General features: G+C 70.6%; 62 protein-coding genes and 1 pseudogene (2 of these 63 only partly in view). 33 read left to right on the top strand and 30 right to left on the bottom strand.

Annotation, left to right across the window (positions count from 1 at the left end; all coding sequences use genetic code 11):
• The 3 genes in view from DX116_RS05795 to DX116_RS05785 are tightly spaced (each overlapping or abutting the next) and all read left to right on the top strand, a layout consistent with a single transcriptional unit that may run on beyond the window.
• Positions 1-533: the 3' portion of an ABC transporter permease gene (locus DX116_RS05795; protein ID WP_119703206.1), read on the top strand. It extends 493 nt beyond the left edge of the window; the window shows 533 of its 1,026 coding nt (coding positions 494-1,026); the start codon falls outside the window, past its left edge; the stop codon is at positions 531-533.
• Positions 526-1,374, top strand: a complete 849-nt coding sequence (locus DX116_RS05790; protein WP_119703205.1) for an SMP-30/gluconolactonase/LRE family protein — start codon at positions 526-528, stop codon at positions 1,372-1,374. The genes DX116_RS05795 and DX116_RS05790 overlap by 8 nt, the downstream gene beginning before the upstream one ends.
• Positions 1,374-2,996 carry a long-chain fatty acid--CoA ligase gene (locus DX116_RS05785; RefSeq protein WP_119703204.1) on the top strand — a complete coding sequence of 541 codons (1,623 nt, stop codon included), beginning with the start codon at positions 1,374-1,376 and terminating at the stop codon, positions 2,994-2,996. Before DX116_RS05790 ends, DX116_RS05785 begins: the two co-directional genes overlap by 1 nt.
• Positions 2,997-3,105: 109 nt before the next feature.
• On the opposite strand, the gene DX116_RS05780 is transcribed toward DX116_RS05785, so the two are convergent.
• The 3 genes from DX116_RS05780 to DX116_RS05770 form a co-directional block, all read right to left on the bottom strand.
• Positions 3,106-4,095, bottom strand: coding sequence for an aldo/keto reductase (locus DX116_RS05780; RefSeq protein ID WP_119703203.1), 990 nt, complete (start codon positions 4,093-4,095; stop codon positions 3,106-3,108).
• A 112-nt stretch (positions 4,096-4,207) separates the two neighbouring features.
• Positions 4,208-5,149, bottom strand: a complete 942-nt coding sequence (locus tag DX116_RS05775; protein ID WP_119703202.1) for a quinone oxidoreductase family protein — start codon at positions 5,147-5,149, stop codon at positions 4,208-4,210.
• A gap of 55 nt (positions 5,150-5,204) precedes the next feature.
• Positions 5,205-5,783 carry a TetR/AcrR family transcriptional regulator gene (locus DX116_RS05770; RefSeq protein ID WP_119704147.1) on the bottom strand — a complete coding sequence of 193 codons (579 nt, stop codon included), beginning with the start codon at positions 5,781-5,783 and terminating at the stop codon, positions 5,205-5,207.
• 85 nt (positions 5,784-5,868) lie between these two features.
• On the opposite strand from DX116_RS05770, the gene DX116_RS05765 reads away from it, so the two are divergent.
• From DX116_RS05765 to DX116_RS05745, 5 genes are all read left to right on the top strand, one after another.
• The gene (locus DX116_RS05765; RefSeq protein WP_119703201.1) at positions 5,869-6,750 is read left to right on the top strand and encodes an SDR family oxidoreductase; all 882 of its coding nucleotides are present in this window, start codon (positions 5,869-5,871) and stop codon (positions 6,748-6,750) included.
• Positions 6,750-7,742 carry a prolyl aminopeptidase gene (gene pip / locus DX116_RS05760; RefSeq protein WP_456047849.1) on the top strand — a complete coding sequence of 331 codons (993 nt, stop codon included), beginning with the start codon at positions 6,750-6,752 and terminating at the stop codon, positions 7,740-7,742. Before DX116_RS05765 ends, pip begins: the two co-directional genes overlap by 1 nt.
• 242 nt (positions 7,743-7,984) lie before the next feature.
• Entirely contained in the window at positions 7,985-8,704 is a 720-nt protein-coding gene (locus DX116_RS05755; protein WP_119703199.1) for a GntR family transcriptional regulator, read from the top strand.
• A gap of 47 nt (positions 8,705-8,751) precedes the next feature.
• Positions 8,752-10,563 carry a gamma-glutamyltransferase family protein gene (locus DX116_RS05750; protein ID WP_233556574.1) on the top strand — a complete coding sequence of 604 codons (1,812 nt, stop codon included), beginning with the start codon at positions 8,752-8,754 and terminating at the stop codon, positions 10,561-10,563.
• Positions 10,560-11,279, top strand: coding sequence for a YoaK family protein (locus DX116_RS05745; RefSeq protein WP_119703198.1), 720 nt, complete (start codon positions 10,560-10,562; stop codon positions 11,277-11,279). The genes DX116_RS05750 and DX116_RS05745 overlap by 4 nt, the downstream gene beginning before the upstream one ends.
• On the opposite strand, the gene DX116_RS05740 is transcribed toward DX116_RS05745, so the two are convergent.
• Both DX116_RS05740 and DX116_RS05735 read right to left on the bottom strand, forming a co-directional pair.
• Positions 11,266-12,201, bottom strand: a complete 936-nt coding sequence (locus DX116_RS05740; RefSeq protein WP_119703197.1) for a dihydrodipicolinate synthase family protein — start codon at positions 12,199-12,201, stop codon at positions 11,266-11,268. The genes DX116_RS05745 and DX116_RS05740 overlap by 14 nt on opposite strands.
• A complete protein-coding gene (locus tag DX116_RS05735; protein WP_119703196.1) occupies positions 12,198-12,701 on the bottom strand; it encodes an Lrp/AsnC family transcriptional regulator in 504 nt (167 codons plus the stop codon). Before DX116_RS05735 ends, DX116_RS05740 begins: the two co-directional genes overlap by 4 nt.
• Positions 12,702-12,845: 144 nt before the next feature.
• On the opposite strand from DX116_RS05735, the gene DX116_RS05730 reads away from it, so the two are divergent.
• Entirely contained in the window at positions 12,846-13,106 is a 261-nt protein-coding gene (locus DX116_RS05730; protein WP_119703195.1) for a hypothetical protein, read from the top strand.
• A gap of 356 nt (positions 13,107-13,462) precedes the next feature.
• A pseudogene (locus DX116_RS20510) lies at positions 13,463-14,246 on the top strand (FAD-dependent oxidoreductase); the annotation flags it as partial.
• Positions 14,247-14,271: 25 nt separating this feature from the next.
• On the opposite strand, the gene DX116_RS05720 reads toward DX116_RS20510, so the two are convergent.
• The 3 genes from DX116_RS05720 to DX116_RS05710 form a co-directional block, all read right to left on the bottom strand.
• Complete coding sequence (locus DX116_RS05720) at positions 14,272-14,904, bottom strand: TetR/AcrR family transcriptional regulator (protein ID WP_158591913.1); 633 nt, start codon at positions 14,902-14,904, stop codon at positions 14,272-14,274.
• A complete protein-coding gene (locus DX116_RS05715) occupies positions 14,904-15,815 on the bottom strand; it encodes an alpha/beta hydrolase (RefSeq protein WP_119703193.1) in 912 nt (303 codons plus the stop codon). Before DX116_RS05715 ends, DX116_RS05720 begins: the two co-directional genes overlap by 1 nt.
• Before the next feature lie 71 nt (positions 15,816-15,886).
• Positions 15,887-17,299, bottom strand: coding sequence for an APC family permease (locus DX116_RS05710; RefSeq protein ID WP_119703192.1), 1,413 nt, complete (start codon positions 17,297-17,299; stop codon positions 15,887-15,889).
• A gap of 292 nt (positions 17,300-17,591) precedes the next feature.
• On the opposite strand from DX116_RS05710, the gene DX116_RS05705 reads away from it, so the two are divergent.
• Positions 17,592-18,701 (top strand): FAD-dependent monooxygenase, encoded by a 1,110-nt coding sequence (locus DX116_RS05705; RefSeq protein ID WP_119703191.1) that lies wholly within the window; start codon positions 17,592-17,594, stop codon positions 18,699-18,701.
• 64 nt (positions 18,702-18,765) lie between these two features.
• Here DX116_RS05705 and DX116_RS05700 read toward each other — a convergent pair whose 3' ends face one another.
• Positions 18,766-19,173 (bottom strand): cupin domain-containing protein, encoded by a 408-nt coding sequence (locus tag DX116_RS05700; RefSeq protein WP_119703190.1) that lies wholly within the window; start codon positions 19,171-19,173, stop codon positions 18,766-18,768.
• Positions 19,174-19,351: 178 nt separating this feature from the next.
• On the opposite strand from DX116_RS05700, the gene DX116_RS05695 reads away from it, so the two are divergent.
• From DX116_RS05695 to DX116_RS19860, 5 genes are all read left to right on the top strand, one after another.
• Positions 19,352-19,801: an ATP-binding protein gene (locus tag DX116_RS05695; RefSeq protein ID WP_119703189.1), complete on the top strand. Its 450-nt coding sequence runs from the start codon at positions 19,352-19,354 to the stop codon at positions 19,799-19,801.
• Between the two features lie 48 nt (positions 19,802-19,849).
• Positions 19,850-20,236 (top strand): nuclear transport factor 2 family protein, encoded by a 387-nt coding sequence (locus tag DX116_RS20285; RefSeq protein ID WP_119703188.1) that lies wholly within the window; start codon positions 19,850-19,852, stop codon positions 20,234-20,236.
• A 5-nt stretch (positions 20,237-20,241) separates the two neighbouring features.
• Entirely contained in the window at positions 20,242-20,712 is a 471-nt protein-coding gene (locus DX116_RS20280; RefSeq protein WP_233556573.1) for a GNAT family N-acetyltransferase, read from the top strand.
• A gap of 71 nt (positions 20,713-20,783) precedes the next feature.
• Positions 20,784-21,443, top strand: a complete 660-nt coding sequence (locus DX116_RS05680) for a class I SAM-dependent DNA methyltransferase (protein WP_119703187.1) — start codon at positions 20,784-20,786, stop codon at positions 21,441-21,443.
• 24 nt (positions 21,444-21,467) lie between these two features.
• Positions 21,468-21,620 carry a hypothetical protein gene (locus tag DX116_RS19860; protein ID WP_158591912.1) on the top strand — a complete coding sequence of 51 codons (153 nt, stop codon included), beginning with the start codon at positions 21,468-21,470 and terminating at the stop codon, positions 21,618-21,620.
• 5 nt (positions 21,621-21,625) lie between these two features.
• On the opposite strand, the gene DX116_RS05675 is transcribed toward DX116_RS19860, so the two are convergent.
• Positions 21,626-22,498: an alpha/beta fold hydrolase gene (locus tag DX116_RS05675; protein WP_119703186.1), complete on the bottom strand. Its 873-nt coding sequence runs from the start codon at positions 22,496-22,498 to the stop codon at positions 21,626-21,628.
• Between the two features lie 31 nt (positions 22,499-22,529).
• The gene (locus tag DX116_RS05670) at positions 22,530-22,961 is read right to left on the bottom strand and encodes an SRPBCC family protein (RefSeq protein WP_119703185.1); all 432 of its coding nucleotides are present in this window, start codon (positions 22,959-22,961) and stop codon (positions 22,530-22,532) included.
• Positions 22,962-23,069: 108 nt separating this feature from the next.
• On the opposite strand from DX116_RS05670, the gene DX116_RS05665 reads away from it, so the two are divergent.
• Complete coding sequence (locus DX116_RS05665) at positions 23,070-23,819, top strand: enoyl-CoA hydratase (protein WP_119703184.1); 750 nt, start codon at positions 23,070-23,072, stop codon at positions 23,817-23,819.
• A gap of 12 nt (positions 23,820-23,831) precedes the next feature.
• Here the strand turns inward: DX116_RS05665 and DX116_RS05660 are convergent, their stop codons facing one another.
• The 4 genes from DX116_RS05660 to DX116_RS05645 all read right to left on the bottom strand — a co-directional run bounded on the left by DX116_RS05660 (position 23,832) and on the right by DX116_RS05645 (position 25,568).
• The gene (locus DX116_RS05660) at positions 23,832-24,332 is read right to left on the bottom strand and encodes a mycothiol transferase (protein WP_233556572.1); all 501 of its coding nucleotides are present in this window, start codon (positions 24,330-24,332) and stop codon (positions 23,832-23,834) included.
• Entirely contained in the window at positions 24,329-24,646 is a 318-nt protein-coding gene (locus DX116_RS05655) for a DUF4235 domain-containing protein (RefSeq protein WP_119703183.1), read from the bottom strand. Before DX116_RS05655 ends, DX116_RS05660 begins: the two co-directional genes overlap by 4 nt.
• Positions 24,647-24,654: 8 nt before the next feature.
• Positions 24,655-25,215: a type 1 glutamine amidotransferase domain-containing protein gene (locus DX116_RS05650; RefSeq protein ID WP_119703182.1), complete on the bottom strand. Its 561-nt coding sequence runs from the start codon at positions 25,213-25,215 to the stop codon at positions 24,655-24,657.
• A 65-nt stretch (positions 25,216-25,280) separates the two neighbouring features.
• Positions 25,281-25,568, bottom strand: a complete 288-nt coding sequence (locus DX116_RS05645) for a WhiB family transcriptional regulator (protein WP_119703181.1) — start codon at positions 25,566-25,568, stop codon at positions 25,281-25,283.
• 114 nt (positions 25,569-25,682) lie between these two features.
• On the opposite strand from DX116_RS05645, the gene DX116_RS05640 reads away from it, so the two are divergent.
• The 4 genes from DX116_RS05640 (at position 25,683) to DX116_RS20475 (ending at position 28,972) form a co-directional block, all read left to right on the top strand.
• Positions 25,683-26,642 (top strand): MerR family transcriptional regulator, encoded by a 960-nt coding sequence (locus tag DX116_RS05640; protein ID WP_147393596.1) that lies wholly within the window; start codon positions 25,683-25,685, stop codon positions 26,640-26,642.
• Positions 26,643-26,686: 44 nt separating this feature from the next.
• Positions 26,687-27,490 carry a crotonase/enoyl-CoA hydratase family protein gene (locus DX116_RS05635; protein ID WP_119703179.1) on the top strand — a complete coding sequence of 268 codons (804 nt, stop codon included), beginning with the start codon at positions 26,687-26,689 and terminating at the stop codon, positions 27,488-27,490.
• Between the two features lie 103 nt (positions 27,491-27,593).
• The gene (locus tag DX116_RS05630) at positions 27,594-28,361 is read left to right on the top strand and encodes a class I SAM-dependent methyltransferase (protein WP_119703178.1); all 768 of its coding nucleotides are present in this window, start codon (positions 27,594-27,596) and stop codon (positions 28,359-28,361) included.
• Positions 28,358-28,972, top strand: coding sequence for an IMPACT family protein (locus DX116_RS20475; RefSeq protein ID WP_119704143.1), 615 nt, complete (start codon positions 28,358-28,360; stop codon positions 28,970-28,972). The genes DX116_RS05630 and DX116_RS20475 overlap by 4 nt, the downstream gene beginning before the upstream one ends.
• Positions 28,973-29,005: 33 nt before the next feature.
• Here the strand turns inward: DX116_RS20475 and DX116_RS05620 are convergent, their stop codons facing one another.
• Positions 29,006-30,220, bottom strand: coding sequence for a glycerophosphodiester phosphodiesterase (locus tag DX116_RS05620; RefSeq protein ID WP_119703177.1), 1,215 nt, complete (start codon positions 30,218-30,220; stop codon positions 29,006-29,008).
• A 110-nt stretch (positions 30,221-30,330) separates the two neighbouring features.
• Complete coding sequence (locus DX116_RS05615) at positions 30,331-30,858, bottom strand: TetR/AcrR family transcriptional regulator (RefSeq protein ID WP_119703176.1); 528 nt, start codon at positions 30,856-30,858, stop codon at positions 30,331-30,333.
• Between the two features lie 102 nt (positions 30,859-30,960).
• On the opposite strand from DX116_RS05615, the gene DX116_RS05610 reads away from it, so the two are divergent.
• Both DX116_RS05610 and DX116_RS05605 read left to right on the top strand, forming a co-directional pair.
• The gene (locus DX116_RS05610; protein ID WP_199715936.1) at positions 30,961-32,481 is read left to right on the top strand and encodes an MFS transporter; all 1,521 of its coding nucleotides are present in this window, start codon (positions 30,961-30,963) and stop codon (positions 32,479-32,481) included.
• A 103-nt stretch (positions 32,482-32,584) separates the two neighbouring features.
• The gene (locus DX116_RS05605) at positions 32,585-33,475 is read left to right on the top strand and encodes an EamA family transporter (RefSeq protein ID WP_119703175.1); all 891 of its coding nucleotides are present in this window, start codon (positions 32,585-32,587) and stop codon (positions 33,473-33,475) included.
• Here DX116_RS05605 and DX116_RS05600 read toward each other — a convergent pair.
• Positions 33,472-34,032 (bottom strand): hypothetical protein, encoded by a 561-nt coding sequence (locus DX116_RS05600; RefSeq protein WP_119703174.1) that lies wholly within the window; start codon positions 34,030-34,032, stop codon positions 33,472-33,474. The genes DX116_RS05605 and DX116_RS05600 overlap by 4 nt on opposite strands.
• A 33-nt stretch (positions 34,033-34,065) precedes the next feature.
• Positions 34,066-34,617 (bottom strand): TetR/AcrR family transcriptional regulator, encoded by a 552-nt coding sequence (locus DX116_RS05595; RefSeq protein WP_119703173.1) that lies wholly within the window; start codon positions 34,615-34,617, stop codon positions 34,066-34,068.
• 53 nt (positions 34,618-34,670) lie between these two features.
• Here DX116_RS05595 and DX116_RS05590 point away from each other — a divergent pair, with 53 nt between their 5' ends.
• The 3 genes from DX116_RS05590 to DX116_RS05580 all read left to right on the top strand — a co-directional run bounded on the left by DX116_RS05590 (position 34,671) and on the right by DX116_RS05580 (position 39,121).
• Positions 34,671-36,227 (top strand): carboxyl transferase domain-containing protein, encoded by a 1,557-nt coding sequence (locus tag DX116_RS05590; RefSeq protein WP_119703172.1) that lies wholly within the window; start codon positions 34,671-34,673, stop codon positions 36,225-36,227.
• A 1-nt stretch (position 36,228) separates the two neighbouring features.
• A complete protein-coding gene (locus tag DX116_RS05585; protein WP_119703171.1) occupies positions 36,229-38,121 on the top strand; it encodes an acetyl/propionyl/methylcrotonyl-CoA carboxylase subunit alpha in 1,893 nt (630 codons plus the stop codon).
• A gap of 76 nt (positions 38,122-38,197) precedes the next feature.
• Positions 38,198-39,121, top strand: coding sequence for a hydroxymethylglutaryl-CoA lyase (locus tag DX116_RS05580; protein ID WP_119703170.1), 924 nt, complete (start codon positions 38,198-38,200; stop codon positions 39,119-39,121).
• A gap of 112 nt (positions 39,122-39,233) precedes the next feature.
• Here the strand turns inward: DX116_RS05580 and DX116_RS05575 are convergent, their stop codons facing one another.
• Positions 39,234-39,905 carry an EcsC family protein gene (locus DX116_RS05575; protein ID WP_119703169.1) on the bottom strand — a complete coding sequence of 224 codons (672 nt, stop codon included), beginning with the start codon at positions 39,903-39,905 and terminating at the stop codon, positions 39,234-39,236.
• Between the two features lie 84 nt (positions 39,906-39,989).
• On the opposite strand from DX116_RS05575, the gene DX116_RS05570 reads away from it, so the two are divergent.
• The 4 genes from DX116_RS05570 to DX116_RS05555 all read left to right on the top strand — a co-directional run bounded on the left by DX116_RS05570 (position 39,990) and on the right by DX116_RS05555 (position 43,138).
• Positions 39,990-40,946 carry a phosphotransferase gene (locus DX116_RS05570; RefSeq protein ID WP_158591911.1) on the top strand — a complete coding sequence of 319 codons (957 nt, stop codon included), beginning with the start codon at positions 39,990-39,992 and terminating at the stop codon, positions 40,944-40,946.
• On the top strand, positions 40,943-41,596 hold the full coding sequence (gene aat / locus DX116_RS05565; RefSeq protein WP_199715935.1) for a leucyl/phenylalanyl-tRNA--protein transferase: 654 nt from the start codon (positions 40,943-40,945) through the stop codon (positions 41,594-41,596). Before DX116_RS05570 ends, aat begins: the two co-directional genes overlap by 4 nt.
• A gap of 102 nt (positions 41,597-41,698) precedes the next feature.
• Complete coding sequence (locus tag DX116_RS05560; protein ID WP_119703167.1) at positions 41,699-41,977, top strand: HU family DNA-binding protein; 279 nt, start codon at positions 41,699-41,701, stop codon at positions 41,975-41,977.
• Positions 41,978-42,085: 108 nt separating this feature from the next.
• Entirely contained in the window at positions 42,086-43,138 is a 1,053-nt protein-coding gene (locus tag DX116_RS05555; RefSeq protein ID WP_119703166.1) for a CPBP family intramembrane glutamic endopeptidase, read from the top strand.
• A 25-nt stretch (positions 43,139-43,163) separates the two neighbouring features.
• Here DX116_RS05555 and DX116_RS05550 read toward each other — a convergent pair whose 3' ends face one another.
• The gene (locus tag DX116_RS05550) at positions 43,164-43,481 is read right to left on the bottom strand and encodes a rhodanese-like domain-containing protein (protein ID WP_119703165.1); all 318 of its coding nucleotides are present in this window, start codon (positions 43,479-43,481) and stop codon (positions 43,164-43,166) included.
• A gap of 168 nt (positions 43,482-43,649) precedes the next feature.
• On the opposite strand from DX116_RS05550, the gene DX116_RS05545 reads away from it, so the two are divergent.
• Both DX116_RS05545 and DX116_RS05540 read left to right on the top strand, forming a co-directional pair.
• A complete protein-coding gene (locus DX116_RS05545; RefSeq protein WP_158591910.1) occupies positions 43,650-44,045 on the top strand; it encodes an ATP-binding protein in 396 nt (131 codons plus the stop codon).
• 34 nt (positions 44,046-44,079) lie between these two features.
• Positions 44,080-44,916, top strand: coding sequence for a DUF5926 family protein (locus DX116_RS05540; protein WP_119703163.1), 837 nt, complete (start codon positions 44,080-44,082; stop codon positions 44,914-44,916).
• Here the strand turns inward: DX116_RS05540 and DX116_RS05535 are convergent.
• Positions 44,913-45,878 (bottom strand): alpha/beta hydrolase family protein, encoded by a 966-nt coding sequence (locus tag DX116_RS05535; protein ID WP_119703162.1) that lies wholly within the window; start codon positions 45,876-45,878, stop codon positions 44,913-44,915. The two genes, DX116_RS05540 and DX116_RS05535, sit on opposite strands and share 4 nt — an antisense overlap.
• Positions 45,879-45,983: 105 nt before the next feature.
• On the opposite strand from DX116_RS05535, the gene DX116_RS05530 reads away from it, so the two are divergent.
• Positions 45,984-46,583, top strand: coding sequence for a TetR/AcrR family transcriptional regulator (locus DX116_RS05530; protein WP_119704140.1), 600 nt, complete (start codon positions 45,984-45,986; stop codon positions 46,581-46,583).
• Position 46,584: 1 nt separating this feature from the next.
• On the opposite strand, the gene DX116_RS05525 is transcribed toward DX116_RS05530, so the two are convergent.
• The 8 genes from DX116_RS05525 to DX116_RS05490 form a co-directional block, all read right to left on the bottom strand.
• Positions 46,585-47,781, bottom strand: a complete 1,197-nt coding sequence (locus tag DX116_RS05525) for an arginine deiminase (RefSeq protein ID WP_119703161.1) — start codon at positions 47,779-47,781, stop codon at positions 46,585-46,587.
• Between the two features lie 45 nt (positions 47,782-47,826).
• Positions 47,827-48,660, bottom strand: a complete 834-nt coding sequence (locus tag DX116_RS05520; protein ID WP_119703160.1) for a hypothetical protein — start codon at positions 48,658-48,660, stop codon at positions 47,827-47,829.
• A gap of 126 nt (positions 48,661-48,786) precedes the next feature.
• Entirely contained in the window at positions 48,787-49,524 is a 738-nt protein-coding gene (locus tag DX116_RS05515; protein WP_147393595.1) for a hypothetical protein, read from the bottom strand.
• A 68-nt stretch (positions 49,525-49,592) separates the two neighbouring features.
• On the bottom strand, positions 49,593-50,447 hold the full coding sequence (locus DX116_RS05510) for a hypothetical protein (protein ID WP_119703158.1): 855 nt from the start codon (positions 50,445-50,447) through the stop codon (positions 49,593-49,595).
• Between the two features lie 208 nt (positions 50,448-50,655).
• A complete protein-coding gene (locus DX116_RS05505) occupies positions 50,656-51,504 on the bottom strand; it encodes a hypothetical protein (protein WP_119703157.1) in 849 nt (282 codons plus the stop codon).
• A 56-nt stretch (positions 51,505-51,560) separates the two neighbouring features.
• Complete coding sequence (locus tag DX116_RS05500) at positions 51,561-52,454, bottom strand: hypothetical protein (protein ID WP_147393594.1); 894 nt, start codon at positions 52,452-52,454, stop codon at positions 51,561-51,563.
• Between the two features lie 343 nt (positions 52,455-52,797).
• Positions 52,798-53,673 (bottom strand): hypothetical protein, encoded by an 876-nt coding sequence (locus tag DX116_RS05495; RefSeq protein ID WP_147393593.1) that lies wholly within the window; start codon positions 53,671-53,673, stop codon positions 52,798-52,800.
• A 193-nt stretch (positions 53,674-53,866) separates the two neighbouring features.
• A protein-coding gene (locus tag DX116_RS05490; RefSeq protein ID WP_119703154.1) for a hypothetical protein crosses the window boundary here: on the bottom strand, positions 53,867-53,877 show its end. 844 nt of this gene lie beyond the right edge of the window; 11 of the gene's 855 nt are visible here — the last part of the coding sequence; the start codon falls outside the window, past its right edge; the stop codon is at positions 53,867-53,869.

Genomic DNA, 53,877 nt, shown 5'->3' with positions numbered 1-53,877 from the left:
GGAGTCTCATCACCCTCGGCCTGTTCGGGGTCGCCGCACTCGTGCTGGGCGTGTCGCGGTGGGGGCGCGAGCTGCGGGCGATCGGTGGCGACCGGCGCGCGAGCCGGGTCGCCGGTGTCAGGGTCGACCGACTGGTCGTCGGCACGTTCGTCGCCTCGGGCGTGCTGTCCGCGCTCGGCGGAGCACTGCTGAGCTTCAGCCTCGGATCGGCCAATCCCGACCCGGGCGTCCAGCCGCTGATCCTGGCCGCCGCCGCGGCGCTCCTCGGCGGGGTGTCCCTCGCCGGAGGACGCGGCACCCCGATCGGCCTGCTCGGCGGGATGCTGGCCGTCGCCCTGCTGGCCGAGGTCGTCACCGTCGCCGCCCTGCCGGCCTACGTCACGCAGCTGTTCTACGCCGCCCTGCTGGTCGTCATCGTCGTCATCGACGCGCCGGACCTGCGCAACGGACTGGTGCGAGCCCGCACCCGTCTGCGTCCTCCAGCGCCCACCGCACCGTCTACCCGCAACGACACCGGAGCCCTCCATGCCTGAGCCGACCCTGATCTTCTCCGACCTCCGCTTCCCCGAGGGGGCGCGGTGGCGCGACGGACGCCTGTGGTTCTCCGACATGCACACCGGCCAGGTGTTCTCCTCCGACCCCGGGGCTCGGACGCTCGAGGAGGTGACGGTCGTCGACGACCAGCCGTCCGGGCTGGGCTGGCTGCCGGACGGGTCGCTGCTCATCAGCTGCATGACCGATCGTGTCGTCCGCCGGCTGGGTCCTGACGGAGCCCTGGAGGACTTCGCCGACGTGTCACACCTGACCAGGTCTCCCATCAACGACCTGGTGACGATGCCGGACGGGCGTACGTTCCTCGGCGGGTTCGGCTACGACCTGTACGCCGACGCTCCTCAGCGCCCGGGGCCGATCTTTCGCATCGACGCGGACGGCAGGCCGGTCGTGGTCGACGAGGACATGGTCTTCCCGAACGGATCGGTCGTCCTGCCGGGCACGTCGACCTTGGTGGTGGCGGAGACCTGGGCGGCACGGTTGACCGCCTTCGACATCGACGACCGGGGCGATCTCGTGGACAAGCGGGTGTGGGCCGAGCTGCCACCGGGCTCGACGCCCGACGGCATCTGCGTCGATGCCCTCGGAGCGGTGTGGGTGTCGTCGATCGGCACGTCCGAGTTCATCCGCGTCGAGGAGGGTGGGCGGGTCACCCGGACCATCGGGGTCGACGGACGCTGCGCCACGGACTGCGTGCTGGGCGGCCCCGACGGCACGACGTTGTTCCTGCTGACCTCGAACAGCTGGCAGCCGTCCGAGACCTCGGTGCGGTCGGGCCGCGTCGAGGCCGTCGAGGTCGACGTCGCGGGACCGACGACCTGATGGACGCGTCGATGCAGGACCGCCCGCTGACGATCGCACACATCTTCGAGCGCGCCGAGCGACTCTTCGCCCGCAAGACGATCGTGGGGTCGTCGCCCGCCGGCACCACGTCGATCACCTACGCGCAGTGGGCCGGGCGCGTCCGCCGGCTCGCCACGGCGCTGGACCTGCTGGGGGTGCCGGAAGGGGCTCGCGTCGCCACGTTCGCGAACAACAGCCAGCAGCACCTCGAGCTGTACTTCGCGGTGCCGATCACCAAGCGGGTCGTGCACACGATCAACATCCGGCTGGCCGACGAGCACCTGCGCTACATCATCGACCACGCGGCCGACGACGTCGTGTTCGTCGATCGTGGCCTGCTGGCGCGGCTGTGGCCGCTGGCCGACTCGGTCGCGTCCGTGCGGCACTGGATCGTCCTGCCCGACGGCACGGACGCGGCCCTGCCGGCCGACCCACGTGTGCACGACTACGAGGACCTCATCGCCTCCGCCGCGCCCACGGAGGGCTCGTTCGCGGACGCCTTCGTCCTCGCGGACGAGGGATCTGCCGCCGGGCTGTGCTTCAGCTCGGGGACGACCGGCCTGCCGAAGGGCGTGGTCTACTCGCACCGCTCGACGGTGCTGCACTGCATGATGACCTTGTCCGCGGGCCTGCTCGGTCTCGAGGAGCGCGACACCGTCATGCCGGTCGTGCCGATGTTCCACGCCAATGCCTGGGGGCTGCCGCACGGCGCCATTATGGCCGGGGCTGATCTCGTCATGCCGGGTGCGTCGATGGCGCCGCACGACCTTCTCTCGCTCATCGCGGACCACGGCGTGACCGTGACGGCGGGCGTGCCGACGGTGTGGAACAGCATGGCTCCGCTGCTGACGGATTACGACCTGTCGACGCTGCGCATGGTTCTAGGCGGAGGCTCCGCCATCGCGCCAGCCCTCTCACAGGCTTGGCAAGAGGGGGCGGGTGTTCCCATCACCCACTCGTGGGGCATGACGGAAGCCAGCCCGGTCGCGGTCGTCGGGGGGACGCGCAGCTGGCACGACGACCTCGACGAACAGTCGCGGTTGGCCGTCCGGTCGGCGCAGGGACAGTCCGTCCCGCTCGTCGACCTGCGCATCGTCGACGTCGAGACCGGTCGGCACCAGCCATGGGATGGGGCGGCGATCGGGGAGCTGCAGGTCGCGGGGCCGTGGATCGCCTCGGGCTACCTCAACCACCCGGCACCCGACGCCTTCACAGCCGACGGCTGGCTCCGCACGGGTGACATGGCCACGATCGACGAGGACGGCTACCTGCGCCTCGTCGACCGGCTCAAGGACCTCATCAAGTCTGGAGGGGAGTGGATCTCATCGGTCGATCTCGAGAGCGCCCTGGTGTCACACCCCGACATCGTCGAGGCCGCCGTCATCGCCCGACCGGACGTGAAGTGGGTCGAGCGGCCCGTCGCGTGCATCGTGCGGCGACCCGACAGCTCGATGACCGCCGAGGACGTCATTGCCCACCTGCGACCGCTCGTCGCCACGTGGTGGCTGCCTGACGAGGTCGTCTTCATGGACGACCTCCCGAAGACCGGCACCGGCAAGCTCTCGAAGGTCACTCTCCGATCGACGATGCACTTCACATGAGGCACGTGCTTCTCTTGCGTCTTGGCGACGCGCCGTGGCCCGTGAGCCGGAATGCGGGTACCGGCCCTTCGTGCGTCGGGACGGCGGTCCGGAACGCGTCCCAGGGACCTCAGCGGTCGATCATCTTCTGCATGGCCTCGGGGTAGCGGTCGCCCTGCACCTGGAAGCTGCTGGACGCCTCGTCGAGCTCGGTCAGGTCGTCAGGCGTCAGCTCGACGTCGGCGGCGCCGAGGTTTTCCTCGAGACGGGACAGGCGGCGGGTGCCGGGGATCGGGACGATCCAGGGCTGCTGCGCGAGCAGCCAGGCGAGCGCGACCTGCCCGACCGTGGCGTCCCGGCGGTCGGCGACGGCGGTGATGCGGTCGACGAGGGCGAGGTTGGCCTGGAGGGCGTCGGCCTCGAAGCGGGGCAGGGTCGCGCGGATGTCGCCCTCGCCGAACGTGGAGTCGGCGGTGACCTGTCCGGTCAGGAACCCTCGCCCGAGCGGGCTGAAGGGGACCAAACCGATGCCGAGCTCGGCCAGGACGGGCAGGATCTCGTCCTCGGGCTCTCGCCAGAACAGCGAGTACTCGCTCTGCAGGGCGGTGACGGGGTGCACGGCGTGGGCGCGGCGGATCGTGCCGGCGCCGGCCTCGGACAGACCGAAGTGCTTGACCTTGCCGGCCTCGACCAGCTCCTTGACGGTGCCGGCGACGTCCTCGATGGGGACGTCGGGGTCGACGCGGTGCTGGTACAGCAGGTCGATCGAGTCGATGCCGAGCCGGCGCAGGGATCCCTCGACGGCGGCGCGGATGCTGTCGGGGCGGCTGCTGACGCCGGTCTGCTGGTCGTCGGCGTCGAAGGCGAAGCCGAACTTGGTGGCGATGACGACGTCGTCGCGGACGGGCGCCAGGGCCTCGCCGACGAGCTCCTCGTTGTGGAACGGGCCGTAGACCTCGGCGGTGTCGAAGAACGTGACGCCGCGGTCGACGGCGTCGCGGATGAACGTGATCATCTCGTCGCGCGGTGGTCGGGCGCCGAAGCTCTGGCTCATGCCCATGCAGCCGAGGCCGAGAGGAGAGACCGCGAGGCCGCTGGAACCGAGGGTGCGAGTGGTCATGGGTGTTCTCCTGTCATCGGGGTGCCGAGCGGCCGAAACGCGTCCATCGGGGAAGATCCGGGTCACCTGGTGACCTGGACCTTCCCCGATCCGTCCCGCGTGGGGGAGTGCGTCAGCTGAAGTCGAGCACGATGCGGCCACGCACGCCGCCGCCGGCCAGCAGCTTGTGCGCCTGCGCCGCCTGGTCGGCCGGGAAGGTCGTGGCCACTCGCAACGTCAACGTGCCGTCCTCCGCCTGCTGACGGAGGCGGTCGAGCTTGTCGGTGTGGCCGACGGCGGAGAAGACCCAGATGGGGTGCACCGAGATGTCGCGCTCGGCCGGACCGTCCCATCCGCGGATGGTGGCCAGCGCCCCGCCGTCCTTGATGGCGGCGAGCGTCTTGTCGATCTGGACGGAGCCGTCGGCCAGGCCGTCGACGCCCTCGGGCACGGCGGCGCGGATGTTGGCGGCCACGTCGTCGCCGCGGGGGACGACGATGTCGGCGCCGAGCTCGCGGACGAGGTCCTCCTCGCCCTCCTTGGCGTCGGCGACGACGCGCAGGCCGTCGGCCTTGGCCAGCTGCACGACGTATCCGCCGAACGACCCGGCCGCGCCGGTCACGGCGACGGTGCCTCCGGCCGGGACGGCCAGCTCGTCGAGGGCCAGGCGGGCGGTGAGCGCGTTCATGAGCAGGGTCGATGCCGACGCGTCGTCAGCACCGGCGGGTGCCGGGACGACCTGCTCGACCGGCAGCACGATCTGCTCCTGGTAGGCGCCACGGGTCTCGCTGGTGGGCGCGACGACGGCGATCACGCGGTCGCCGACCGCGAGCCGCTCGACGCCCGGCCCGATCGCGTCGACGACGCCGGCCAGGTCCATGCCGGGGATGTGCGGGCCGGGCGGCACGTCGCCGTCGCGGTAGTAGGCGCCGCGGATCATCGCGGTGTCGGTGGGGTTGACGGTCGCGGCGTGGACGCGGATGCGGATCTGGCCCTCCTGCGGATCCTGCACAGGAAGGTCGAGCACCTCGAGGTTGTCTTCGTCGCCGGGCGTGGTCACTCCGATAGCTCTCATGTCGTGGGCAACCATGCCTGGAGGAGGCCTATTCCGAATGCGGTGGCCGCGGGCGTCATTCGAGGGTCGCGGAGGCGGCGCGCAGGTCGTCCAGCGCCGCGAGAGCGTGCTCGGCGAGACCTGTCTCGTCGCTGCGGTCGCTCTCGGACCACGAGGTGTAGCCCAGCTTGAAGGCCAGGACCCCCAGCTCGCCAGCGAGGTGCGCGGTCGGGGCGGCGATTCCGCGCGCGACGAGGGCGGTGGTCATGGCGCGTGCCATGCCGACGCTCTTGAGGGCGTCGCGCTCCTGCAGCTCGGTGCTGGCGGCGACGGCTGCCTTGAGACGTGGACCGAGCTCGCGGTTGGCCGGACCCATCGCGTCGGACGCTCGCTGGAGGCCCGCCGCGACGGCCTCGAGGGGAGTGCAGTCGTCGGGCGCCTCGGTGACGCCCTCGGCCAGCAGCGCGCTCAGGGTCTCCTGGCCGGCGACGAGCACCTCCCGCTTGTCGGCGAAGTGCCGGAAGAACGTGCTGCGGGTGACGCCGGCCCGGTCGGCGATCTGGGCCACGGTGGTGGCGTCGTAGCCCTGCTCCGTGAACAGGTCGCACGCTGCGACGACGAGGCGCTGCGTCGCGCCGGGTTCCCATCGAGCCATGCGGTCCACCCTACTGATGCGACAGGTGTCGCATCACAATGTATCGTGATGGGACACCTGTCCCATCACTTGTCTGGAGCCTCTCATGCACGTCTTCGTCACGGGCGGAACCGGCACCATCGGTTCGGCGGTCGTCCCCGAGCTGATCTCGGCCGGCCACACCGTCCTCGCCCTGGCACGCTCCGACGCGTCCGCGCACCAGCTGGAGAAGCAGGGAGCGTCCGTGCTGCGCGGCGACCTGTCCGACCTGACCGCGGTGCGGTCGGGGGCAGCGTCGGCCGACGGCGTCATCAGCCTTGCGTTCGGTCGCGACTACGGCACCGCCGAGGCGCTGGCGCGCTCGATCGCCGAGGAAGGGGCGGCGATGGCCGCACTGGGCCAGGAGCTGCTGGGCAGCGACCGTCCTCTGGTGACGGTGTCCGGGACGCCGTGGGTGCCCGGCAGGGCGTCCACGGAGGCCGACCCGGTCCCGACCGACGGTCCTGTGGGCGCACGGGGGCAGGCGGTCAACGCGCTGCTGGCACTGGCGGAACGCGGAGTCCGCGCGACGTCCGTGCGCATGCCTCGCACCGTTCACCAAGACGGCCTCGGAGGATTCGCCGGTCTGCTGACCGACCAGGCGCGGCGCAGCGGGATCGCCGGCTACCCCGGTGACGGGACCCAGCGGTGGCCGGCCGTCCACGCGCTCGACGCGGCCGTGCTGTTCCGCCTGGCCCTGGAGTCGGCGCCGGCCGGCACCGCCTGGCACGCCGTCGCCGACGAGGGTGACGAGGTCCGCGAGATCGCCGCCGTGGTGGGGCGCCGGCTGGGCCTTCCGGTCCAGTCCGTGCCGGAGGACTCGTTCGGGCCGTTCGGCTCCATCTTCGCGATGGACCAGCCCGCCTCGAGCGCCGTCACGCAGGCCACGTTGGGGTGGACGCCGCGGCACCCGGGCCAGCTCGAGGATCTCGAGCGGCTTCAGCCCTGATCCTGCCGGCGCTGGCCGCTGCTAGTGTCCGGCGGGTGCGCGAGATGTATCCGGAGATCGAGCCCCACGAGACCGGCCTGCTCGACGTCGGCGACGGCCAGCAGATCTACTACGAGGTCTCCGGCAACCCCGACGGGAAGCCCGCCGTCTACCTGCACGGCGGGCCCGGCGGAGCGTCGAGCGCCGGCCAGCGTCGGGTGTTCGACCCGGCGAGGTACCGCATCGTGCTGTTCGACCAGCGCGGCTGCGGGCGGAGCCTGCCGCACGCCAGCGCGCCCGAGGCCGACCTGAGCACGAACACGACGTGGCACCTCGTCGCCGACATCGAGGCGCTGCGCTCGCACCTGGGTGTCGACGCGTGGCTCGTGTGCGGCGGCTCGTGGGGGTCCGCCCTGGGTCTGGCGTACGCGCAGAAGCACCCGGACCGCGTGACCGAGCTGGTCCTGCGCGGCATCTTCACCTTGCGGCGCAGCGAGCTCGACTGGTTCTACGAGGGCGGTGCGGCGAACGTCTACCCCGACCTGTGGGAGGGGTACGTCGCGCCCGTGCCCGAGGACCAGCGTGGGCGTCTCGTCGAGGCCTACAGCCGGCTGCTGAACGACCCCGACCCCGCGGTGCACGTCCCGGCCGCCACGGCGTGGGCACGCTGGGAGTCGTCCACGATCACCCTGCTGCCGGACGAGGACCTGATCGGACACTTCACCGAGGATGCGTTCGCGGTGGCCTTCGCCCGCATCGAGAACCACTACTTCATGAACGACGGCTGGTTCACCGACGGCCAGCTGATCGCCGACGCGGCGAGGCTCAAGGACATCCCGGGCGTCATCATCCAGGGCCGCTACGACATGTGCACCCCGGCGCGGACGGCCTGGGACCTGCACCGCGCCTGGCCGGAGGCCGACCTGCAGATCATCCCCACCGCCGGCCACGCGTTCACCGAGCCGGGCATCCTGGACGCGATCGTCGTGGCGACCGACCGGTTCGCGCGCTGACGTCGGGCCGGCGGTCTCGCGGCGCCCGGCTCTGGAGCACGTCCTGTCGTGCTCTGCCGGTGACCTCGACAGTGAGCCGGCAACCTCCGATCCCCGCGAGGACGCGCAGCGTTGAGCCGCCGCCCACGGGGGGTCACTCGGGGCGTGGCTCTCGGGAGGGTCTTTGCGATGCTAGGTTCGCCGCATGACACTCGATCCGGTCGACCGTGGGTCGAGTCGCGGTGCGCAGGGGAGCGTGCGAGATGGCGTCATCTGACCTGGCTGCCGGGAGCGGCGCCCTGAGCGACCGGCTGGTGGACGAGCTGCAGCGACGGATCCTCAACGGCGAGGTGGCGGTCGGGTCGTGGCTGCGTCACGGCGCGATCGCGGAGGAGTTCGGGATCAGCCGCACCCCCGTGCGAGAGGCGCTCCGGGTGCTTCAGGCACAGGGGATCGTGACCATCGTCCAGAATCGCGGAGCACGGGTCAACGGCCACTCGGGACGCGACATCCGCGAGCTGGGAGAGGTACGCGCCGAGCTCGAGGGGCTCGCGGCCGAGCTCGCAGCCGAGCGGATCAGCGACGAGCAGCTCGAGCGCATGCACACCGCCTGGAAGGGTTTCGCCGAGACGATCGCGGAGCTCTCGACGTCGCGCCGCGAACCGTCGGAGGAGGCCAACCGCGTCTGGGCCGAGGCCAACGAGGCGTTCCACGGCGTGATCCTCGAGGCCTCCGGCAACCGTCAGCTGCTGCTGAGCATCAACGACGTGAGTCGCCGGCTGCCACGCAACTCGTCGTTCCCTGCATACGCGAAGAGCTCGAGGCTCCTGCAGCAGAACGTCGACGAGCACCTGGCGGTCGCCGACGCGATCGTCGCGCGCGACGGGCCCGGCGCCCGCGCAGCCATGGCGCAGCACATCCGGTCGTCGTCGGAGTCCATGGCCCGGTGGGCCGAGGACAACGCGCGCCTGCGCGAGGACTGACGCGACAGAGTTGCATCCAATTTAGATGTTTTGCATACTGACGGGTCATGACCCCCATCGCGCCAACCACGCGCTTCGTCCCTCCGCCGGCCTCGGTCACCCGTCCGACCTTGACGGGCTCGTTCGGGATGACGGCATCGACGCACTGGCTCGCCACGGGCGCGGCCCAATCGGTGCTGGAGCGCGGGGGAAACGCCTTCGACGCGGCCGTCGCGGCTGGCTTCGTGCTGCACATCGTGGAGCCGCACCTGAACGGTGCGGGCGGGGACATGGTGGCCCTCGTCGCTCCCGCCAGTCGTCGGCCCGAGGTCGTGGTGGGCCAGGGGCCGGCACCGGCCGGCGCCAGCGCTGACCACTTCGCCGGCCAAGGACTCGACCACGTGCCGGGTGCCGGGGCACTGGCCGCGGCCGTCCCGGGGGCGGTGGAGGCCTGGCTGTGGATGCTGGAGGAGCACGGCTCGTGGGAGGTCGCAGACGTGCTCGCGTACGCCCTGCACTACGCCGAGACCGGCCACGAGGCCGGCCGGCAGTTGTGTGGCGTCATCTCGACGATGGCCTCTCACTTCCGCGACCACTGGCCCACCTCGGCCGACCTGTGGCTGCGGGACGGCGCCGCACCCGAACCCGGTCAGGTCGTGACGAACCACGCCTACGCGCGGACCTTGCGGCGACTGCTCGAGCACGCGGTCGGGCAGACGCGGGAGCATCGCGTCGCCGCCGTCGGCGAGGCCTGGCGGACGGGCTTCGTGGCCGAGGAGGTGTCGTCCTTCGTGCGAACACCCCACCGCCACTCCAGCGGGACCGACCACGCCGGAGTGATCGGCGCCGAGGACTTCGCCCGCTTCTCGATCACGACCGAGGAGCCTGTGGCCCTGCCGTTCCGCGGGCGGACGGTGCTCAAGAGCTCGTTCTGGGGCCAGGGTCCGGTGCTGCTCCAGACGCTCGCGATCCTCGACCACCTCGACGACGACCAGGTCGATCCATCGACCGCCACGGGCGCGCACTGCGTGATCGAGGCCCTCAAGCTCGCGATGGCCGACCGGGACGCCTACTACGGCGACGGGCACGACCCGGCCGTCCTCGCGCAGCTGCTGTCGCCGCAGTACGCCGCGGAGAGGGCCCGGCTCATCGGCGACACGGCCTCGCTCGAGCTCAGACCCGGGACCGTCGAGGGCCTGGTTCCGTACCGTCCTCCGTTCGAGCTCGCGGCCGAGTCGTCGACCGTCGTGGGTGCCGGTGAGCCGACGGTTCGACCGACGGGGGAGACGCGAGGCGACACGTGCCACGTCGACGTGGTCGACCGGTGGGGCAACATGGTGTCGGCCACCCCGTCCGGCGGATGGCTGCAGTCGTCCCCGGCGGTCCCCAGCCTCGGGTTCGCGCTCGGCACCCGGCTGCAGATGACCTGGTTGGACCCGTCGAGCCCGTCCGCCCTGCGGCCTGGCACCCGCCCGCGGACGACGTTGAGCCCGACCATGCTGCTCGATCGCGACGGCGTCGCCACCGCGGCTCTCGGCACGCCCGGCGGCGACCAGCAGGACCAGTGGCAGCTCCTCTACCTCCTGCGCGTGCTCGTGGGCGGCTACTCCCCGCAGGAGGCCATCGACGCTCCGATGTTCCACACGACGTCGATCACCGGCTCGTTCTGGCCCCGCACCTGGGCACCGGGCGGCGTGGTCGTGGAGGACCGGATCGGCGAGGACGTGATCGAAGGTCTGCGAGCACGCGGGCACGTCGTGACGGTGTCGGGCGGGTGGTCGCTCGGTCGTCTCTCGACGGTCACCCGCGAGCCCGGGACGGGACGGCTCGGTGCTGCTGCGAACTCGCGGGGCGCGCAGGGCTACGCGGCCGGCCGATGAGTCGGCGCGTCGCAGTGAGGTCGCGCCGTTGGACCCCGGAGCAGGTGCGGCTGGGCTGCATGCTGCTGTTGACGTTCTCGACGGGGGTCGCGGACGCTGTGGGGTACCTCGGCCTGGACCGGGTGTTCACGGGGAACATGACCGGCAACGTCGTGATCCTCGGGATGGCCGTGAGTGGAGCGGAGGACCTCCCGGTGGTGGGTCCGTCGATCGCCCTCCTGGCCTTCCTGACAGGAGCGGCTCTCGGGGGGCGCGCGCTGCGGACCAGTGGCACGGGATGGTCCGGGACGACCACGTGGCTCCTGCTGGTGGTGGCCACCGCGTTCGCGGGCTGCGGAGCGTTCCTGGCCGTCGGCCAGGCGCCCCCCGGCAGCACCGCAGGCTTCGTCGTCACCGGGATCGTCGCCATGGGCATGGGAGTGCAGGCGGCCGCAGCGCGAGCCGTCGGGGTCAAGGACGTCACGACCGTGGTCGTGACCTCGACGCTGACGGGCCTCGCGGCGGACTCGCGGCTGGCCGGTGGGGCCGGACAGCAGTGGGCCCGGCGGGCGGGCGCCGTGGTCCTGATCGGCGCAGGGGCGTGTGCCGGCGCGCTGCTGCTGCGGGTCGACCTGTCGGCCGGCATGGCGGCGTCGGCAGTCCTGACCGTCGTCGTGGCGATCTGGGGCCACGCCAGGGGACGGGTCGGCCAGGTCGTCGCAGCTAGTCCGTCGTGAGCTCGCCGACTCCGTGGGCCCTCGAGTGGTCGTCGAGGTCGTCCGTCCAGGCGGGCGTCGGCGCGCGGGTGCTGCGATGCGCGATCACGCCCGCTCGCCTCCAGTGCTCCTTGCGGATCGCGATGCTCTGACCCGGCTGGGTCTCGTAGGTGATCAGGGCCGCTCGGGTTCCGATCAGGCGAGCCGCCTCCGCGTGTCGTCCGAGCCGGGCGGCGTCGAGCGCGGCGACCACCGTCGCCGCAGGCGTGACGCCCACGGCGACGGACGTCGCACCACTGACGACGTCGTCGACGAGCCCGATGCCGCCGAACCCGCTGATGCACGGCACGCCGGTGAGGTCGCGAAGCCGGGCGACGCGGACGAACGTCGGCGGCGACTCGCACTTGACGCCCGCCACGAAGTCGAGGCCATCGACCGCACATGCGAGGTCGTCGACGGCGATCTGCACGCCCGTGGCCCGCGGCAGGTCCTGGACGACGACCTGGCAGCCGGTCGCGTCGTGGACAGCGCGCAGGTGGGCGCGCAGGACATCGGCGTCGGGGTCGGTCACCGGCACCATCAGACCGGCCACCCCGGCTCCGAGCGAGCGGGTCAGGATCTCGGCCTCCTGCACGGCAGCCCCGGTGTCGAGCTCCATCACCGTCGCCACGACCGGGCTGGACGGTGCCGCGTCGGCGACCGTGGCCAGGCAGGTGAGGCGCTCTTGCAGCGAGAGCGTGGCCGGCTCGGCGATGACGCCGAGGGCCAGGAAGCCGGTGCATCCCTGCTCGGTCGCATGCCTCGCGAAGCGAGCCAGCGAGTCGGTGTCGACCCTCGAGCCGTCGGAGGTGAAGGGCGTGGGCGTCATCGCCCACGCCGCGACCTCACCGAGCGGCCGGCGCGGGACGGTCTGGGTGCGTCCCTCGGCCCGCGGCCCGGTCACGTCGCTGCCGGCGTCGATCGGCCGAAACCTGCCTCTGCGGTCAACCGGTCGAGCAGCGGCTGGGTCCGGAAGGGCAGCGGGGTGGAGACGATCATCGTGGTCACGGTGTGACGCACGCCGTCGATCTGGATCATCTGGTTCACCACCTCCTGCAGCTCACGATGGGTGGGCGCGGCGACACGGGCCAACAGGTCCTCGCGCCCGGCCTGGGTGTTGATCTCGAGCACGTGGGCGAGCTCGCTCAGCGACGCCACGACGTCCGCCATCTGGCGCTGGTCGAGCTCGAGCGCGACGAACGCCTGCACGGGGATCCCCACCGCTTCGAGGTCGACCAACGGCATGAAGCCGCTCAGCACGCCGGTCTGCTCGAGGCGCCGGATGCGGGACATGACGGTGTTGCGAGCGACGCCGAGCGAGCTCGCGAGGTCGGCCACGGCGGCTCGCGCGTTGTCGGTGAGCCGCCCGAGGATCTGCGAGTCGAGCCGGTCGATCCTGAGCACTGTGCCACCTCGGGGTCGTACGCGGTGCCGTGGACGGACCGTCCAGGCCTGTTGTGGATCACAGTATTGACCGAAACTGAGTGATCGGTCAATGTTAGCGAGTCAAACATGTCACTTGTTGCCTGTTCACATGAGCAGATCGTCGTGGGAGGCATCATCAGCGCCGGGCAGCCGACCGACAGCCCCAGCATCTTCGAGCTCGGCGGGGAGATCGTGCTGGACTCGCACGAGTCCGTCCGCCTCCACCACACGAGAGGACGGGACTCACGGCGGATCGCCGTCCACGACACGCGGCTGGGTCCGGCGCTCGGCGGCACGCGCTTCTACCCGTACGCGAACGACCCGCTCCGCCTCCTCGAACCCGACGGCGTGCTCGCCGAGGACGCCGAGGCGCGTGCCAGATGAGGGAGATCAACCTCGGCATCGCGGCAGCGTCGGGTGCATCCCGTCGAAGGCGCTGCTGCGCAACGCCGAGATCGCCAGCACCTACCGGCACCACGCGGCCGACTTCGGCATCGTCGGCGACGTCACCTTCGACTGCTGGGTCGCGCACCGCCGCAGCCGCACCGTGGCCGAGGGTCGCGTCAAGGGCGTCCACTTCCTAATGAAGGAGAACGGCATCACCGAGATCGAGGAACGAGGTGTGCTGACCGGGCCGAACAGCATGGACGTCCGACTCGACGGCGGAGCGGTCGAGCAGGTGACCTTCACCCGTGTCGTCACGTACGAGGAGCAGATCCTCGATGCTGGTCATCGGAGCCGGCGCGATCGGCATGGAGCTCGGCTACGTCGCACGCGCCTACGGTGTGGACGTCACGATCGTGGAGCACCTCGACCGTGCGCTGCCGAACGAGGACCCGACGATCTCGCGAGAGATCGCCAAGGCCTCCAAGAAGCTGGGCATCGGGATCCTGACCTCCACGACGGTCGAGTCCGGTCGCCGTGATCGGTCACGGACTCGACCGTCGTGGAGGGGATCGGCCTGGAGTCCGCAGGGGTAGAGCTGGACGAGCGGGGCGCGATCGCGATCGACGACCGGATGCGGACGAGCGTCCCGCACATCTACGCGATCGTCGACGTGACGATGAAGCTGCAGCTGGCCCACGTCGCCGAGGCGCAGGGCGTCGTCGCGGCCGAGACGATCGGCGGCGCGCAGACCATGGAGCTGGGCGACTACCGGATGATGCCTCGCGCGACCTTCACGCAACCGCAGGCGGCCAGCTTCGGCCTGACGCAGGCCGAGGCCGAGGCGGAAGGGCGATCGGTCACCGCGGTCACGTTGCCGTTCCCGGCGAACGGCAAGGCGCACGGTCTCGGCGAGCCGACCGGCTTCGTCACGACCGTCGCCGGCGCAGAGCACGGCGAGCCGCTGGGCGAGCACCTGATCGGTCCGGACGTGTCCCACTTCTGCCCGAGCTGACGCTCGCCCAGAAGTGGGACCTCGGGGCGTTCGAGCTCTCGCGCAACGTGCACACGCACCCGGCTCTCAACGAGGCGCTCCAGGAGACGTTCCACGGTCTCGTCGGGCTCATGATCAACCTGTGACTCCCCGGGCGCGAGGAGGCGGGCGTCAGGCGGGGCGCGATCGCTGCGCCACGTAGGCGTCGACAGCGAGCACGATCTCTCGCGCGTAGAGATCGGGGTCGGGGAACCCGGCATAGGGCACCTCGCCGTCCGGCACGTTGCCCATCGAGATGACCCGCATCAGCAGGCTCTGCATGATCATGTCGTACGCCACGTCCACCCCGGTCTGGTCGGTGACGCCGTGATCGAGGAGCCGCTCCTGCAGCAGTCCCTTGACGCGCTGGTGGAACGCGAATCCGCGGGCCTTCATGGCGGCGTCCTGGGCGCTGTGGATGAAGATGAAGGCGTACAACCCGCTGGACTCGGCGAAGGCGTTGGAGACGACGTGGGTGAAGGCGCCGAGCAAGGCTCTCGAACCGGGGTCGGCGGCGTCGAGCTGTCGCTGCACGTCGGTCTCCAGACCCGTCAGCACCTCGTCCTTGACGGCCCGCAGGAGTGCCTCCTTGTTGGGGTAGCGGCCGTAGACGCCGCCGATGGAGATGCCGGCGGCGTCGGAGACGGCGGACATCGTGAAGTCGTGGATGCCCTGACGCGTGATGACCTGCACGGCCGCCCGGAGGATCTGCTCGGCGGAGCGACGGCTCCTGGCTTGGAGGTGCTCGATGGTGTCGGCGCTCATCAGGTGACCATGGTAGGCGCGTCCCATGCCTGGCGGAGGAACTGCACGCAGCGCCCGACGACCGGGTCGCGGAAGAACTCCTGGGTTCCGTGGTCGGCACCGGGGATCTCGAGGTAGGTGCTGGTGCCTCCGGCAGCGACGAGGCCGTCGTGCAGGCGCCTGGACTGCCCGGGACCGACGCGTTGGTCCGCATCGCCGTGCACCAGGAGGAACGGGGGTGGGACGGACTTCGCGAGTCCGAGGTGGGAGGTCACGGAAGGCGGGACGGTCGAGGACCCGACGAATCGGTCCATGATCGCGCCAAGCTCGGTGGCCTGGGTCTCGGAACCGGGGATGGCGTCCTGCGCCAGGGAGCGCAGGTCGCTGACGCCGTAGTGGCCGATCGCCGCCGAGACGTGCGAGGACGCCTGGCTCGAGCCGACGCGCCGGCCGAGTGGACGGTCGTCGCTGACGGCGGCGATGCCGGAGAGCAGGGCTCCCGCCGAGCTGCCCCACAGCGCCAGGCGCCCGGGGTCGATGCCCCACTCGTCGGCGTGGTCCCGCACCCAGCGCACTGCTGCGCGGACGTCCTCGACGGGTTCGGGGAACGACACCTCGCCGGTCAGTCGGTAGGACACCGACACCACGGCGATGCCGTGGAGCGGTAGCGACGTCCACGGACCCATGGCGGGGATGCCTCCTATGAAGCTTCCGCCGTGGACGTAGATCACTGCGGGCGCCCGAGTGGTGGTGGCGGTGGGGAGGTGGACGTCGAGGCGCAGCGGTCGCCACCCCATCACCTGCGCGTAGATCAGCCCGAGATGGCTCGCGGCGCCCGGCACGACCGAGGTCGCGGGCGGACGCAGCAGCGCTGCAGGGGCCACGTCCTCGTACGGGATGGGCGGCATGAGCTCGTCCAGGTGTCGGTCCACGGCGGGTGTCCTCGAGAAGATGAAGTGGTCAGGGTGGGTGGGGCGGCACGCGGGTGCCGCCCCACCCCGTCTCACAGGTGTGCGTCGAGGTCGGCGTCGCCGACCCGCCGGAAGGCGAGGGCTCCGTAGATCGCCGCGGCGACAGGGATCAGGGGCATCAGGGCGATCACGAGCTCCGTGCTGCCGGTGACCTCCTGGTAGTTGGCGATGATGATCCCGCAGATCGCGACGAGGCTGACGCCCGCGACCCCGGGCGCGACCATCGTGGCCCAGCGGCTCTCCGGCAGCCGTCCCGCCACGGCAGCCACGACGATGCTGGCGCAGCAGCCGATCATGAGGGCGGTCAGCGACAGGCTGGTGATGCCCGAGACGGCGGGGAACAGGTTGATGATCGGATCGGCCTTCGTGATGACGAACGGAGCGAGGATCAGGACGGAGATCCCGATCTGCACGGCGCTGCCGACCGACGGCGTCCCCAGGTGGGGGTGCGTGTGCGCGAGCCGCACCGGCAGCAGTCGCGCTCGTCCGAGGGCGTAGTGGTAGCGAGTCGCCATGTTGTGGAACGCGATCCCCGCGGCGAGGAAGCTGATCGTGACGAGCGTCGAGAGCACGCCTCCCGACCATCCGCCGAGATACGTGTCTGCCGTGCGGAACACGAGCGAGCCCGGGTCGCTCGCCGCCTCGGCCTGGACGTCGGGGAACGCCGCAGTGATGGACCAGGTGGAGAAGACGAACACCGCCACCAGGAGCGCCAGCGACGTGTAGGTCGCGACCTTGATGCTGCGCCGAGCGGCCTTGGCCTCCTCCCCGTAGATGGCAGTGGCCTCGAAGCCGACGAACGACAAGATGCAGAAGACGAGGGTCATCGCGACATTGCCCTCGAACATCTGGCCCGGCGTGAACACGCCGAGCGACCAGCCTCCGGGTCGCTGCCAGAGGATGGCGACCCCGAGCGCGATGATCACGGCGAACTGGAGCAAGGAGATGCCGGTCGTGAACCGCTGCGTGATCTCGACCCCTCGACGGCCCAGGTACGCGGTGAGCGCCAGCGCCACGACGCCGTACGCGTACCACGGCGCGTCGAGACCCAGCTCGGACTCGACGGTCGCCGCGGCGAAGTAACCGGTGGCGGCGATCATCCCTCCGGCAGCGAGGTTGTAGGCGACGGTGGCGACGAAAGCCGCTCCGGCGCCGGCGGTCTTGCCGAGGCCGAACCCGATGAACGCGTAGTAGGCGCCGGCGTTGGTCACGTGGCGGCTCAGCACCACGTACGCCACGGCGAAGATGCCCAGCAGGGCCGCGACGACGATGAGCAGACCGACGGTCCCGCCGCCGACACCGAACGCGAGGCTGAGGGACAGGTTGGACGCCATGGCGGTGAGTGGCGCTGCGGCGGCCACGACCATGAAGGTCAGGCCGAACGCACCGATGGTGTCGCGCTTCAAGCGGCCGCCGGACAGCTCGTCGTGTGTCTCCGTCGTCATGTCACTGCCTCGCCGCTGGGGCTAGGTCGCGCGGGCGACGCCGCCGGTCGAGGGATGTCGATGGTCATGGTCCACCTCTGGGATCGTCGTATAGCCTAATGCGAATACGAATTCGGGTTCTGAGAGTTGCATCCAATATGTTCGGCGTCAAGGGCTCGACGTGATCTGTCACACGTCCGTAACCCCGCCGCTCTCCAGACACGTAAATGCAATAGTTGACATATCGCATCCCAAATGTGCAGTCTGGGCGCGGTCCGCCGAGCGCGGAACACCTACAGCGAAGGGTTCATCGATGGACGTCGTCATCTCCGGAGCATCCGTGGCAGGCCTGACCACGGCGCACCTGCTGGCTTCCGCAGGTCATGCCGTGACCGTCGTGGAGCGTGCCCAGGCACCTCGTCAGGGCGGGGTCGCCGTCGACGTGCGGGGAGCGGCCGTCGACGTCGCTCGCCGCATGGGCCTGCTCGACGCCATCGCGTCCGCGCGCGTGACCTACGAGGACCGGTTCGACTTCGTGGACCCCGACGGTCGGGTGCAAGCCACGATCCGCCCCAACATCGACCTGTACGACAGTCCTGACGACATCGAGATCTCGCGGGACGCCCTGAGCGACATCTTGCGCGGCTCGGTGCCTGATGCCGTCAGGTTCGTCTACGGCTCGTGGATCGAGCACGTCACGGAGAGCGCCGCGGGTGTCTCGGTGGAGCTCCACGGACGCGGCACGGTGCGAGCCGACCTGGTCGTGGGTGCCGACGGGATGCACTCCAGGGTCCGTCAGCTCGTCTTCGGACCCGAGGAGCAGTACCTGCACCACCTCGGGCTGTACGTGGCCGTGCTGCGGCGCACCTCGCAGGGATCGGGCGTCCACGGGTCGGAGGTGTTCAACGTGCCCGGGCGCATGCTGATGCTGCGCGGCGACGGCGCGGACTGCTCGGCACTCCTCGGCTTCAGGTCGGAGAGGATCGACTACGACTACCGTGACGTAGACCAGCACAAGTCGATGGTCGCCGATGCGTTCCGCGACGTGACGGGCTGGAAAGTGCCTGCGGTGCTCGGCGAGGTCGACCGGTCGGACGATCTGTACTTCGACTCGGTGAGCCAGATCCGGATGACGAGCCGGGTGTCCGGCCGGGCCGTCCTGGTCGGCGACGCCGGCTACTGCGCCTCGTTCTTCTCCGGCATGGGCACGAGCCTGGCCATGGTGGGCGCGGCGACGTTGGCTGACGTGCTGGACGAGTGCGACGACGTGCCCTCGGCGTTGAGGATGTACGACGCGCGCATCGCCCCGGTCGTCGAGGCCGCACAGGACCTGGCCGGCGACGGCGCGGCCATCTTGTTCCCGGCCACGCCGGAGGCCATCGCCGCGAGGAACGCTGATCTCGCGGTGACGGCCTCCTCCTGATGCCCGTGCGCGGCAGCCGATGCTCGGCACCGGCCGCCGCGCACGCACGTCACGTCACGTCGCGTCACAGATCCTTCAGGACCACCGTGACGCAGCGGAAGAAGGTGTCGCCGACATTCTCGAGGTCGTGGACGGTGCACTCGTCACCCTGATAGGTGAGGAAGTTGGTGTGGCCGACCTCGACGTCGACGACGCGGCTCGTGCCGTCGTCGTATCGCTGCATGACCCGGCCCGCGTCGGTCACCGTCCAGAAGTAGGTGTGGTCGTGGGTGTGGAACGGCACGCGCTCGCCGGGCTGCAGCGAGAGGTCCCAGATCTGCACGTGCTCGTTCTCGAACCAGACGTCCGTGCCGACCGCGCGGTTGCTCGCGACGACGTCCAGCTCGGCGGCGAAGTCGACGGGGTCGAAGGTCGGACCGGTGCTCGCACCGGTCGTCTGACCCGGTGCCGGTTTCTTCGTCGTGCTGGCCATGATCTTCTCCCCGTGGTCGGTGTGTCTTGGAAGATCAGCATACCAACTGACATGAGTTGCATCCAATATGTGAGGTCGAGCCGGCTCGCAGTGGTGCCTCGTTTGACCGCTCGGGGCTCGGGGTAAGACGGCGGGAGCGTCCGCACGTCGGGACGATCACGATCGCTAGGAGTGACCCATGCCCGCCGGAACGTCCCACGCCGCGCAGGACGACGATCCGTGCACCACCGTCCAGCTGCCGTTCGACCTCAGCAGCGCGCGGACGGCGCGCCAGATGTTCGCCAGCGAGCTGCTCGAGCACGGTCTGACGCGCGGCGTCGTCGACGACGCGACCCTGGTGCTGTCCGAGCTGGTCGCCAACAGCCTCGAGCACGGCGCACCGAACTCGCGAGGACTGCTGGACGTGTCGTGGTGCGTCGACGACGAGCGCCTGCGCATCAGCGTCCACGACGGCGGACCCCGCACGCTGCTGAGCCCCCAGGAGTTCAGCGACGTCAACCTGAGGGGGCGCGGGCTCATCATCGTCGACCACCTGTGCGACTCCTGGTACGTCGACCACGACGAGGGCCTGCGGGTCACCGCCGAGCTGCACTACGGCGTCGAGGCCAAGGTCTCACAGCACGCGTGACCCGAACGGGCTGTCGGCGGAGCCGGTGCCGCGTGATGGGATCGACTCATGACGCACGAGCAGCTGGTCGGCGAGTACCTCGAAGCCCTGGCGCAGGGCAGCACCGAACGGGTGCTGGCGCTGTTCTCGCCGTCCGGGAGGGTCGACTCACCGCTCTACGGGACGCTGCCGGCTGCCGAGTTCTACCCGGCCCTGTTCGCCGACACCGGGCAGTCGCGGCTGACGTTGCGCACGACGATGGCGGGGCAGCTGGACGGGCTGCCGGTCGTCAGCTTCTGGTTCGACTTCGACTGGACGCTCGCGAGCGGGGAGCCGGCGCCGTTCACGGTGGTCGACGTCGCCGAGCTGGACTCCGCCGGGCTCATCACGACGCTGCACATCGTCTACGACACCGCACCCATCCGCGCGGCGTTCGAGCGCCAGCAGTCGGCCTGATCGTCGTGGCTCGCCATCGCAGCGAGACGGGTCTCAGGCCCGTCGAGCCCGCCGACGTGGCGGACGTGCGGGAGTTCCTGCAGCGCGTCGACCTGACGCTCGCCGGCCTCGACGCGCCCGCGGTTCGGCTGTGGGCCGAGCGGGACGACCGCAACGAGATCGTCGGCAGCACGGGCTTCGAGCTGAGCGCCGACGGCGAGCACGCGCTGATCCGCAGCGTGGCAGTGGCACCGGGGCGTCGAGCGGTCGGCGCCGGGACCAGACTCGCGCAGCTGGCGCTGGACGAAGCGCGCGCTGCGGGCGTGCGTCGCGCCTGGCTGTTCTCGCGCCGGTCCGGTCCGTTCTGGCAGAAGCTCGGGTTCACCTCCGCCGACCGGGACGAGCTCGCGGCCGCGTTGCCCGACGCGCACCAGGTGGTCCTCTTCCGGCAGACCGGTCAGCTCGAGCGAGAGGTCGCCTGGTCGCGGGCTCTGTGAGCCCGGGGGCATCGTGGTCACAGGACGTCAGCGCGGGGCTCGCGGGTAGCCTCCGTGGGACGATCGGGATCGTGACGACGCAGCCCGGGTACGACGCGCTCGCCGAGGCCTACGAGGAGGCGTTCCCCGACGGCTACGCCTCGTCCCTCGAACGCCGTGCCGTCGCGCTGCTGGCCGACGAGATCTCGGCCTCGGGGCTCGCGGGACCGGTCGTCGACGTCGGCTGCGGCACCGGGCACGTCACCGCCGACCTCGCCGCAGCTGGCCTGGACGTCGTGGGGGTCGACCCGTCGAGCGGGATGCTCGAGATCGCTCGGCGCAGCCATCCGGACATCCGGTTCGTGGCCGCCGACGCGGCCCTCGACGGTCTCGACGACGACCGGACGCTGGTGGGTCTGCTGGCTCGCTTCAGCCTCATCCACGTGCCGCCGGACGACGTACCCGAGGTGGTGCTGGGCTGGGCTCGGCGGCTGCAGCCCGGGGCCCGTGTCGTGGTCGCGTTCCAGTGCGCCGACGACCCGGGGGACCGGGTCATCGAGTTCGACCACCGGGTCGCCCGCGCCTGGCGGTGGCACGCCGACGCCATGGCAGACGTGCTGGCGGCGGCCGGGATCGTCGAGCGGTGGCGCCTGGTGGCGCAGCCCGACGACGTCCACCGGTTCGCGGAGTGCCACCTGGGGCTGCAGGTTCAGGCAGCCGTGCAACCTCGGCGGGGTCCGCATCCGTCATAGGGGCATGACAGCGGAGGAAAGCCCATGAGATCCGAGAAGGACGACGCGTTCCGTGCCTACGTGACGCAGCACCGCGCCGACCTGGTGCGCACCGCCACGCTGCTGCCGGCCGGCGACGCGCTGATGGACGAGCAATCGGTGCACGTCACCGATGCCGCGAAGCCCAGCTTCGGCTGATCGTCCTAGCGTCCGAGGTGACCGTCGAGCCACGCGATGACGTCGGCGGTCACCTCGTCGCGGTTAGTCTCGTTGAGGATCTCGTGGCGTCCCTGCGCGTAGAGCTGCACCGACACGTGGGCGACCCCCGCGTCGCGGTAGCGCGTCGCGAGCAGCTCGATCAGCTCGCCGCCGCCGGCCAGGGGGTCGTCGGTGCCGGACGCGAGCAGGATCGGCAGCTCCGACCGGATGGCCGAGAGCGCGGCCGGGTCGGCGAGGCGCTCGGTGCCGGCGAACAGCGCCGGCAGGGTCTCGGCCGGCAGGTCGAAGCCGCACAGGGGGTCGGCGACGTAGGCGTCGACCTCGGCCTCGTCGCGCGACAGCCACTCGTAGCCCGTGCGGTTCTCGAAGGGCGCGTTGAACGCGCTGAGGTCGCCGACGGGCCCGTCGCCCATGCCCGCGGCAAGAACGTCGAGCGCGGTCGAGCCCGACAGCACCACCGCGTCGTAGAGGTCGGAGCGCGAGAGGAGCACGTGCTGGGTCGCGAACGACCCCATCGAGTGGCCCAGCAGCGCGAGCGGCAGCTCGGGGTGCTGGGCACGCAGCTGCTCGCCGAGCTGCACCACGTCGGCCTGCAGCCCGGCGAAGCCGGGGGCGCCGAAGTCGCCGGGCGCGGCGTGAATCGAGCGGCCGTGGCCGCGGTGGTCGTTGGCATGGACGTGATAGCCCGCGGCGTTGAGCGCCGTGGCGAACCGGTCGTAGCGCGCCGCGTGCTCGGCCAGGCCGTGCGCGATCTGCACGACGCCGTGGGCGGCCACGCCCTCGGGCAGCGGCCACGCGTAGGTCGCGATGTCGATGCCGTCCTGCTGCGAGCTGAAGGATCCCTCGAGGTAGGTCATGGCCTCAGCCTGCCAGAGGGGGAGCAGCAGGTCAGAGCCTGTTGAGCACCGTGACCATGTCGTCCTCGGTGTCGCTGCCGATCTTCTCGAACACGAGCTTGACGACCGGGGTGGCGAGCTTGGCGGCGCCGCTCATCTCGATGACGGCCTCGTAGGTGATCTCGCTGCCCGAGCCCGACGGCACCACGGTGATGGTGTCGGTGGTGGTCGCGGAGTCGTTCTTGCCCGCGAAGACGACCTTCGAGTCGGTGAGCTCCTCGAGCGTGTACTCCAGCTCGGTCGAGACGCCCGCGATCTTCGAGGTGTTGTGCCACCTGCTGCCGACGGTGAGGGGCCCGTCGTCGATGCGCTGGCACTTCTCGGTGCCCGGGTCCCACTCCTCGGCGTGCGAGAAGTCCTTCAGGTATTCGAGCACCACGGAGGGTGCGGGGTCGACGGTGAACGTCCTGCTGATGGTTGTCATGCAGGAGAGGTACCCAGCGGCGGTGTGCCTCAACCCGGTCCCGCACGCTCGTCACAGAGCGGGTCGCCGTCGCGCTCCGGTCGCCGACGGACGGGCTATCGTCGCGGCATGTCACTCGTGCTGCTCGACTCCGACGGTCCCGTCCGCCTGCTGACCCTCAACGCTCCCGAGCGGCGCAACGCCCTCGACTGGCCGCTGCTCGACGAGCTGGCGGCGGCCGTCGAGGCCGTGGCGGGTGATCCCGACGCCCGAGCCCTCGTCGTCACCGGAGCGGGCAAGGCCTTCTGCGCCGGAGCCAACCTCGCGAACCTCTTCGGCGACCTCGACCGTCCGACCGAGCAGATGCGCGACCACCTGATGAAGGTCTACGCGTCGTTCCTCGGGATCCGCGACCTCGCGATCCCCACGATCGCCGCGGTCGACGGCGCCGCGATCGGTGCGGGGATGAACGTCGCCCTGGCCTGCGACGTGATCGTCGCGGGGCCGCATGCGGGGTTCGGCCCGACGTTCGCCGAGATCGGCCTGCACCCCGGTGGCGGGTGCAGCTGGATGCTGACCGAGCGCATCGGTCGCGGACGGGCGACGGCCGCGCTGTTCTCCGGCGCCGTGATCGGGGCGGACGAGGCAGGGGCGATCGGTCTCGCCGACCGGCTGGCCGACGACGCCGTGGGCACGGCGCTCGAGCTCGCCCGACTCTACGCTGGTCGCGAGCCGCGGCTGATGGCCGACATCAAGGAGTCGGTGCGCATCGCGGCAACGTCCGACCTGGCCACGTCGCTGGAGTTCGAGTCGTGGGCTCAGGCATCGTCGATGCGCAACGAGCGGTTCCGTGCCTTCATGCAGCGCTTCGCCGAGTGACCGTCAGGTTGGTCAGGACAGACCCTTGGCGTACTCGGCCTGGCCGAGGTGCTTGAGGTCGTCGTCGATGACGCTGACGAGGCGGACGGCGAGGGTGACCGGCGGGTCCCATCCCTCGTCGACCACGCGATCGAGGTCGTCGTCGGTCAGACCCGAGACGAACGCCTGGGTCGCGGCCGACACGTCGCGCGCGTAGCCCGCGAGCAGCTCGGAGGTGGCGCGGACGGCCGACACCTCGTCGGGCGTCTGGCCGTACCCGGTCGCGCCCGGCTCGAACGGCAAGTCGAATCGGTCGTGCCACCCGCCCGAGAACCACACCTGCTCGGTGCCCGCGACGTCGGCGACGTGATCGTCCTGCACGCGCAGCAGGTGCCACACGAGCCAGGAGACGGTGTTGGCCCCCGGAGCCACCCGGCGCACCAGATCGGCCGGTGTCATGCCCTCGACGAGGTCGACGACGCCCTCGCCGATGCGGCCGAAGGCGTCGCCGAGTAGATCGGCGGTGCTGCTCACGAACCGGGCCACTCGCCGGTGGCCCGCTCGAACGTGCGGGCGCCCTGGCGCTGGATGACGGTCTTGACCGCCGAGTAGATCGCTCCCTGGATCACCGCGGCGAGCAGGATCTCCTTGAAGTCGTACTCCGACTCGAGCGGCCCCGGCGGGTCGACGCCGTCTCCGGCGCTGACCCGCTTCCAGACCTGCTTGAAGATCAGGCTGGCCACGAGGCCGCCCGCGATCGAGCTGACGATGCCGACCGGTCGGTACAGGATCTTGGCCGAGGTGCTGGGCGCCTTGCCGGGGGCCTTGCTGGCGTTGTGTGCGGGCACGATGGGCCTCAGGCTTTCGCGAAGACGTCGGTGAGGGTGGCGTTGAAGTTTTCGAGGTCGTCGGGGTTGCGCGACGTGACGAGGTCCCAACCGCCAGCGGGGCAGTGGAAGACCGTCTCGTCGAGCCACGAGCCGCCGGCGTTGGTGATGTCGGTCTTGAGGCTCGGGAACGAGGTGAGCGTCTTGCCCGGCAGCACGCCGGCCTCGACGAGGGCCCAGGGTCCGTGGCAGATCGCGGCCACGGGCTTGCCGGCGTCGACGAAGGCCTTCACCAGGGCGACGGAGGCGGCATCGCCGCGGACGGTGTCGGCGTTGACGGTGCCGCCCGGCAGCACCAAGGCGTCGAAGTCGGCGGCGGACGCCTCGGCGACGGTCTGGTCGGGGTCGAACGTGTCGTCCTTGTCGACGTCTCCGACCATCGACTGCACGGGCGACTTCTCGGGGGCGATGAGCGTCGGCGTGCCGCCGGCGTCGATCACCGCCTGCCACGGGGAGACGAGCTCAGCCTTCTCGACGCCCACCTGGGCGGTGAGGAAGGCGATCTTCTTGCCGTTCAGTGCATCGGTCATGCGGTCTCCTGCGGGTTGGCGACTGGGACGCCACGGCGCACCGAGGTGCGCGGGGGTGCCGCCAGTCAGCTGGCGATCTTCTCCTGGCGGGCCAGCGCGGCGCGCTCGCCCTCGGTCAGCCCGCCCCACACGCCGTACGGCTCGCGCACGGCGAGAGCGTGCTGGCGGCATCGCTCGATGACCGGGCACGTCATGCACAGCTTCTTGGCTGCCTGCTCGCGGCGCTCGCGCTTGGCTCCACGTTCGGCCTCGGGCGAGAAGAACACGGAGCTGTCGACGCCCATGCAGGCGCCCTCGTACTGCCATTCGTACGCGTCCATCATGGGACCCGGGAGGCGGTTGACGTTGACCATGGTGTGGTTATTCCCCTCAATGGCGCGGATCAAACCCGAAATTCGGATTCTATTCAAAACTTACTCAGAACTTGTTCAAAGAGCAAGAGGGTGAACAAGTTCTATGCTGGGCTCATGCCGAACCCCGAGCGCGACGAGGCTCCCGAGCCCTTGGCCGCCGACGGGGCTCCCGCGGCGATCGTCTGGAACGTCGGCTCGGTCGCCGAGCGGCTCGGCATCTCCCCCTCCACGCTGCGCACGTGGGAGCGCCGGTACGGCGTCGGCCCCACGCACCGCACGGCCGGTGGGCACCGGCGGTACACCGAGACCGACATCGAGCGGGTCACGCTGATCAAGGCGCTGATCGCCCGCGGAGCTCCGCCGATGGAAGCCGCCCGGGTGGCCCAGACCACGGCGGTCGACGACCTCGGCACGGCGCTGGTCGACGCGTCGGGCGACGACCACGGCGACGACCTCGAGCACCACCAGATCGTCGACGGCATCATCGCGGCCTCGCGCGACTACGAACCCGACCGCATCCGGTCGCTCATCGCGGGGGCCCTGCGCCGCGACGGCGTCATCGGCGCGTGGACAGGGGTCATCGCCCCGGCGCTCATCAACATCGGCCGCGAGTGGTCGGAGGGCCGGCTCGGCATCGAGGCCGAGCACCTGACCAGCGAGGTCGTCGTCGGCGAGCTGCGTGCCCACACCCGCGCGGCCGGACGGCTCGACTCGAACGGGCCCACGATCGTCCTCGCCAGCGCCGAGAGCGATCTGCACTCGATGCCCCTGATCGCGCTCGAGGCAGCGCTCGCCGACGCGGGTCGGGCCTGCCACGTGCTCGGCGCGCAGTTCCCGGCCAAGGCGCTGGCCAGCATGACCGCCAACCTGCGCCCGACCATCGTCTTCGTGTGGGCGTCCTTGCCGCGCACCGAGGACGACGAGATGTGGCAGGTGGTCACGAGCATGGTGCCACCGACCACGGCGATCCTCGGCGGACCGGGATGGCCTGACCGGCCGGACGCGCGCGGGCAGGCGACCGTCAGCGTCAGCCTCGAGTCGACGGTCGCGCGCATCACGTCATTGGTGGGCTGAGTTCTCGTGGGCCCCGCCTGCCTACCGGCGGGTAGGTTGAGGCCATGACCGCATCCCGCGTGCTCGTCGAGATCGACGGCCCGATCGCCCACGTCACCCTCAACCGGCCCGACAAGCTCAACGGGATCGACCTCGAGACGATCGACGAGCTCATCGCCGCAGCCGAGTCGCTGCGGGCCGACCACGACGTGCGGGCCGTGCTGCTGCGCGGCGCCGGACGCTCGTTCAGCGCCGGTCTCGACTTCGGTGCCGCGTTCGCCGAGAAGAGCAGGGTCAAGAAGTTCTTCTTCGCCGGACCCCGCCGCCTCAACCGGTTCCAGTACGTCAACCAGGTCTGGCGCGAGCTGCCGGTGCCGGTCATCGCCGTCGTGCAGGGCCACTGCTACGGCGCCGGCCTGCAGCTCGCTGCCTGCGCCGACTTCCGGTTCACCACGCCCGACGCCACGTGGGCGATCCTCGAGGCCAAGTGGGGGCTCGTCCCCGACATGGCCGGCACCCTGCCGTTCAGCGAGCTGCTGCCCGCCGACGTCCTCATGCGCCTGGCGATGACGGGGGAGTCGTTCACGGGCACGCGTGCCGCCGAGCTCGGCCTGGCCACCGAGGCCGCCGACGACCCGCTCGCCGCGGCGCTCGCGCTCGTCGAGCAGATCGTCGGGCGCTCACCCGACTCGGTCGCCGCGACCAAGCAGCTGGTTTACGGCACCCGGCGGGGCAGCGAGCGCCAGGCGTGGCGTCTCGAGCGCAAGCTGCAGTCGGCGATGTTCAAGGCCCGCAACACCTCGATCGCCCGCAAGGCCGGGGCGGCCAAGCAGAAGCCGGAGTTCGGTCCCCGCACCCACGGTTCCTAGCGACGAAGTCGCGTGAGGGAGCGCAGCGACCGAAGGATGGTTCCTAGCGACGAAGTCGCGTGAGGGAGCGCAGCGACCGAAGGACGGTTGCTAGGGTTCCACAGTGACTGATCACAACGAGCCGTCCAAGAAGGTCGCCAACCAGTACGAGCGCGACTACGACTACACCAAGTACTGGGACAACCGCGACTACGAGAACGGTGCCGAGCACATCGCCATCCGGCGTCTGCTCAAGGGCAACCACTACCGCAAGGCCGCCGACATCGGCGGCGGCTTCGGTCGTCTGTGCCTGCTGCTGCGCACCTTCTCCGACGAGGTGACGCTGGCCGAGCCTGCCGCCACCCAGCTCGAGGCCGCCAAGAAGGTGCTGGCCGGCACCGACATCAAGCAGGTGCAGATGCAGGCCGACGACCTGAAGTTCGCCGACGGCGAGCTCGACCTCATCACGATGGTGCGCGTCATGCACCACATCCCCGAGCCGTCGGCCGAGTTCGCCGAGATCTCCCGCGTGCTGGCGCCGGGCGGCACCGCGATCATCGAGGTCGCCAACTACGGCCACTTCAAGAACCGTCGCCGCCACAAGAAGCTGGGCACGCCGCTGCCCACCGCGCCGGTCGACATCCGCCAGACCAAGGCCGACGAGCCCGACGCGATCGCCTTCGTCAACCACAACATCGACACCGTGGTGGGTCAGCTGGCCGCGGCCGGGCTGGTGCTCGACAGCAAGCTGTCGGTCTCCAACCTGCGCAGCCAGAAGGTCAAGAAGGTGCTGCCCAAGAGCGTCATGCTGGCCGCCGAGCGCATCAGCCAGAAGCGCCTGGCCAAGTCCGACTTCGGCCCCAGCATCTTCCTCAAGCTCCGCAAGAGCTGAGCACCTACCGCACCCTCGCCCGCTCGGCCACGGCCGAGATCGAGGTCAAGCGCTCCCGGTTCCTCGCCGTCGTCGCCCGCGTCGACGACGAGGCCGCGGCGCGCGAGGTCGTCGCGTCCGCCCGTCGGCGGCACCACGACGCACGGCACCACTGCAGCGCGTTCGTCATCGGGGCGGACGCGTCGCTGCGGCGATCGAACGACGACGGCGAGCCGGCAGGCACGGCTGGGGCCCCGATGCTCGAGGTGCTGACGCGGCGCGAGGTCAGCGACGTCGTCGCGGTGGTGACCCGCTGGTTCGGTGGCACGCTGCTGGGGGCCGGTGGCCTGGTGCGCGCCTACGGCGACGCGGTCGGCGTCGCGCTCGACGCGGCAGGCACGCAGGAGCGCCGCCTGCTCCACACGATGCGCGTCACGGCACCCGTGGTGGACGCCGGTGCCCTCGACCACCGCCTGCGCACCCTGGGGGTCGTGTCGGACGTCGAGTACGGCGCCGACGTGGTGTTCACGGTCGGCGTGCGCGACCCGGATCGGTTCGCCGCCGAGGTCGCCGCGGCGAGCACGGGACGCGCGAGCGTCGAGTCGTCCGGCACGTCCTGGGTCGACGCCTAGGCCACGGGCCCCGCCATGGACGAGCGAAGCGAGCTAGGCGGCCCGGTGCGAGCGCCAGCGAGCACCGGACGTGAGCGACGCAGTCGCGTCCGCCTCCCACCAGTCCCTGGCCGCCACCGCGGTGTCGGGGTAGTCGCTGAACACCGCGTCGATGCCGGCGCCGAAGAACGCCTGCAGCTCGCCGAAGATGTCGCCCTTGGCGTTGGGGTCGTCCCCGGTGCGGAAGTCGGCCGGCAGGAACTGGTTCTCGTCACGGAAGGTGTAAACCACGACCTTGAGCCCCGCCCGGTGGGCGTCCGCGACGACCGACGTGGGCTGGGCGAGGAAGCCGGACGCGTCACGCGGGATGACGCTGTTCTTCTCGGGGCCCAGCCAGTCGGCGTACGTCGCCACGCGCCGCAGGCCGGCGGGCGACATCAGGTCGGCGTACGTCCGAGGGTCGCCCTGCGCGACGAGGTCGTACGGGGCTCCCGTCGCCGAGGTCAGCTGCACCAGCTTGACCTTGGTCTGCCGCGACAGCTGCCGCAGGTTGGTCGTCTCGAACGACTGGATGACGACCTTGGCCCGGCGCGAGTCGAGGCCGGCCAGGCGCAGCGAGCGCAGCAGCGGACGCTCGAGCGGCAGCCCGATCGAGCGGAAGTACGTCGGGTGCTTGGTCTCGGGGGCGACGCCGATGACCCGCCCCTGCTCGCGGCCCTCACGCTTGACGAGGGCGAGGATCTCGTCGAACGTCGGCACCTGGAAGCGTCCGTCGTAGCGGGTGTTGCCGGCCCGCACGCCGGGCAGGCGCTCCTTGGTGCGCAGCGTGCGCAGCTCGCGCAGGGTGAAGTCCTCGGTGAACCAGCCCGACACCGCGACGCCGTCGATCGTCTTGGTCGTCTTGCGGCTCGCGAACTCGGGGTGGTCCGCGACGTCGGTGGTGCCGCTGATCTCGTTCTCGTGACGGGCCACCAGCACGCCGTCCTTGGTGCTGACGAGGTCGGGCTCGATGTAGTCAGCACCCATCCGGATCGCCAGCTGGTAGGCCGCCAGCGTGTGCTCGGGCCGGTAGCCGGACGCGCCGCGGTGGGCGAAGACCGTGACGGGCTGGGCGTGCTTCGGCGGCTCGGCGTGGCGACGGTCGACGACCGGGGCGGGACCGGCGGTGGCGGGCGCCGCGGCGAGACCGGTGGCGAGTGCGGCGGCCCCGATGACATGGGCGGCGCGGCGTACGTGCGGGGTGATAGGTCCTGGTGAGAGGAGTGTCATGACTCCAGAGCACGCTCGCGGGGTGACGACGGCGTGGACGTCACCCCGACATCAGGTGAACAGTGCGCCTCGCGGCGGGGCCGGCGTCGCTCGAGGGGAGGCCGGCAGGCTCAGAGGGCGCCGAGGCGCGTGAGCACGTCGCGGACGTGCTTGAGGGCGTTCTTCTCGTTGAGGCCCGTGGTGTCGTCGAAGTAGAGCCCGTCGCCGATCAGCTGGATGGTGCGGGCCAGCGACTCGTCCTCGAGGTGCTCGAGCAGCACCGCGAACCACCACTCGCGCAGGTCGCCGAGGGCGTCGGACGCACGCGAGTCGTTCTCCTGCGCGATGCGCCCGGCGGCGATCAGGGCCCGGTCGAAGTCGCTGCCGGTGTTGATCGAGGTGGTCAGGTAGAAGTCGACGGGCCCCTTCTTGGCGGTGCGCATCTTCTCGACGTCGGCACGGCCCTGCTCGCGCAGGCGGGTGAGCATGCCCTCGACGAGCTCGTCCTTGCTGTGGAAGTGGTACAGCAGCCCGCCCTTGGAGACCTCGGCGTGCGATGCGACGGCGTCGAGCGTGGCCGAGCGGCTGCCAGCCGAGACGAGGAGCGTCTCGAAGGCGTCGAGCAGGCGGTCTCTCGTGGATCGTTCCTTGGCCGCCATGGCGCAACTCTACAGAGACCGACGTCACCACGAGATCGTTCGTGACTAAACCGTCCAGACGGTATAGTAGATCGGACGACAACTCACCGTGAGGAGGACGACATGACCACCATCCGCGACACCGCCGGAACCATGACCGCACACAGGGCCGGGCCCCGTGAATGGGCAGCGCTGGCGGTGCTCATGCTGCCCGTGCTCATGGTGTCGGTCGACAACACCGTGCTGAGCTTCGCCCTGCCCGCGATCAGCGTCGACCTCAAGCCCACCGGTACGCAGCTGCTGTGGATCGTCGACCTCTACGCGATCATGCTGGCGGGCCTGCTCATCGCGATGGGCACGATCGGCGACCGCTTCGGACGTCGCCGGCTGCTGCTGCTCGGCACGGTCGGCTTCGGCGCCGCGTCGCTCGTCGCCGCCTACAGCAGCAGCCCCGAGATGCTCCTGCTCGCCCGTGCGCTGCAGGGCGTGTTCGGCGCGACCCTGATGCCGTCGACGCTGTCGTTGATCCGCAACGTCTTCCACGACCCGCGCGACCGCCGGCTCGCGATCGCGTCGTGGGCCGCGATGTTCTCCGGCGGCGCCGCGCTCGGCCCCGTGCTGGGCGGCTGGCTGCTGGGCCACGCGTCGTGGGGCTCGGTCTTCTTGATCAACGTCCCGATCGTCGTCGTCCTGGTGCCGCTGGCGCTCGCGCTGCTGCCCGAGTCGCGCGATCCGTCGCCGAGCCCGCTCGACCCGCTCGCGATCGTCCTGTCGCTGACGGCGATGCTGCCGCTCGTGTTCGGCATCAAGAACCTCGCCGAGCACGGGCTGTCCGACCTGACGCTCACGGCCTTCGCCGGCGGCATCGTCTCGGCCTGGGCCCTGGTGCACCGGCTGCGCACGAGCCCGGCGCCGATGATCGACCTGTCGCTGTTCGGCAACCGCGTCTTCAGCGGCGCGATCGTGGCCAACCTGCTGAGCCTCATGGGGCTGACGGGGTTCTTGTTCCTCGGCGCCCAGCTGCTGCAGCTGGTGCTGGGCCTGACCGCGATGGACGCCGCGCTCGTGCTGCTGCCGGGGCTGCTGGCGACCGTGGTCGCGGGCTTCGTGGCGGTGCGACTGGTCAACGTCGTCAGCATCCGCGCGCTCGTCACGGCCAGCTTCGTCGCCTCGGCCACCGGCTACGCCATCACGGCGCTGACCGACGTGCCCTCGGTGATGTCGGTCGCGGTCGCGTTCACCGTCATGGGCGTGGGCATCGGCATGGCCGAGACGCTCACCAACGACGTCATGCTGTCGAGCGTCCCGTCGTCGAAGGCCGGTGCCGCGTCGGCGATCTCCGAGACGGCGTACGAGATCGGGGCGGTCTTGGGCACGGCGGTGCTGGGCACGGTGCTGACGTCCACGTACCGCTCGCACCTGACGTACCCGGCGATGCTGCAGTGGGGCGAGCGCCAGGGTGCGTTCGAGACGCTCGGCGGCACCGTGCAGGTCGCGAAGCACTACCCGAACGAGGTCGGCGACGGCCTGCTCGACTCGGCGCGTGCCGCGTTCGACCTCGGCGTCCAGTACACCTCGGCGGCGGCGATCGTGATCGCCCTGCTCGCGGCCCTGGTCTCCTGGCGGACGCTCAAGCACGCCTGACCCGCTGGTGCGCGAGTGGCGCAGTCTGGTGTTTCTGGGACGGCGTGTCCCGCAGGACTGCGCCACTCGCGACGGGACTGCGCCACTCGGTCACACTGGGGGCATGTCGCCCAAGCACAGCCTGCTCGCCATCGGCGTGATGCTGCTGTGGGGCGCCAACTTCGTCGTGATCGACGAGGGGCTCGACGGCGTGCCACCTCTGCTGTTCCTGGCGATGCGGTTCGTGCTCGTCGCGATCCCTCTGGTGTTCTTCGTGCCGCGCCCAGCAGCATCGTGGCAGGCGGTCGTCGCGGTCGGGACGTTCATGAGCCTCGGTCAGTTCAGCCTGCTCTACATCTCGCTCGACCTCGGCATGCCGGCCGGGCTGGCGTCGCTGGTGCTCCAGGCGCAGGTGATCTTCACGATCGTCATCGCCGCCGCCGTCATCCGGGAGGTGCCGACGCGCCGCCAGGTCGTCGGGGCCCTCATCGGCACCGCCGGCTTAGTGGTCGTCGTGGTCGCGCACGGGGCGTCCGCACCCGTCCTGCCGGTGCTGGTGATGCTCGGCGCATCGCTCTCGTGGGCGACCGGCAACGTCATCGCGCGGGCCGCCGGCGTGCAGTCGGGCTTCTCGATGGTGGTGTGGTCGGCGCTCGTCGTGCCGGTGCCGGCCTTCGTGCTGTCGCTCGTGGTCGACGGCGGCGACGAGGTGACGCGGGCGCTGACGCACCTGTCGGGCGTGGCGATCGCCAGCACGGTCTACACCGCGGTCGGCGCGTCACTGATCGGCTACGGCATCTGGAACTCGCTGCTCGCGCGCTATCCCGCCAGTGCCGTCGTGCCGTTCGTGCTGCTGGTGCCGGTCGTGGGCATCGCCGCCGCCTGGGTCGTACAGGACGAGGTGCCGTCGGCCCTCGAGGTCGTCGGCGGCGTCGTGATGCTCGTCGGCGTCGCGGCGGCGACCGTCAGTCGCCGGCGCGCACCTGCTGCTGCCGAGGCGACCGCGACGGTCTAGTCGAGACCGTCGTCGCTGTCGGCCGCGCAGCCGGCCTCGGACCCGCCGTCGTCGACCGGGCAGAGTGCAAGGTCGACCGGGACGGTCGTCGTGCGCGTCTCTCCGTCGACGCGGTAGTCGACGTCGACCGAGTTGAGGTCGAGGCGCGAGCCGATCTCGGACACCTGCGCCAGCAGCACCAGGCTCTGGCCGGTGTCGCTCGCGGTCGACCGGTCCTTCGCCGGGCAGGGCATCGTGATCTCGGTGTCGTCGCCGAGCGGCTCCGGATCGGTGCCCAGGTAGGCCCCGACGTCGTCGGCGGCACGGTCGCGCACCGCGAACCCGTCGATCCGGGGCACGTCGGCGCCGGCGAACCGCGCGCCCGTCACCGTGGCGTTCGCCCCGTCCTCGACGCACACCGAGAGGGTCGAGAGCCTGATGAACGCGCCGGGGACCGCGTCCGAGAACCCGTAGCCGCTTCCGTCACTGACGACACGGACGTCCGGGGAGCTGCCGCAGCCCGCGAGCGCTGCCATCGCGACCACCGTCAGGATCGCGGCGGGCCGTCTCCTGAGCATGTGAGCATCATGGCAGGAGCGAGGAGCGCGCCGTCATGCCTGCAAGGCCGCTCGTGCCATCCGGCCGAGCCGGGACGCCATCGACGACTCGCTGATGCGCGCGCTGTGCGGTGTCGAGTTGATGAGCCCGAAGGTCGCCTGCACGACCGCACGAGCCTCGGGTGCGTCGAGGTCGCCGCGCAGCTGCCGCACGGTGTCGACCCAGATGTCGATGTAGGCCAGCTGCAGCGCGCGGACCTCGCGGCGTCCGTCGGCGCCCAGGTTGGCCCACTCGCGCTCCTGGATGACGATCAGCGCGGGGTGGCCGAGGGCGAACTCGATGTGCCAGTCGATGAGGGCGGCCAGCGCCTGCTCGGACGTCTCGGCGGTGGCGGTCCGCTGGCGCCCCTCGGCGAGCAGGCGCTGGCTGATGCCGATCAGCGACTGGGTGAGGATGTCGTCCTTGCCGGCGAAGTGCTTGTAGAGGGCCGGCCCGGAGATGCCGCAGGCGCTGCCGATGTCGTGCACCGAGACGCCGTGGAAGCCTCGCTCGGCGAAGAGGGTGGCGGCGGTGTCGAGGATCTGCTCGCGCCGGGTGGTGGTCACCGACCCAGTCTAGGAGGTTAACAATCGTTAACCTCATCTGTTATCGTGACGGCATGCGTGAACTCGTCGACCAGCTGCGTGAGCGACTCGCGACCGTCCGGACCGGCGGCAGCGAGGCCGCTCGCTCCCGGCACGTCGCCCGCGGCAAGCTGCTGCCCCGCGACCGTGTCGACCGTCTCCTCGACCCCGGCTCGCCCTTCCTCGAGATCGGCGCGCTGGCGGCGTTCGGCATGTACGGCGCGCCGGACGACGACTACGCCGTGCCGAGCGCAGGCGTCATCGCCGGCATCGGACGCGTCAGCGGCCGCGAGTGCGTCATCGTCGCCAACGACGCCACCGTCAAGGGCGGCACGTACTTCCCGATGACGGTCAAGAAGCACCTGCGGGCGCAGACCGTCGCGCGCGAGAACCACCTGCCGTGCCTGTACCTCGTCGAGTCGGGCGGCGCCTTCCTGCCGATGCAGGACGAGGTCTTCCCCGACCGCGAGCACTTCGGCCGCATCTTCTACAACCAGGCGCAGATGTCGGCGATGCGCATCCCGCAGATCGCCGCGGTGCTGGGCTCCAGCACCGCTGGCGGCGCGTACGTCCCGGCGATGAGCGACGAGACCGTCATCGTCAAGGAGCAGGGCACGATCTTCCTGGCCGGCCCGCCGCTCGTGAAGGCGGCGACGGGCGAGGTCGTGACGGCCGAAGACCTCGGCGGGGGCGACGTGCACGCGCGGACGTCCGGGGTCGTCGACCACCTGGCCGACGACGACGAGCACGCGCTGCAGATCGTCCGGTCGATCGTCGGGACGTTCGAGCGTCCGACGTCCGAGCCCGCACCCCACGAGCCCGTGCCGCCGCGCGAGGACCCCGAGACGCTCTACGACGTCGTGCCGGTCGACGGCCGCACGCCGTACGACGTCCGCGAGGTCATCCGGCGCGTCGTCGACGACTCGCGGCTGCACGAGTTCAAGCCGCTGTACGGCGAGACGCTGGTGTGCGGCTTCGCCCGCATCGAGGGCTATCCCGTCGCCATCGTGGCCAACAACGGCATCCTGTTCAGCGAGTCGGCGCTCAAGGGCGCCCACTTCGTCGAGCTGGCCAACCAGCGCGGCATCCCCCTGGTGTTCCTGCAGAACATCACAGGCTTCATGGTCGGCCAGGAGTACGAGAACCGCGGCATCGCCAAGGACGGCGCCAAGCTCGTCACCGCGGTGGCGTCGTCGGTCGTCCCGAAGTTCACCGTCGTCATCGGCGGCTCGTACGGCGCCGGCAACTACGGCATGTGCGGGCGCTCGTACGACCCCCGGTTCCTGTGGATGTGGCCCAACGCCAAGATCTCGGTGATGGGCGGCGAGCAGGCCGCCGCGGTGCTCGCGACCGTCAAGCGTGACGGCCTGGAGAAGCGGGGCGAGGAGTGGTCGGCCGACGACGAGGCCGCGTTCCGTGCTCCGATCCGCGAGCAGTTCGACGAGCAGGGCTCGGCCTACTACTCCAGCGCCCGGCTGTGGGACGACGGCATCATCGACCCGGTCGACACGCGGCGCGTCCTGGCCATGGGTCTGCAGGTCGCCACCGCCGTTCCCGTGCCCGAGCCCCGCTTCGGCCTCTTCAGGATGTGACATGACGACGTTCTCCTCCGTACTGATCGCCAACCGTGGCGAGATCGCGCGTCGCGTGATCCTCGCCTGCCGCGAGGCGGGCCTGCGCAGCATCGCGGTCTACTCCGACGCCGACGCCGACGCGCCGTACGTGCGGCTCGCCGACGACGCCGTCCGGCTCGGCCCCACGCCGGCGTCCGAGTCGTACCTGTCGGTCGAGCGGGTGATCGCGGCTGCCGTCGAGTCCGGCGCCGAGGCGATCCACCCCGGCTACGGCTTCTTGTCCGAGCGCTCCGAGCTCGCCCGGGCCGTGGTCGACGCCGGCCTGGTCTTCATCGGTCCGACCGCCGACGTCATGGACGCGATGGGCCGCAAGGACCGCGCCCGGGCGATCGCCGAGCGCGCCGGGGTGCCGGTCACGCCGCAGTACGCGGTCGCCGCCGTCCCGGACGACGCCTACCCCGTGCTGGTCAAGGCGGCTGCCGGCGGCGGCGGCAAGGGCATGCGCATCGTGCGCGAGGCATCGGCTCTGGCCGAGGCGGTCGAGGCAGCCGGACGCGAGGCCGCGTCGGCGTTCGGCGACGACACCCTGCTGGTCGAGACGTACGTCGAGGCCGGCCGGCACGTCGAGGTGCAGGTCTTCGGCGACGAGCACGGCAACGTCGTCCACCTCTTCGAGCGCGACTGCTCGGTGCAGCGCCGTCACCAGAAGGTCGTCGAGGAGGCACCCGCGTTCGGGCTCACCGACGAGCTGCGGCGGACGCTGCACGAGTCGTCGGTGGCCCTGTGCCGCGAGGTCGGCTACACCGGTGCCGGGACGGTCGAGTTCCTCGTCGCCGACGACGGTGCCGGTGGCCAGCGGGCCTACTTCCTGGAGATGAACACCCGCCTGCAGGTCGAGCACCCCGTCACCGAGGAGGTGACGGGCGTCGACCTCGTGCAGTGGCAGCTGGCCGTCGCCGCCGGCGAGCAGCTGCCGCTGACGCAGGACGAGATCACCGCCACGGGTCACGCGATGGAGGTGCGCGTCTACGCCGAGGACCCCTACACGGGCTTCCTGCCGCAGGCCGGGCACGTCGCCGCCGTGGCCTGGCCCGAGCACGCCCGGGTCGAGACCGACCTGCTGGGCGATGCCGAGGTGTCCACGGCGTACGACCCGATGCTCGGCAAGATCGTCGTCACCGGCGTCGATCGCGGGGACGCCCGTCGTGCGATGGTCGCCGCGCTCGACGACACCGGCATCTTCGGCATCACGACCAACGTCGGCTTCGTCCGGCGTCTCGTGGCGAGTGGCGAGTTCGCCGCCGGAGGCATCCACACCGCCTGGCTCGACAGCCCGGCGTCCGCGGCGCTGCTCGAGCCGCCGTCGCTGCCCGAGCTCGCGGTGACGGCGGCCGCCAGGCTGTGGGCGACCTACGACGTCGTCGAGGCCGACGGGGTCTTCGGCAGCGTCGACGGCTGGCGGTCCGGCGGTGAGCCCGCGCCGCTGACGGTCGTGATGACCGACGAGACCGGGCACCGCTGGACGTCCCGTCTCGGTCCGGACGATCTCGCCGACGGTGGCGAGCTCGCGATCGTCGACCACGACGGCGTCGCGATCGCCTGGGAGGGCCAGGTGTGGGCGCTCGAGCTGCCCGATCCGATGCGCGGCGGCCACCAGCGGGGTGCGGCGACCGACGCCGACGTCGTCTCGCCGATGCCTGGCACGGTGCTCAGGGTCGACGTCCGCGAGGGCGACGCCGTCTCCGCCGGCCAGACCCTCGGTGTCGTCGAGGCCATGAAGATGGAGCTGCCGCTGAGCGCTCCCTACGACGGCACCGTCAGCCTCGTCGGTGCCGCCGTCGGCGACCAGGTGCCCATCAAGCACGTCCTCTTCACGGTGGACCCCGCCACCACCCCCGCGAGTGGTGCGTAGTGGACATCCTGAGACGGCGTGTCTGGCCGAACCGCACCACTCGGGGACGGGAAGGCAGCACTCGAGGAGTGCTCGCATGACCCGGCCCATGGTCGTCCGCGACGAGTCCCTGCCCGCGGCCGTCACGATCTACGAGGTGGGACCGCGCGACGGGTTGCAGAACGAGTCGGCGGTCGTGCCGGTCGACGTCAAGGCCGAGTTCGTCGGGCGCCTGGTGGGCGCGGGCCTGCCGATCGTCGAGGCCACCAGCTTCGTCCACCCCCGCTGGGTGCCGCAGCTGGCCGACGCCGCCGAGCTCGTCGCCCGCCTGCCGATGGACGGACCGACGCCGCTGCCCGTGCTGGTGCCCAACGAGCGCGGACTCGACCGGGCGCTCGAGGCCGGCGCGCGCCACGTCGCGATCTTCGCCAGCGCCACCGAGACCTTCGCGAGCAAGAACCTCAACTCGTCCCTCGACGAGCAGATGGCGATGTTCGAGCCGGTCGTCGTTCGAGCGCGCGAGGCTGGTCTCGAGGTCCGTGCGTACGTGTCGATGTGCTTCGGGGACCCGTGGGAGGGCGCGGTCGCGATCGACCAGGTCGTCTCGGTCGGACGACGGCTGCTCGACCTCGGCGCGTCGCAGCTGTCAATCGGCGACACGATCGGCGTCGGCACCGCCGCCCACGTCCAGGCGCTGGTGCGGGCGTTCGGCGACGCCGGGACCGGAACGGAGTCGCTCGCGATGCACTTCCACGACACCTACGGCCAGGCGCTCGCCAACGCGCACGCGGCGCTGCAGGCCGGCATCACGACGTTCGACGCGTCCGCGGGTGGTCTCGGCGGGTGCCCGTACGCCGAGAGCGCGACCGGCAACCTCGCGACGGAGGACCTGGTCTGGATGCTCGACGGACTCGGCATCGAGCACGGCGTCGACCTGGCGTCGCTCGTCGAGACCAGCGTCTGGATGGCCGGCGTGCTCGGCAAGGAGCCGGCCAGCGCCGTCGTCCGCGCCCTGGGGTGAGGCGTGCGCACCGCCGCACGAGTGGTGCGTTCCCGGCCCCGAGTGGTGCGTTCTGGTCAGACACGCCGTCCCAGAATGTCCAATCCGCACCACTCGCGGAGATGGGGATGGGCTAGGAGCGGCGGCGGTCCTTGAGCTCGTCGGCGGCGAAGGAACCGATCTGCCACGTCGCCCAGGCATCGCTCGACCCGCCGACGGCGCCACCGAGGAACGGCACGCGACGTCCGATCATCGTGACGGCGCGACGTCCGGCCGTGCGCCCGACCAGCTCGGCGGTGACCTCCTTCGACAGTCGCTCGTCGAGCACCGGGTCGTGCACGGGGGACGTCGCCAGCGCCATCGGCGACGAGGGCAGCCGGTGGCGCTTGACCAGCGTCTTGACGGCGTCCTCGCCCAGCATGCAGGCCAGGATGGCGTTGCGGACGCGCGGATCGTGCAGGTCGTAGCCCCGCAGGTGCGCGATGCCGGCCACGAGGTGGCACTGCACGATCGTCACGCCGACGACGTTGGCCGGCACGGCGAACGCCGCCGTGGTCAGGCCTCCGAGGTTGGTGACGAAGCCCTGGGCCGCCGCGAGGCTCGTGTGCAGGCGCATGAGACCCGCGATGGCCTTCTCGACGTCACCGCCGGCGTCGACGAGGCGGCTGTCGGCCGAGGCCGCGGCCGACCGCAACGGGCCGACGCCGTCGATGGCGCGGTCGAGCACCGTGCGGACGTATCCGGAGGCGACCCGGGGCGCCAGCTTCGAGCCGGCGGAGGTGGCCACACTGCGTCGAAGTCCCATGCGGCCAGCATAGGAGCGATGCGCAGGGGCGGCCCGGTGAGCGACTACCGTACGCAGGCCCGTCCCTGCCCCTACGCTGAGGCCATGGGCCGTCCGTTCTCCGAGCGTGTGGCGCACGACGACTGGCGCCACTCGGCCGAGCGCTGGACCCACGCCGAGCTCGCGCGGCAGGGCATCACCGTCACCGGCCGCGTCGAGCAACCTCGCATCCGCCCCTGGTCGACGCAGCTGACGGTGCCCACGGATGCCGGACGCATCTGGTTCAAGGCCAACTGCGCGTCGATGTCGTTCGAGCCGGCGTTGCAGGTCGAGCTCGCGCGGCTGGCGCCCGAGGACGTCGACGAGCCGTTCGCGGTCGACCTCGAGCGCGGCTGGATGCTGACCCTCGACCGCGGCGCGACCTTGGGCGACGCGTCCGAGCCGGATGCCCACGACTGGCGCCGGGTGCTCCGGGGTGCCGCCGCGCTGCAGCGCGTCGCCGCCGACCACGGCCCGACGCTGATCGCCGCGGGCCTGCCCGACTGCCGTCCGGCGACCGTCGTCGGGCGCTTCGACCGGTTCGTCGACGTCCTGTCGTCCCTGCCCGCCGAGCACCCGGCCCACGTGCCGGACGACCTGCGCGCCCAGCTCGTGGATGCGCGGCCGCGCCTGGTCGACGCGGTCGACCTGCTGACCGAGTCGTCGCTGCCGACGACGTGGCAGCACGGCGACCTCCATCCCTGGAACGTCTTCGCCGACACCGGCCGGTTCTTCGACTTCGGCGACGGGCAGTGGGCTCACGCCGCCGAGCTGCTGAGCGTCCCGGAGGCCTGGATCAGCCGGCAGCCGGCCGTCTCGTGGCCCGACGTCCTCGAGGCCTACGGCGAGGCGTGGGACGTCTCGCCGGACGATCTCGCCGCCCAGCTGCGTGCGGCCTCGCTGACCCAGCCCGTCAACCGCACCCTCGTGTGGTGGGGGTGCCTGCAAGAGGCGACGGCAGCCGAGTGGACGCAGTGGGGCGACGGCGTGCTGCACCACCTCACCCGGGTGCTCGAGCCGTGACGCGCCTGCCGCTCCCACCCTCGCCGTGGGCGTTCGACCCCGACCGGTGGCCCGACGACGACTGCGTGGCCGTCGGCGCCGACCTGGCTCCCGGCACGATCCTCGAGGCCTACCGCTGCGGCGCGTTCCCGATGCCCCACGAGGGTGAGCTCTTGTGGTGGTCGCCCACGAGGCGCGGCGTGCTCGTCCCGGCAGACCTGCGCGTCAGCCGGTCTCTCGCGCGTTCCGTCCGGCGCTTCACGGTGACGGTCGACGAGTCGTTCGCCGAGGTCGTCGACGCCTGTGCCGACCCGTCGAGGCCCGGCTCGTGGATCGACGCCGACATCCGCGACGCGTACGTGCGCCTGCACGAGCTCGGCTGGGCGCACTCCATCGAGACGCGGACGTCCGACGGCTCCCTCGTCGGCGGTCTGTACGGCCTCAGCATCGGCGCGCTGTTCGCGGGGGAGTCGATGTTCCACCACGCGACGGACGCCTCCAAGGTCGCGCTCGTCGAGCTGGCGCGACGGGTCGGCGACGAGGGCTTGATCGACACCCAGTGGAGCACGCCGCACCTGGCGTCGCTGGGGGTGACCGAGTGGTCGCGCGAGGTCTACCTCGACCGCATCGCCGCCCTGGTCGACGCCTCGCCGCCCGCGGGATGGGACTGATATCACGGCGGAATCAGGCCGTGCCACGCTGGGGTGCGCGCTGCTGCGGGGGCCCGCTTCATAGACTGATCGCGCACACACCATCACTCACAAGGAGCTTTTGTGGCTATCTCTCGCAACGACCTCGTCGCTGCCCTCGCTTCGAAGGCCGGCACCAGCAAGGCCGAGGCGGACGCCGTCCTCTCGTCCTTCAGCGAGATCCTCCTCGACTCTGTCGCCAAGGGCGAGAAGGTCTCGATCCCCGGCATCCTCTCGGTCGAGCGCGTCGCTCGCGCCGCCCGCACCGGACGCAACCCCTCCACGGGCGAGACGATCGACATCCCCGCCGGCTTCGGCGTCAAGGTCAGTGTCGGCTCGCGCCTCAAGGCCGCAGCCAAGTAGCACCGCACCACCGCACCACCAGCGACGCCACCAGACCTCGGTCCGGTGGCGTCGCTGCATCCATCACCTGAGCATCGCCACCCGAGACTCGACACCCCAGGACATGCCATGGCCACCCCGTACCACCGCCTCGCCCGCGAGACGCCTGCGTACGCGTGGTGGCGGCTGCCGCTCGCGGCGCTGGTGATCGCCGCGACGTACCTGGGGCTCTCGCTGCTGCTGGTCGCCGGAGCGGCCGTGTGGTTCGCGACGACGTCGACGTCGCGCTCGTTCGACCGGTGGCTCGACGCCGTCGGCGACCTCGACCTTCGCCATGTCGACTACTTCGTGCTCGACCTGCTCGCCATCGTGCTGCTGATCCCCGCCGTGTTGCTCGGCGTCCTGGCCACGGGTCCACGACCCATCGGGTACCTCACGTCGGTGGCTGGCCGGATGCGCTGGAGCTGGCTCGGTGTCACGGCGCTGATCGCGTCGGCGGTCTCGCTCGTCACGATCGGGTGCTCGGTGGTCGTCACCGAGCTGACCGACCCGTCCGAGGTGTCGGCCCCGGCCCACCTCGACTCACGGATCGTGATCGCCCTCGTGGCGGTGCTGCTGGTCGTGCCGTTCCAGGCGGCGGCCGAGGAGTACCTGTTCCGCGGCTACCTGCTGCAGCTGGTCGGCTCGTGGTCGCGCTTCGCGGTCGTCCCGGTGGTCGTCACGACGCCGCTGTTCGTCGCCGGGCACGGCTACGGGCTGTGGGGGCTGCTCGACGTCGCCCTGTTCGGCCTCACCGCGGCGATCCTGACCATCCGCACCGGCGGCCTCGAGGCCGCGATCGCGGCGCACGCCGCCAACAACGTCGTGCTGTTCGCGCTGGACGCGCTCGGGGTGCTCTCTGCGACCGACGACTCCGGTGCCGGACCGGTCGACCTGGTGCCGAGCGTCGTGGCGAGCATCGCCGTGCTCGCGCTCGTGGAGCGGGCCGCGCGCCGCCGCGGCATCCAGCGCACGCGCGAGCCGATCCCCGAGCCACCGGCGCCGATGTGGCCCCCGCCGCCGTGGGCGATGCCCCAGCACCTGCCGCAGCACGCCCCGCAGCACGTCGTGGCACCTCCGCCGCCGGCGCTTCACCCGGACACCCCCGACTACCCGGGAGACGTGCCGCCCGGCTGGCGCTGACCCGCCGCGGTCGGGCGGCTCGACGTCAGGACACGACGGGGCGTCCGGCGGCCTCCCAGGCCTCCATGCCGCCGGCGACGTTGACGACGTCGTGGCCCTGCGCGTGCAGCCACTGCGTCGCCCGCGCCGAGCGACCGCCGAGGTGGCAGACGACGAGCGTCCGGGCCGACGGGTCCAGCTCGCCGACGCGGGCGGGGATCTCGCCTAGCGGGATGTGGATCGCGCCGTCGATGTGGCCTGCGGCCCACTCGTGCGGCTCGCGCACGTCGAGGACGACGAGGTCGGCGGGGATCGTCTCGGGGATCGCGTCGATCTCGGTGGTGGGAATGCTCGGATCGGTCATGTCCCCATCGTCTCTCGCGGGTGCTCAGGGGGTTCGAGAGGGTCTGATCCGTCACACGAGTGGCGATCGACCCCTGGAAGTAGTTACTTTGGGCTATACGTGTTTTGATTTCAGTGGTTCGATGGGGATGCAGGTTCTCGCGGACGACGACGGAGGGTGGTGACGGTCGTGAAGGCTCATGACACGGTCCGTCTGCCGTTCGCACCGTCCACCCCGGGCATCGCCCGCACCCGCCTCGCCGCCTTCCTCACGCGTCAGCGGGCCTCCGACGACGTCATCGACGACGCTCTCATCGTGATCAGCGAGATGATCGCCAACGCCGTGAGCCACGGGGTGCCCGACCACGACGGCACGATCGAGATCTCGTGGTCGATCAACGGCACGCTGCTCGAGCTCAGCGTCCTCGACGGCGGCATGGGCGGCCACCTGAAGCCGATCGACTTCGACCAAGACTCGCTCAGCGGGCGTGGGCTGTCGATCATCAGCCGGGTCGCCGACCGTTGGTGGGTCGACATGACGGCCGGCACGCGCGTCAACGCCGAGCTCGCCCTCACGACCCACTGAGCGTCCGCGGGACCGCCCGTTAGACTCGCCCGTCATGGGCAAGAAGTCGCGACTCAAGACCAAGGGCGCCAAGAAAGAACGCATGCCGTTCGTGGCGCGCACCTTCGAAGGGCTCCCGCGTGAGGCCGACTGGGTCGCGCTGCGCGAGTTCGTGCCGGCCGCCTCGGCCACGATCACGCTGACGTCGGGCGAGACCGTGCGGGTGTGCTCGATGCTGCCCGGCAACGGTGCCGGAATCCGCCGCCAGGACGGTGAGATCTGGATCGGCCTGCAGGTCGCCCACAACTTCGGCGACATCAGCCGCGACCTCGCGCACGTCATCGACCTCGCACGCGAGACCGAGCCCGGCAACCCGGTCCGCATGACCGATCCCGGCGTCGGACCGCGGCTCCAGGACGTCATCGCGCCCGACTCGGGCTTCGACGTCGAGGTGCACGACGGCTTCGACTACTGGGTCGAGGGCGTCGAGGGCAACGAGGGCATCACCGAGGCCCTCGCCGAGGCCAACGACACCATCGCACCGACCGTCCACCTCGACTCGGTCGACGGTGCCTACTGGACCGAGATGGGGCCGCAGCGGTTCCTGCGCTGGGTCATGACCCACGACGAGACGGCGCTGCTCAACGCCCTGGCGCGGCTGCACGCCGATGACGCCGACACCCTGGGCGAGGGCACGAAGCTGATCGGCCACTTCCGGGCCCATGGCCTGCTCGTGCCGGTGTGGGAGTTCGAGCACGACGCCGATGCGCTCGAGAAGCCGGCCGTCGAGTTCGCCGCGCGCCTCGACCAGGCACTGGCTGACGACAGCCCGCTGACGTCGGCGCAGCGCGCCGCCAAGGGCTCGCTCATCAGCCGTCAGGTGCAGGTCTAGCCATCTCGACGGCCGACCCGGCCGCGCGAGTCGATCCGGCCAGCCGGATCGGCGCTGTCGTCCAGCGTCTCTCGCGCGGCCTGCCACGACGAGTCGGTCGGGTCGAGCGCGCTGCGCAGGTAGGCGGTCGTCAACCGTTGCAGGAGGGCGACCCGCTCGGGGTCCTCGTCGGTCGTCTCGGCGACCTCGTAGCCGGGGATGCCGCCCAGCGAGTGCTCGCCGCCGAGCAGCGTCAGCAGGTCGGTCGCTCCGGGGCTCAACTCGTACGCGTCGGCCATCCACTCCGGTCCTCGGCTCGTCAGTGGTGAGTCGTCGCGGTCGCCGGCGACGACGAGCGTCGGCGTGGTCAGGGTCTCGAACGAGGGATTCATGAACGGCAGGTGCTCTCGCGCGAACGGGGCGAGCTCGGTGCCACCGGTTCCGGCGGTGGCCAGCAGGATGCCTGCCTGCACTCGCCGGTCCGACAAGTCGTCCCCTGGGACGCCGGTCTCGTCGATCACGCGCGCACCGAGCAGCTCGCCGACGGTCTGGCCGCCCCACGAGTGACCGGCTGCGGCGACGCGCGAGCGGTCGACCCGTCCGGCCAGGCCCGGCACGGACGACTCGACCGCGTCGAGCTGGTCGATCACCTGGACGAGGTCGTCGACGCGGGTGCGCCAGATGTCGCCGAAGCCTGGGTCGTCCATCTTCGTGCCGAGTCGCCGTGAGTCGAGGTGGGTCGGCTGGACGACGACGAATCCGTGCGCCGCCCAGAACGCGGTGAGGGGCGCGTAGCCGTCGAGCGACCAGCCGTTGCCGTGGGAGAACAGCAGCACCGGCAGGTCGGTGCCCGTGACAGGTGCCGAGACCCGGACCTCCAGCCGGTGCGGGCGGCCGCTGGAGTCGAGGGCGAGCGGAGCGAGCGAGACGACTGGTGCGGGCGGGCCGAGGATGATGTCGAGGCGAGTGACGAGGTCGGACATGGCTGCCTTTCAGGGCGAAGAGTGTGGGACGATGGAAACGGAACGTTGTTCCTCAAATATACGGAACGTGGTTCCGGAAAACAACGTGGGGAGATGGGTGTGCTGATGACGGAGTCGTCCGAGCCGGGCGCAGGGCCCCGGCGGGCCAAGCGGGTCGACGCGTTCCGCAACGAGCAGAAGCTGCTCGATGCTGCCGCGTCGGTCTTCGTCGAGGTGGGCGTCGATGCGCCCGTCCGTGCCGTGGCGGCAGCAGCCGGTGTCGGGGTGGGCACGATCTATCGGCACTTCCCGACTCGTGCTGACCTCGTGGTCGCGGTCTACCGCCACCAGGTCGACATGCTCGCGGCGGCGGGTCCGTCGCTCCTGGCGACGTCCGGCTCGCCGGACGCCGCAGTGCGGGATTGGCTCGACCAGTTCGTCGACTTCCTCGTCACCAAGCACGGACTCGCGGCTGCGCTGCAGGACGACAAGGTCGGTGCCGCGCTGCACCAGCACTTCGTCGACCACCTCGTGCCCGTGTGCGCCGAGCTCCTCGCGGCCGCGACCAAGGGTTCAGGCGGCGCGGGGCTGACGGCGTACGAGGTGCTGCGCGGCGTCGGCAACCTGTGCATCGGCGCAGGCCAGGACCCGATGTTCGACACCCGCCGAGTGGTCCGCGCCTACGTCTCCGGGGTCTTGATCGGCGAAGACGTGGGTCGCGGCTGACTCAGTCGCGGTCGATGGGGCACGACATGCACCTCGGCCCGCCGCGGCCCGAGCCGAGCTGGTCGCCGCTGATGGTGACGACCTCGATGCCATGGTCCTCGAGTCGCGCGTTGGTCTGCTCGTTGCGCTCGTAGGCGACGGCCAGCCGGGCGTTGATGGCCAGCGTGTTGTTGCCGTCGTCCCACTGCTCGCGCTCGGCGGTGACGGGGTCGAGGCCCGTGTCGATCTGGTGCAGCGTGTCGATGCCCATGGCTGCGGCGGCGCCGTCGAAGAACGACGTCTCGGCACCGATGACGACCTTGCCACCTGGGCCCGTCGAAGGGTCCCATGTCAGCGGCACGGAGCGCAGGGTGTCGGACATCGTCGGGTAGATCACGACGGTGTCGACGTCGACCATCGTCACGATGGTGTCGAGGTGCATCGTGGCCCGCTCCTGCGCGATCGGCACCGCCAGCACGGTGTGCGCGAGACCGTCGGCCAGCACCTGCTGGGCGAACCGCTCGAGGCCGGCCGGTGTCGTGCGCTCGCCGATGCCGACCGCGATGACGCCGGGGGAGAGCTCGAGGACGTCGCCGCCCTCGAGGTGCTCGAGGTGGGGACCGTGGACGACGGGCGTGCCGACGAACCGCTCGTGGTGTCGGTAGATCAGGCCCGTCAGCTGGGTCTCGCGCACGCGCGCGGGCATCGCCAGGCTCGTCACGGCCACACGGTCGCGCAGCCACACCGACGAGTCGCGGGTGAAGAGCAGGTTGGGCAGCGGGTTGATGAGGAAGTCCTCGGGCTGCATCAGGTGGTGCGCGACGCTGCCGTCGAGGCGGATCTCGTCGTTGCGCAGGCCCGCCATGAGCGTCTCGGCGAGCTGGGACGGATCGGCGTCGGCCAGCTTGGCGCCGATCAGCGACTGGATGCTGGGCCCGACGAACAGGCCCTTGAGCGTGCTCGCGATGATCTCGTCGCGGGCCGCCTCGATCGCGAGCGTCTGCGTCAGCAGGTCGGTCAGGTACAGCACCTCGACGTCGTGGTCGCGCAGCGCCTGCGCGAAGGCGTCATGCTCGTCCTGCGCGCGCCCCAGCCACGGGATGCCGTCGAACAGGAGCTGGTCGTTGTTGCGCGGCGTCAGGCGTCCGAGCTCGGGGCCCGGGCGGTGCAGCATGACCGTGCGCAGGCGTCCGACTTCGCTGTCCGCTCCGAGAGGCATGCCGACAGCCTAGTGACGCGAGGGGTCTCCGGGGGTGACTGACGTCTAGAGGACCACGCGCAGCGAGAACGGTGTCTGGGTGGGAACTGAACCAGGGGCGGTCCGCGCTGGCGTCGGTGCGACCCTCATGGCGTACGTCTCCTTGGCCCGGCGGACGTCACGCTTGTAGATGGCGAGGGCCTTCTTCTTCGCCTTCGACCGCTGACGGGCGTTGTCGATGCGGGCCGTCTTCTTCTTGGCCTTCGCGTATTGTGCTTGGGCCTTCTTGATGCGTCCGTCGCGGATGCGCTTGGACCACGCCACCTTGTCCGCGGTCGCAGGCGTGCCGGGGGTGGTGACCATGCCGTCCCGCAAGGACACGACCTGCCCGGAAGCCTCCAAGGAGGCAGTCGCGTACTCGTCGACGTCTGTGAAGACCGGCGTGGTCGTTGCGGAGTAGACCTGGCTGAAGGTCCCGGTCGTCGTGGCGGGGTCGTCCACCGGCGACTCCACGGTGAGCCGGAAGGACCCCGCGAGGTTGCTCGCGTACTTCGCGCCTGGAGCGTCCTGAGTCGCGACCACGGCGAAGGTGCAGGTCGCGTCGTAGGCGCCCCCTTCGCCGGCCGCTCCGTCGCGATCGACGGTGGCGGAGACGATCACTACCTCGGCCAGGTCGCCTGAACGTCCGTACTGGATGTCGTCGATCGTGGGCCATGCCCGGTTGCCAGGAGACGCACCCGCGCCTCCGCAGGTCGTGAATGCCATCGACTCGAAGTTGGCCTCGGAGTAGTCGTCCCAGGTGCCGACACCGGCAGACGCAGACGAGATCGACGCGAGGCCGGAAACGACGCTCATCGACACGATGCCGACCAAGAGCTTGGGCAGGATGGATGGGCGCACGAGATTCCCCCGGAGTATCGCTGGTAGAGATGCGAGCTCATCCTGCCTGAGACGGCACGCCTGCGTCACGCTGTCACGAAAACATGGTTCGATCGGGCCACTCGAGCCAACCGATCGAGCCAGGCTTCAGGCGGTGACCCAGCCGGTGTCGGTCGAGATCATCGTGCGGAAGACGCGTTGATCGGCCGGCGCGGCCGGAGGCGCCGCAGACGGCACGTCCGCGACGGCCGAGCGGAACCTCGCCTTGGCGGCGGCACGGCTCCGCGCGTACTTCTTCTTGGCGGCGGCCTTCCTGCGCTTGCTCGTGCCGGCCTTCTTCTTGGCCTTGGCGTACTTCTTGCGAGCCTTCTTCAGGGCGGCGTCGTAGGCCGCCTTAGCGACAGCCTTCTCGGCGGCCGTGCGCGGCACGGGCGCCGAGGGAGCAGGCTGGCCGACCGAGGGAGCTGTTTCGTCGGCGACCACGACCTCGAGGGGGCCTGCGTCCGTGGTGTCCACCGGCGAGGAGACGAACACGTCGCCGCTGAGGGTGGAGCGCTGCAGGGATGCACCCGCCGCCCGCAGCTCGAGCGTCCCGCCGAGGCTGAGCGCTTCGTCGACGGGCACGAGGGCGACGAGGGTGCGGGTGCGGGTGGCGCCGCTGGAGTACACGTACGTCGTCGCATCGATCATCACCCCGTCGAGCGCGCCCCCTCCAGCGGCCGGGTACGCCGTGTAGTCGAGCTGGTCGCCGGCTGACGTGTCGACGCTGACCAGGCCGCCGACGATGCGGCGGACGGCAGCGTCGAGGGTCTTCTCGGTCTGCGCGGAAGGATCGGGCGCGCGAAGGCCCGCGGCGGCAGCGAGCACGTCGGCGCGAGATGTCACGGGTCCATCATGGACCGGTCATGGCTCGGCGGAGACCGATATGGCGTCGATCGACCACGCGAGTCGCGTCAGAACGTCAGCAGCGTCAGGTTGAACGGCCGGACGTCCTTCGCCTTCGTGGCCTTCTTGACGATGCGATAGTTCGCCGTCGCGTAGCGATACTTGGATTTGGCGCTCGTGCGGGCCGCCGAGTAAGCCTTCTTCGCCGTGGCCTTCTTGGCCTTGTTGCTGCCGGCCTTGTCGAGGGCCTTGGCGTACTTCTTCTTGGCCGCGGCGATCCGCTTCTTGTACTTCTTCTTCGCGGCCATCTTCTCCGCCTTGGTCTTCTTGTCCTTGACCGTCTTGGCGGGGACGTAGGTCGTCTTGGTTGCGGCGCCGGCGGCCGTGAACGTCGGCAGACCGCTGATGCCGTCGGACAGGACCAGCGGCGGGGTTGCGACGACGTCACCCGACAGCGGCGCCGTGATGCTGCGCTCCGGGCCGCCACCCGAGGGCTGAGCGGTGAGCGTCATGCTGCCGGTGAGGTCGAAGCTCGGTGTCGTCGAGGCGACGACACCGGCGAGGCACCAGCGCGTCGAAGGCGTGAGGAAGTTGACGACCTGCCCGCCGACGGCAAGACCATCTGCGCTGCTCCCAGGCCGGACGGGCAGGGCATTGATGGTGCCCGGGTTCACGAACTCTCCGGCGTCGGCATCGACGTTGCACGCACGATTCAGGATCGCGCGGACGGCTTGTTGTGTGGCGACCGGCGGCGGGTCGATGGACTCTTGGGCGGCACGGACACCATTGGCGGCCGTCAGGACCATCTCGCGGGTGATGCCGGACGGTGTCGCGGCGGTGGCGGGCACGGCCGCCAAGACGGCGGAGCCGACGGCGAGTGCCGCAGCGGCGACGATTGAGCGGGACAGGACGGATGTGCGCATCGGATCTCCTCTGGCGGACGTCGCGCCGGCCACCGGGGCGACCTGTCCATGGTGACCCGGACGGTGCCCGTCAGGGGCAATTTTCACTGAATTAACAGCGAATTGTGTCCCAGCCGCCCCGCGCGCCCCACCAGGCACACGCGGTCCCGTACGCAACGATCCCGCCTCGAGCCGGGTGGGCTCGAGGCGGGATCGCGTGGGGTGGCGCCTAGAAGCGGTTGTCCGCCGAGATCGAGAACGGGTTCGTCGTGGTCTTGCCGACCGTGGTCGTGACGACAGTCTTCTTGTCCGACGACCACCGGACGTGCAGGGTGGCCTTGGCGGCCTTCTTGCGCGCGGCGTAGGCCTTGCGGGCTGCGGACTTCTTGCTGCTGCTGGCGCCGGCCTTCTTCAGCGACGTCGACAGCTTGGCCTTGGCCGAGGCGATCGAGCGCTTGTAAGACGCCAGCGCCTTGCTCTTGACGGCCGTGCTCTTGGGCGTCGAGACCCTGGACGTCGAGGTGGTGGCCTGCTCGACCTTCGTGACGGCGCCGGACGCAACGCCGGTCGGCGAGAACCCGTAGTCCGGGTCGGTGATCGGATCGGTGACGTACACGTCGCCGGAGAGCGTGAACGACGTGCTGAGCGGGGCCGCCTCGCTCACGCGGGCCGACCTGTCGAGCTGGTCGGCCGAGATCGTGACGGTGCCCGACAGGCTGGCGTACGGAGCCACGGTCGCGAGGGCGGCGAAGGTGCAGTATCGACCCGAGTTCTCGACTCCTTCCTGGCGGTCGACATAGGCCCGGACGAGGACGCCGTCGACGTCCAGGCTGGATAGGAACGTCCGAGAGGTGTAGTCCTCGTCGGTGACGGTGCCGGACTTGCAGACCTTCGAGATGAGGGTCTTGGTCGCGGTGTCGTTGTCGTCGGTGAAGGTGCCGCGAGCCGAGTTCGCGATGAGCTCGCGAGTGACGCCCGACGGGGTGCCCGCGGTGGCGGGTGCCGCCGTCAGGGCGACCGAGCCGACCGCCAGGGACGCGACGGCCACAGCCGAGCGGGTCAGGATGGATGAGCGCATGGTGGTCCTTCGGGGGTGGGTGAGTGCAGGCCGGGTGGTCGACGTCGAGTGCCGCATCAGATGGGGAACGCCGCGTACGCCTTGACCAGGAAGCGGCGCTCGTCGGCGACCTTGGTGCGCTGGTTCACGAGCTTGTAGTCGGCGACGGCGTAGCGGTAGGCGGCCTTCGCGGACGCCCTGCGGGTCGCGTACGTCATGCGTGCGACCGCCTTCTTCTCGGCGTTGCTGCCGGCCTTGCGCTTGGCCTTGGCGAACGACTTCTTGATCGCCTTGGTGCGCTTCGAGTACGCCTTCTTGGCCGCCTTCTTCTCGGCCTTGGACTTCTTGTCGGCGATCTTGACGGAGGTCAGGACGCGCTGGGAGTCCGGGCCCTTGACCAGGCCCTCGGCCTGGATGTTGTAGGCGCTGTAGCCGCTCTCGATCACCGCAGGTGAGACGAAGACGTTGCTCGACAGGCTGTACACGTTGCTCGTGAACGAAGGCTGCCCGGCCGCAGAGATGGTCGATTCGATGCCGATGGGGCCGAAGTTGTTGGCACTGAACACGTGGGCCTCGCCCGAGAAGGTCGCGCGGCCGTCGAGCGTCGCGATGGCCGTGAACGAGCACGACGTGGTCGGGATGCGCGACGAGGAGTCGGTCACGGTGGGCACGAGAGACGTGACCGCCAGGCCATCGACGCTGTTGGGCGTCTCGACCGGCTGCGCGAACGTCTCGAGGACGTTCGGTCCGCACACCTTCGCGGCCAGGACGTCGAGCGCCGACTGGGTGGGCGCCGAGGGGTCGATCTGCTGGGCGCGGTCGGCGCGGAGCGCGGACGCAGCGGCAAGCACCTCCCCGCGGGTCACGCCGCTGGCGGTGGCGGCGGTGGCGGGGACCGCGGCGAAGGCGGCCGAGCCGACAGCCAGTGTCGCGGCAGCGATCACAGACCTGGACAGGATGGATGTGCGCATGCGTGAGTGCTCCTTGGAAGTTCTGGCGCGGGGTTCAGGATCGTCGAGTCGCCGCGCCTGGACGTGCTCGCTGACCGTCGTCCGTGGTGCGAGTCCGGCGACGTGGTCGCCGAAAAGGACATGAGAAGGGACGTTCGTCCGTCTCGTGATCATGGGCCCGACGCCGGGGGCTCGCCACCGATTCGGCGAAAGTCACTCATGGAGACCACCTGTCCTGGTTCGTTGTGACTAGGGCCGCGACACACCAACCGGCAGCACACGCAGACGATCCCGCCCGGAGCCGTGGCTCCGAGCGGGATCGTTGGGGCTGGTGCTCAGCTGTCGCTCGTGTTGTTCATGTCGCTCAGGCGCCGGGGATCGGCGGAATGGGGAACACGAAGGGTGCTCGCGCAGCGGTCACCGAGAAGGGACGGATCTCGGTGCTGCTGGTGGTCTTCTTGACGACCTTGTAGCCCGCGACGGCCTTCTTGTACGTGGCCTTCGCCGATGCTCGCTTGGCCTTGTACGTCTTCTTGGCCTGAACTCTCTTGGTCTTGCTGCCGGCCTTGCTGACCGCCTTCTTGTACGACTTCTTGGCGGCCTTGACGCGCTTCACGTACTTCTTCTTGGCGGCCTTCTTCTGGGCCTTGGTCTTGGTGTCCTTGACCTTCGTCGATGTCGTGGTGCTGGTCGTCTTGGTCGACGACCCCTCGGCCTTGTAGGTGAAGCTGTAGCTGAACGGAGCCGACTCCTTCAGCGTGATCACGGAGACGTCTCCGGACAGGGCGGTGGGGGTGGCCGTAGCGGTCTGCGTGAGCCCGAAGGTGCTGGCCGTCAGCGTCGCTGTCCCGCTCAAGGTGGACCCGGCGGCGACGGGAGCGACGACTCCGATGGCGCACTCGCGGACGGCCGTCCCCAAGGACGTCACGCTACCGGTGATGTAGACGCCGTCGACCGAAGCGCCGGCGGTGACCGGGCTGACCTCTCGGACGTTGCCGGCATTCAGGACCTGATCGGACGCGACCGCACACTCGCGGTTCAGCATCGCAGCAGCGGCGGTGCGAGTGGCCAGGCTTGGCTCGCCGTTGTCTGCCCGGGCCGACGAGGCGAGCGACAAGACCGCTTCGCGAGTGATCCCGGACGGGGTGGCGGCGGAGGCGGAGGTGGCGGCCAGGGCGGCCGAGCCGATGGCCAGCGACGCGACCGCGACCACCGACCGGGTGAGAATGGATGAACGCATGGTGCTCCTTGGGAGTGAGGTGGGCCACACGGCCCGCCTCCGATCCTGCGCTCGCCGGGCTCGTCACGCTCGACGTATGCCAGAAGTCATCCCAGGGGGCCGGGCCGTCTAGTCAGGTCGGGCCGCCTGTACAGACGATCCCGCCCCGAGCGGTGGCCCGGGGCGGGATCGTGGAGCGTGCATCAGGAGCTGCTCAGCACCTGG

The sequence above is a fragment of the Aeromicrobium endophyticum genome (genome assembly GCF_003586285.1).
GTDB classification, from domain to species: domain Bacteria; phylum Actinomycetota; class Actinomycetes; order Propionibacteriales; family Nocardioidaceae; genus Aeromicrobium; species Aeromicrobium endophyticum.
Note: the sequence above shows the minus strand (reverse complement) of the source record. Positions and strands in the feature narration are given on the sequence as shown.

Excerpts from the sequence above, each read along its gene's own strand:
- DX116_RS05790 (WP_119703205.1), top strand. The coding sequence starts at position 526 with ATGCCTGAGCCGACCCTGATCTTCTCCGACCTCCGCTTCCCCGAGGGG.
- DX116_RS05785 (WP_119703204.1), top strand. The coding sequence starts at position 1,374 with ATGGACGCGTCGATGCAGGACCGCCCGCTGACGATCGCACACATCTTC.
- DX116_RS05780 (WP_119703203.1), bottom strand. The coding sequence starts at position 4,095 with ATGACCACTCGCACCCTCGGTTCCAGCGGCCTCGCGGTCTCTCCTCTC.
- DX116_RS05775 (WP_119703202.1), bottom strand. The coding sequence starts at position 5,149 with ATGAGAGCTATCGGAGTGACCACGCCCGGCGACGAAGACAACCTCGAG.
- DX116_RS05770 (WP_119704147.1), bottom strand. The coding sequence starts at position 5,783 with ATGGCTCGATGGGAACCCGGCGCGACGCAGCGCCTCGTCGTCGCAGCG.
- DX116_RS05765 (WP_119703201.1), top strand. The coding sequence starts at position 5,869 with ATGCACGTCTTCGTCACGGGCGGAACCGGCACCATCGGTTCGGCGGTC.
- DX116_RS05755 (WP_119703199.1), top strand. The coding sequence starts at position 7,985 with ATGGCGTCATCTGACCTGGCTGCCGGGAGCGGCGCCCTGAGCGACCGG.
- DX116_RS05750 (WP_233556574.1), top strand. The coding sequence starts at position 8,752 with ATGACCCCCATCGCGCCAACCACGCGCTTCGTCCCTCCGCCGGCCTCG.
- DX116_RS05745 (WP_119703198.1), top strand. The coding sequence starts at position 10,560 with ATGAGTCGGCGCGTCGCAGTGAGGTCGCGCCGTTGGACCCCGGAGCAG.
- DX116_RS05720 (WP_158591913.1), bottom strand. The coding sequence starts at position 14,904 with ATGAGCGCCGACACCATCGAGCACCTCCAAGCCAGGAGCCGTCGCTCC.
- DX116_RS05710 (WP_119703192.1), bottom strand. The coding sequence starts at position 17,299 with ATGACGACGGAGACACACGACGAGCTGTCCGGCGGCCGCTTGAAGCGC.
- DX116_RS05705 (WP_119703191.1), top strand. The coding sequence starts at position 17,592 with ATGGACGTCGTCATCTCCGGAGCATCCGTGGCAGGCCTGACCACGGCG.
- DX116_RS05700 (WP_119703190.1), bottom strand. The coding sequence starts at position 19,173 with ATGGCCAGCACGACGAAGAAACCGGCACCGGGTCAGACGACCGGTGCG.
- DX116_RS05695 (WP_119703189.1), top strand. The coding sequence starts at position 19,352 with ATGCCCGCCGGAACGTCCCACGCCGCGCAGGACGACGATCCGTGCACC.
- DX116_RS20285 (WP_119703188.1), top strand. The coding sequence starts at position 19,850 with ATGACGCACGAGCAGCTGGTCGGCGAGTACCTCGAAGCCCTGGCGCAG.
- DX116_RS19860 (WP_158591912.1), top strand. The coding sequence starts at position 21,468 with ATGAGATCCGAGAAGGACGACGCGTTCCGTGCCTACGTGACGCAGCAC.
- DX116_RS05675 (WP_119703186.1), bottom strand. The coding sequence starts at position 22,498 with ATGACCTACCTCGAGGGATCCTTCAGCTCGCAGCAGGACGGCATCGAC.
- DX116_RS05670 (WP_119703185.1), bottom strand. The coding sequence starts at position 22,961 with ATGACAACCATCAGCAGGACGTTCACCGTCGACCCCGCACCCTCCGTG.
- DX116_RS05665 (WP_119703184.1), top strand. The coding sequence starts at position 23,070 with ATGTCACTCGTGCTGCTCGACTCCGACGGTCCCGTCCGCCTGCTGACC.
- DX116_RS05650 (WP_119703182.1), bottom strand. The coding sequence starts at position 25,215 with ATGACCGATGCACTGAACGGCAAGAAGATCGCCTTCCTCACCGCCCAG.
- DX116_RS05645 (WP_119703181.1), bottom strand. The coding sequence starts at position 25,568 with ATGGTCAACGTCAACCGCCTCCCGGGTCCCATGATGGACGCGTACGAA.
- DX116_RS05640 (WP_147393596.1), top strand. The coding sequence starts at position 25,683 with ATGCCGAACCCCGAGCGCGACGAGGCTCCCGAGCCCTTGGCCGCCGAC.
- DX116_RS05635 (WP_119703179.1), top strand. The coding sequence starts at position 26,687 with ATGACCGCATCCCGCGTGCTCGTCGAGATCGACGGCCCGATCGCCCAC.
- DX116_RS05620 (WP_119703177.1), bottom strand. The coding sequence starts at position 30,220 with ATGACACTCCTCTCACCAGGACCTATCACCCCGCACGTACGCCGCGCC.
- DX116_RS05615 (WP_119703176.1), bottom strand. The coding sequence starts at position 30,858 with ATGGCGGCCAAGGAACGATCCACGAGAGACCGCCTGCTCGACGCCTTC.
- DX116_RS05610 (WP_199715936.1), top strand. The coding sequence starts at position 30,961 with ATGACCACCATCCGCGACACCGCCGGAACCATGACCGCACACAGGGCC.
- DX116_RS05605 (WP_119703175.1), top strand. The coding sequence starts at position 32,585 with ATGTCGCCCAAGCACAGCCTGCTCGCCATCGGCGTGATGCTGCTGTGG.
- DX116_RS05600 (WP_119703174.1), bottom strand. The coding sequence starts at position 34,032 with ATGCTCAGGAGACGGCCCGCCGCGATCCTGACGGTGGTCGCGATGGCA.
- DX116_RS05590 (WP_119703172.1), top strand. The coding sequence starts at position 34,671 with ATGCGTGAACTCGTCGACCAGCTGCGTGAGCGACTCGCGACCGTCCGG.
- DX116_RS05585 (WP_119703171.1), top strand. The coding sequence starts at position 36,229 with ATGACGACGTTCTCCTCCGTACTGATCGCCAACCGTGGCGAGATCGCG.
- DX116_RS05580 (WP_119703170.1), top strand. The coding sequence starts at position 38,198 with ATGACCCGGCCCATGGTCGTCCGCGACGAGTCCCTGCCCGCGGCCGTC.
- DX116_RS05575 (WP_119703169.1), bottom strand. The coding sequence starts at position 39,905 with ATGGGACTTCGACGCAGTGTGGCCACCTCCGCCGGCTCGAAGCTGGCG.
- DX116_RS05570 (WP_158591911.1), top strand. The coding sequence starts at position 39,990 with ATGGGCCGTCCGTTCTCCGAGCGTGTGGCGCACGACGACTGGCGCCAC.
- DX116_RS05555 (WP_119703166.1), top strand. The coding sequence starts at position 42,086 with ATGGCCACCCCGTACCACCGCCTCGCCCGCGAGACGCCTGCGTACGCG.
- DX116_RS05550 (WP_119703165.1), bottom strand. The coding sequence starts at position 43,481 with ATGACCGATCCGAGCATTCCCACCACCGAGATCGACGCGATCCCCGAG.
- DX116_RS05540 (WP_119703163.1), top strand. The coding sequence starts at position 44,080 with ATGGGCAAGAAGTCGCGACTCAAGACCAAGGGCGCCAAGAAAGAACGC.
- DX116_RS05535 (WP_119703162.1), bottom strand. The coding sequence starts at position 45,878 with ATGTCCGACCTCGTCACTCGCCTCGACATCATCCTCGGCCCGCCCGCA.
- DX116_RS05530 (WP_119704140.1), top strand. The coding sequence starts at position 45,984 with ATGACGGAGTCGTCCGAGCCGGGCGCAGGGCCCCGGCGGGCCAAGCGG.
- DX116_RS05525 (WP_119703161.1), bottom strand. The coding sequence starts at position 47,781 with ATGCCTCTCGGAGCGGACAGCGAAGTCGGACGCCTGCGCACGGTCATG.
- DX116_RS05510 (WP_119703158.1), bottom strand. The coding sequence starts at position 50,447 with ATGCGCACATCCGTCCTGTCCCGCTCAATCGTCGCCGCTGCGGCACTC.
- DX116_RS05505 (WP_119703157.1), bottom strand. The coding sequence starts at position 51,504 with ATGCGCTCATCCATCCTGACCCGCTCGGCTGTGGCCGTCGCGTCCCTG.
- DX116_RS05500 (WP_147393594.1), bottom strand. The coding sequence starts at position 52,454 with ATGCGCACATCCATCCTGTCCAGGTCTGTGATCGCTGCCGCGACACTG.
- DX116_RS05495 (WP_147393593.1), bottom strand. The coding sequence starts at position 53,673 with ATGCGTTCATCCATTCTCACCCGGTCGGTGGTCGCGGTCGCGTCGCTG.